Source organism: Streptomyces sp. Y20, from assembly GCF_043195475.1.
Lineage (GTDB): Bacteria > Actinomycetota > Actinomycetes > Streptomycetales > Streptomycetaceae > Streptomyces.
Map to the genome: position 1 here is coordinate 1 of NZ_JBIDDP010000018.1, position 54,839 is coordinate 54,839.

Consider the following 54,839-nt stretch of genomic DNA (forward strand, 5'->3'; position numbering starts at 1 on the left):
CGGGGCGGGGCGGGGCGGGCGCCACGAAGGGAGTCCGTCCCGTCCTCGGGGGAGGCGGGCGGGACGGACGATCAGGGGGGCCGGCCCCTTCGGGGACGGGGTGTCACATGGCGGTGCCCGTCGACCACAGCACCGCACCGCCCGAGCGGATGGTGACGTCCCCGTCGGCGCCGAGGACCAGTTGGGCACCGTCGTGGCCGTCCGTCCGGGAGGACCAGGCGGTCGCCCCGTCCTGGGTGTACACGGCGAAGTTGCCGTCGGCCTGGAAGACCGCCTTGGCGCCCTGTCCCACGGTGCCCGCCCACCACAGCGGGGTGCCCTTCGTGTCGTAGAGCACCAGATTGCCGTCGCCCTGGAAGGCCAGCATGATCCGGTTGGTGCTCCAGCTCTGGCCGGGTTCGAGCACCCTGGTGCCGTTCACCACGGCCGTCGTCCAGTGCGGCTGCGACGACGGCGACTGCCGCGGCCGCGGTGTGCTGCTGGTCCGCGGTGTCCCGCTCGGGGCCGGGGTATGGCTCTGCGACATCGGTTCCACGCTCCGCGTCCCGGGCGTGGGCGAGGCCGCCGCCACCTCCGCGATGCGGTGGGACCCGCCGTCCCCGGCGCCGTCCTTCCCGGGGGTGCCGCTGGACGTGCTCGGCCGGGACGAAACGCCGCTGCCGGTGTCCGGGTACTGCCCGGCGGAGGCGTAGTCCCCGTCGGTGTCCCCCGCTCCCGCCTTGAACGTGTGCGCCGGCGCGTCCTCGCCGAACACGGTCGGCGTCAACAGGAACAGGGCGCCGATCATGCCCGCTCCGGCCAGGACCGGCTTGGCGAGAGCGAGACGCAGCCGGGCGCGCCCGTCCCCCGCGGCCTCCGGTGCCGGGGTGTCCGGCCGGTGGCCCCGGTCCCGTCGGCGCCGTGCGCCGGGCGCTACGAGCGGGTCGGGCCCGGGATCTCGTTCGCCGGTCGTCGGCTCGTGCGAGGCGAAGGCGGTGTCGGGCCGCGCCGCCGGGACGGACGCGGCGGGCAGGACGGCCGTCTCGGGGTTCCGCGCGGCGGTGCCGTGGCCTGGAAGGTCCCCGGCGGGTGGCGGTCCACCCTGCCCCGTCTCACCCAACGGAGCCAGTTGCCAGGGGAGTTCGTTCTCCCACACCGCCTGGTCGGCCGACCCACCGGCGGTCTGGTCGGGGCCGCCGGTGCGCGGCTCACGGTAGTCCATCTGCATGCCTTTCCCGGTCGACGGGTGGGGTGATCGATCAACGGCGACCGATGGGTGCCGTTCCGCCCACGCGCCGACCCCGCCGACCGGTGTCGGAGGACGGGCTGCGGAGGACGGCCGCGCACCTCAGGAGGACGACCACGGCGGAACGCCTCACGAATCAGACTCTAAGGAGGGCGCGGGGCCAGTTACACCGGCGTAGCCGGATCATGCACGATCGCACGCCTGACCTACCCTTTTCGTCATCGGCGGTCACAGGATGCCCATGCGGATGGCGTGGGCGACGGCGTGGGTCCGGTTGCGCAGGCCCAGCCGCTTGACCACGGCCTGTATGACGCTCTTGATCAGGCGCTCGGAGTAGCTGAGCTTGCTGGCGATCTCCACCGTGTCGAGGCCCTCGGCCAGAAGCCTGAGCACGTCGATCTCGCGCTGCGCGAGCTCCACCGGCAGCAGCCCGGTGGCCGATTCGCTCTTCTGCATGGTGCGCATCCGGTCCAGGAGCATGCTCATCAGCACCGGGGGCACGACCGATCGCCCCTGGTGCGCCTCGACGGCCGCCACGACGATCTGGCTGAAGCTGGTGAACGGCCGTACGAGGAAGCTGGCCAGGCCGTGATTGACCGCGAGCGCCAGCTGCTGCTCCGAGATGTGGTCCGCGACCAGGACGATGCGTATCCGTCCACCGGTGGCCTGGCTGGCGCGGCTCATGAGGGAGAGCGTCTTGCCGCTGACCACCGCGGTGATCATCACCAGGATGTCGGCGTGGGCCGGTTCGTCGTCCGTCAGCAGCTCGATGCGCTCGTCCGCGGCCAGGAAGGCCATCGTGCCATCACGTGTGAGGGGATCGTCGGCCTCTACGACGACGCGCGGCACCGGGCGTGCTTCATCTGTGTAATCAGGCATGGGGGCTCCTTCTCGAGAGCACGGCACCGCACCCGGCAAGAGCAGAACCCGGGCATCGTCAGCGCCAGGAGCCGTGCCGATCAGGGGATCGGCCCGGGTCCGTGCCGGGCCCGTGTACTGCGGGGTGCGTCCTCACTTGCTCGGAACCGATCCTGACAGGAGTCACACCGGCTCCCGCGACTTCGGAGTCGATCAGTGCACTGTGAAACAAGAGCATTGCCCTGGCGTGCAATGTCATCGTCCATCGGGCAGCACGACACCTTCCCTGACGAGCGCTGTCGGCCCCCGGCCTCGGCGACGGCTGCCTGCCCGCCGGCCCAGACGTGCCCTTGCCCGCGCGGCCGGCCTCGGCGACGGCTGCCTCGGCTGGGCACCGGGCCGCCCGTTCCCGATCCCGGACTCCCTCCCCGTGCGCGCACACAGCCGTACCCGTGCCGCGGCACGCACCGTGGGCCGTCAGGTGGTGCGGCCGACGGCGGTCCCGGCGCCGGACGGTTCCGACGCCTCGCGGTCGCCGCCTCCGCCGGGAAGCGGTTCGCCGGCGGCGACGACGAGAGGGGGGCCGGCATCGACGACGGCCTCGCGGCCGTGGAGCGGCGGTCGTTCGACGACCGGGACCGGCGATCCAGGACAGGCCGGTGTGCCGCAGGTCGTGGCGCGCAGGAGTCCACGCGCACGCCTCGGCAGGATCGCGGGCCACGGATCGCTGACCACCATTCAGCGGTGCCTCCATCCGGACGTGCGCAAGCTGACGGCCGCCGAAGCGGCGCTCTGCGCACACCTCGGCGTGCCGCGCGCGCCACGCTCGCGTGCCGAGCCCGATCGTCGTGACCCGCCGACCCCGGTCAGGGGCGCCGGTCCCCAACCGGTCCCCGAAAATGATCGAAGGCCGGTTTCGGATACCTCCGAAAACCGGCCCTGACCTGCGACTTCTCAAAGTCGGGACGACAGGATTTGAACCTGCGACCCCTTGACCCCCAGTCAAGTGCGCTACCAAGCTGCGCCACGTCCCGTCGCGCTGCCACGCGGAGCCTCCCGCGTGATCACGCACGTCAACCCTACCGCACCGGCGCCGGTGCGCGTGTCGCGCTCGCGCCGGCCGCCGGGCGCGTCCGGTCCGCCGGTCATTTGATGAGCGCGTTCGCCACCACCACGATCATTCCCAGCAGCGCGTCCACCAGTCCGGTGAGGACGGCGGCCGGCCAGCTCCGCGCCGACCAGCGGGCGGTGATGAGGCCGAGCACGAAGAGGAGCACGACGTTGAGAACGAACGCCGCGTACTCGACACCGTTCGCCGGCCACCACCGCCAGTAGGCGCCCGCGAGCAGGAAGGCCGTGGGCAGCACCGCCGCGACGAGCGGCCATTCGTCGCGCACCGCGAGCAGTACGTCACGGCGGCGGTGCGGGGCCCGCTCGGCGACGTAGTGGGCGTAGCCGTGGGCGAGGGCGGAGGCGAGCGCGGTCACCAGCACCCATGCAGCGTCGTAGCCACGGACGCCGGCGGACGTGTGTCCGTACTGGGTGAGCGCCGCGACCATCGAGCTGGCGAGGACGGCGCCGTACACCCCGCCGAACAGGATGACCTCGCGGGCGTCGTGGTGCCGGGGCGGGGGCGTGCCGGCCGCCGGGGAGTCGGACATGCACTCCACGTTCGCCCGCGCCCGCCCCGCCCGCCACTCCACCGGGCGACGAAGTGTCCCCTCACCAGGCCCGACGCCCCACACACTGTCGACGGTGGCACGGCCCGCGCGCGGGCTAGGGTCGGCCGCATGACGCACAGTTTCGCGGTCCACATCCCCGACGCCGACCTCGCACCCGAGCCGCTCGACCCGGAGCAGATCGTCTCCGGGCGGCCGGAGGTGACCGGAAGGGTGGTCTGGGAGTCACCGGACGGACGGCAGATCCGCGGCATCTGGCAGATCACGCCGGGCGTGGTCACCGACACGGAGGCGGACGAACTGTTCGTGGTGATCAGCGGCTCGGCGACGATCGAGGTCGAGGACGGGCCGGTGCTGACGGTGGGGCCCGGCGACATGGCGGTGCTCCGCGCGGGTGACCGGACGACGTGGACCGTGCACGAGACCCTCCGCAAGGCCTACGCGATCAGTCTCTGAGCGCACCGGTCCCCCGCACCTGCCAGAGGGTTGACACGCCGCGTTTGTCCGGACAAAGGTGGCCCGGACAGAGGTGGACCGGTCCCGCTGGTCAGGGAGAGGTTGTCATGGTCGATGCGCTGGGTGTCGCCGTCATCGGGTTCGGCTGGATGGGCCGGGTGCACACCCAGGCGTACGCCCGGCTCCCCCACCACTATCCGCGGCTCCCGCTGCGCCCCCGGCTGGTGACGGTCGCCGAGGAGGTGCCGGGCCGCGCCGAGGAGGCCGCCGAGCGCTTCGGGTTCGCGTCGGCGACCCGCGACTGGCGCGAGGTGGCCGCCGATCCGCGGGTGCGGGCCGTCAGCGTCACCGCGCCGAACTTCCTGCACCGCGAGATCGGCGTGGCGATGGCCCAGGCCGGCAAGCACCTGTGGATCGAGAAACCGGTGGGCCTGACCGCCTGGGACGCCCGCGCGGTCGCCGACGCGGTCGCCCGGGCCGGCGTGCAGGGCACGGTCGGCTTCAACTACCGCAACGCGCCCGCTGTCGAGGCAGCCCGCGAGCTGATCGCCTCCGGCGGGATCGGCGCGGTCACCCACGCCCGCATCCGGCTGTTCAGCGACTACGCCGCCCACCCGGACGCCGCCCTTACCTGGCGGTACGAGCGCGAACGCGGCGGCAGCGGAGTGCTCGGCGATCTGGCCTCGCACGGCGCCGACCTGGCCCGGTTCCTGCTCGGTGACATCGCCTCGCTGACCGCCGACACCGCCCTCTTCGTGCCGGAGCGGGCCCGGCCGGCCGGTGCGACGGCCGGTCACGCCCTGGCCTCCGGCGGCGCACCGGGTCCCGTCGAGAACGAGGACTACGTCAGCTGTCTGCTGCGCTTCGTCTCGGGCGCCCGCGGGGTCCTGGAGGCCTGCCGGGTCTCGGTCGGCGAGCAGAACACCTACGGCTTCGAGGTGCACGGCACCCGGGGGGCGGTGTTCTGGGACTTCCGGCGGATGAACGAACTGGGCGTGAGCCGCGGGACGACGTACCGGGACCAGCCGGTCAGCACCGTGCATGTCGGCCCGGGCGACGGCGAGTTCGCCGCGTTCCAGCCCGGCGCGGGCAACGCGATGGGCTACGACGACCTGAAGGTGATCGAGGCGCACCGCTTCGTGCGCTCCATCGCCGAGGGCAGGCCGTACGGCGCCACCCTGGCGGACGCCGTGCACAGCGCGACCGTGCTCGACGCGATGACGCGGTCGGCCCGGCTCGGCTCGTGGGTGGACGTGGACGGCGGCTGAGCGCGCCGGAGAACCGCCCGCCCTCGGGCCGCCCGACCCGGTACCGCCCGGCCGCCCCCCGTCACCCGGCGGTCCGCGCGGGCATGTTGTACGGCGTGACGACCTGGATCGCGGACGGCGGCAGCGGCCCCGCGGGCGGCAGCGCGCCGTGGAACCGCATCACCTCGCGGCAGGCCTCGCGCATGTCCTGCCGAAGGTCGTGGTGGAGCACGGCGGACAGGCGGTGCTCGCGCAGCAGGCCGGTGTTGTCGTGGTCGAGGTCGTGCGCGACGAACACGGCGCAGTGCCGGCCGAGATCGGCGAAGGCCCGCAGGGTGGCGTTGTTGCCGCCGCCGATCGAGTACACCGCCCGGATCTCCGGGTCGCGTTCCAGGGCGGCGCGGACGAGGTCGTACTGCGTGGTGTCCAGCCCCTGCCCCTCGGTGATCTCCACCAGCGTCCGCGCCGGGTGCCGGGCCCGCATGACGCCGCGGAAGCCCATCTCGCGCTCCTCCTCGTTGCGGAAGAAACCGCTGCTGAGGCTGGTGAGGACGTTGCCGGGCCGGTCGCCGAGCCACTGGCCGGTCAGATAGGCGGCGGTCGCGCCGGCGGCCCGGTTGTCGATGCCGACGTAGGCCAGGCGGCCGCTGGCGGGCAGGTCGGTGACCAGGGTGACGACCGGGATGCCGGCGGCGGTGAGCCGGCCGGCGGCCGCCGTGACCTCGGGGACGTCGGGCGCCTTGAGGATGACGCCCTGGGAGCCGCGCCGGGCGATCCGGTCCAGTGTCCCGGCCTGCTCCCCGGCCGGGCCGGTCTCGCGGAAGTGGAATCGGGAGCGGACCACGGCCGGGTGCAGCGCGGGCAGTTCCGCCTCCAGGGCGGCGCGTACGGCGGCGGTGAACCGCTCGGGTGCCTGCGCCACGATGTCCACCATGAACGTGCGGCCGACCAGCCGTACCTGGGTGCGCTGGCGGTCGAGGTCCGCGATGGCCCGGCGCACCTCCTGCGCGGTGCTCTCGCGCACCCCTCCCCTGCCGTTCAGCACCCGGTCCACGGTGGCCTCGCTCAGGCCCGCCTGCCGGGCGATCTCGCGCAGGGGGAACGGGTGGCCCATGGCCCGGCTCCTTGAGGGGTTTTTGACGGCTGCCTGCTGGTTGTTCGAGGGGTTTGTGCTGACAAGAATGACAGGACCGCTCCGCTCCTGTGACCGAAAGAGTGCGCATGCGTATCGGAATTCTCGGCCTCGGCCGCATCGGCGCCTTCCATGCCGAGACCCTCTCCGCACTGGACGCCGTCGAGTCGCTGGTCGTGGCCGACCCGTTCGCGGGTGCGGCCGAGGCCGCCGCCGAGCGGTTCGGGGCGCGGGTCGCCGACTCGCCGGAGGCCCTGCTGGCGGCCGGCGTGGACGGCCTCGTCGTCGCCGCGGCCACCGACGCCCACCCGGCGCTGATCCGGGCCGGCGTCGAGGCCGGGGTGCCGGTCTTCTGCGAGAAGCCGGTGGCCCGCACGATCACGGAGTCAATGGCGGTGCGGGAGGCCGTGCGGGACAGCGGCGTGCCGGTGCAGATCGGCTACAACCGGCGTTTCGACGCGGGCTTCGCCGCCGCGCGAGCCGCCGTACGCTCCGGTGAGCTGGGCATCCTGCACACCGTCCGGTGCACGACCCTGGACCCGGCGCCGCCGCCCGCCGCGTACGTCGCCGCGTCCGGCGGGATCTTCCGGGACTGCTCCGTGCACGACTTCGACGTCATCCGCTGGGTGACCGGCCGCGAGGTCGCCGAGGTGTACGCGGTGGGCGGCAACCGGGGCGCCGGCTACATCAGGGCCGCGGGCGACGCCGACACCACCGGCGCGGTGCTCACCCTGGACGACGGCACGATCGCGGTGGTGTCCAACTCACGCCACAACGGCCGTGGTCACGACGTCCGCATGGAGCTGCACGGCTTCGCGGACTCCCTCGCCGTCGGCCTGGACGACAAGCTGCCGCTGCGCTCGGCCGAGCCGGGGGCGACCTTCCCCTCCGGCACACCGCACGACTTCTTCATGGACCGCTTCGCCGACGCCTACCGCGCCGAACTCGCCGCGTTCACGGAGGTCGTGGCCGGCGTCCGCCCTTCGCCCTGCACCGTCGAGGACGCCCTGGAGGCGGCCTGGATCGCCGAGGCCTGCACGCTGTCCCTGCGGGAGCACCGTCCGGTGACGCCGGCGGAGGTGCGCCGGGCGTGAGCCGGAGCCGGCAGGCGGGAGCGGAAGGCGGCGCCGGGCGCGTGCCCGGCGCCGTGACCGCGTCTCAGCCGCAGTACCGGATCAGCCATTCGTCCGGGTTGTAGGTGTCCCGGGCCGGGTCCGGCGTCGTCGCCGGCTTCGTCTCGACCGTCTCCTCCGGGCGTATCCGCTCCGGCAACGCGCCGAAGCGGTCGCGGCGCAGGGCGGCCGGATCGGCGGTGCCGGCGGCGTCCTGGGGCGTCGTGCGAGGTTCCGTACGGTGTGTCATCTCGTCCTCCCGTCGGCGCGGGCGTCCCCCGTCATCGAGCACAACGCCCGCGTGCCCCGGTTGGTTCCCGGCCGGGTCCGTGCCGAATCCCCTGGGACACCGAAGGAACCGGCCGCGGCGCGCCCGTCGCCGCGGCCGGTTCCTTCGGATCCGTCACGTCCTCAGGCCCCGCAGGACCGCAGGAAACGCCGGGTGCGCACCGCGATCGGCAGCGGCGCGTCCGGCTCGCACGGGTACATGTCCTGCTCGACGATCGCGAACAGCTCCACCCCCAGTTTCTGGGCGGCTTGCAGCACCGGTCCCAGCGCCGGCACGCCGGACGGCGGTTCGCACATCACCCCGCGCCGCACGGCCGGCCCGAAAGGCAGGCCGTCGGCGACCACCTGCGCGAGGACGTCCGGGTCGACCTGCTTGAGGTGCAGGTAGCCGATGCGCTCGCCGTAGGTCTCGATGAGCCTGACGCTGTCGCCGCCGCAGTAGGCGTAGTGCCCGGTGTCCAGGCAGAGGTTGACCAGTTCGCTGTCGGTGGAGTCCAGGAACCGTTCGACGTGGGCCTCGGTGTCGAGGTGGGTGTCGGCGTGCGGGTGCACGACGAGTTCCAGGCCGTACGCCTCCCCGACCTCGTGGCCGAGCCGTTCCATGCCCTCGGTCAGGTGCGCCCACTGCTCGGTGGTCAGCTCGGGGGGTTCCAGGATCTCGGCGGTCCTGTCGTCCCGCCAGAAGGAGGGGATCACCACGAGGTGCCTGGCACCCATCGCCCCGGTGAGCGCGGCGACCTGGCTGACATGGGCCCAGGTCTCCTCCCAGACGGCCGGGCCGCGGTGCAGGCCGGTGAAGACCGTGCCCGCGGAGACCTTCAGGTTCCGCCCGGCCACTTCCTCCCTCAGCCGTGCCGGATCGGTGGGGAGGTACCCGTAGGGGCCGAGTTCGATCCACTCGTAGCCGGCCTCGCCGACCTCGTCGAGGAAGCGCTCCCAGGGCACCTGCCGGGGGTCGTCGGGGAACCAGACGCCCCAGGAGTCGGGGGCGGAGCCGACCCGGATGCGGTCCAGAGGGGTGGGGCGGTCCATGTCAGGGGGTTCCTTCCGGGGAGGTCGGCACGGGTGCGCCGGGGTCGCCGTCCTCGGGCAGCTCCTCCACGTCGACGCCGCGCACCTGGGCCAGTTCGTGCTTGAGCGCGGCGAGTTCGGCGCCGCCGGCCATGTGGTTGGTCAGCTGCTCCAGGGTGACCTCGGCGCGTTCGGCGGACAGTTCGAGGGTGCCGAGGCGCAGGACGCTGAAGTGGTCGCCGACCATGTAGGCGTGGTGGGGGTTGTGGGTGATGAAGATGACGCCGAGGCCGCGGTCGCGGGCGGCGGCGATGTACTTCAGGACCACGCCGGACTGCTTGACGCCGAGGGCGGCCGTCGGCTCGTCCAGGATGAGGACGCGGGCGCCGAAGTGGACGGCGCGGGCGATCGCCACGCTCTGCCGCTGGCCGCCGGACAGGGTGCCGATGGGCTGCTCCAGGTCGTCCAGGGCGATGCCCATCCGGCGCAGTTCTTCGTCGGCGGTCCGTTTCATGCGGATGATGTCGAGGCGGCGGACGGGCCAGGGGCCCCGGGTCAGTTCGGACCCGAGGAAGAAGTTCCGCCACACGGGCATGAGGGGAACGGTGGCCAGGTCCTGGTAGACGGTGGCGATGCCCTTGTCCAGGGCCTCGCGCGGGGTGCTGAAGCGCACCGGCTGCCCGTCGACGAGGAACTCGCCCTCGGTGTGCCGGTGCAGCCCCGAGACGATCTTGATGAGGGTGGACTTGCCGGCACCGTTGTCACCGAGCACGCAGGTGACCCGGCCGGCGTGGACGCGGAGGTCGACGCCGTGCAGGGCGCGGACGTTGCCGTAGGACTTGCCGGCGCCGCGCAGTTCGACCAGGGGGCCGTCCGGTGCGGGCGCGCTCTCCTGGCGGGCGGTGCCGCGGGGTGAGGTCGCGTTGTCAGTCATGGGTCACCTCCGGGTCGCCGTGCGCTGGACCCACAGATTGATCAGGACGGCGCCGAGCAGCATCACGCCGAGGAACGCCTTGAACCAATCGGGGTTCCAGCCGGCGTAGACGATGCCCTGCTGCACCATGCCGAACATGAAGGCGCCGAAGACCGGGCCGATCGCGGAGCCGTAGCCGCCGGTGAGCAGACAGCCGCCGATGACGGCCGCGGCGATGTAGATCAGCTCCTGGCCGACGCCCTCGCCGGACTGCACGGTGTTGAACGAGAACAGGTTGTGCATGCCCACGAACCAGGCGCCGAAGCCGACCAGCATGAACAGGCTGATCTTCGTGAAGGTGACGGGGACGCCGACGGCGCGGGCGCTCTCCTTGTCGCCGCCGACCGCGAAGATCCAGTTGCCGTACCTGGTGCGCAGCAGCACCCAGGTGGCGAGGGCCGCGAAGACCAGCCACCAGACCACGGTGATCTTCACCTGTACCCCGCCGACGCCGAAGGAGGACGCGAAGATCCTCCTGGCCTGGCCGAAGCCGTCCATGTCGCTGACGTCGTCGGTGGCGACGTTCCCGGTGACCAGCTTGGTCACGGCCAGGTTGACGCCCTGGAGGATCAGGAAGGTGCCGAGCGTGATCAGGAAGCTGGGCAGTCCGGTCCTGACGACCATCCACCCGTTGAGGCCGCCGACCGCGAGGGACACGGCCAGGGCGACGATCACTCCGGTCCACACGTTCAGGGTGAGCTGGTAGCTGAGCATGCTCGCGGTGAGCGCCGAGGAGATCACCGCGACGCCCGAGGAGAGGTCGAACTCGCCGCCGATCATCAGCAGGGCCACCGGGAGCGCCATGATCCCGATGGTCGACGACTGGTAGAGGATGTTCGCCATCGAGCTGCCGTCACGCACCGGCGGCGCCGCGATCAGGAAGAAGACCAGGACGGCCGCGGCGCCGAGGAAGACGCCCACTTCGGGCCGGGCGAGCAGCCGGAGCGGAAGCGGGCGCCGGGTGGTGCGGCCGTCGGTCCGCCGGGGTCCGGGCGCCGGCGGCGTGCCCACCGCCGGTTCAGCCTGCTGGGCCATACTCATCACCGGGTGCCCTTCGCGGCGAACTCGGCGATCTTGCCGACGTTGCTCTTGTCGACGAAGGCCGGGCCGGTGAGCACCGGCTGCACTCCGCCGCCGCTGTAGTTGCCGTTGTTCTTGTAGAGCCACAGGGAGTCGACCGCCAGGTAGCCCTGGAGGTAGGGCTGCTGGTCGACGGCGAACTCGATGCTGCCGTTCTGGACGGCCTTGACCAGCTGGTTGTTGAGGTCGAACGTGGCCACCTCGGCCTTGCTGCCCGCGTCCACCACGGACTGGGTCGCGGTGAGGGCGATGGGGGCGCCGAGGGTGACGACGGTGTCGATGGAGTTGTCCTGCTTCAGCTTCGCCGTGATGGTCGACTTCACGGACGGCATGTCGGTGCCGTTCACGTACAGGGTCTCAGTGGTGCCCTTGAACGTCTTCCGCACGCCGTCGCAGCGCTGGGTGAGGCCGACGTTGCCCTGTTCCTGGATCACGCACACGATCTTCTTGGCGGGGGTGGTGTCGAGCTTGTCGCCGAACGCCTCGCCCGCCACGCCCTCGTCCTGCCCGAAGAACTCGACCAGGCCGAGTTTCTTCCAGTCGCTCAGACCCGAGTTCAGGCCCACCACCGGGATGCCGGCCTGCTCGGCCTTGCCGAGCACGCCCTTCATGGCGTCCGGCTTGGCCAGGGTGACCGCGATGCCGTCGACCTTCTGGTCCACGGCGTTCTGCACCAGGCCGGCCTGGTTGCCGGCGTTGGGGTCGGCGGAGTAGACGAGCTTGACGTTGTCCTTGGCCGCCGCGGCCTGCGCGCCCTTGCGGACGGTGTCCCAGAAGGTGTCTCCGGGCGCCTGGTGGGTGACCAGCGCGACGGTCATCCGGGGCGTGTCGGCCCTGCCCGCGGACGCGTTCGCCGCTCCCTCCTCGGCCTTCTTGCCACCGGAGCCGCTGGAGCAGCCGGCGAGGGTGAGGGCCGCCGCGGCGGCCACGACCGCGAGGGGGGCCGCTCTGCGGGAGCGGGAGCGAGAAGAGCGGTCCATCTTGCCTGCACCTCACTGTGCGTGCGACGGGGGAACGGACGCTGTTGCGTTGGGACGGGATACAAGCCTCTGCCGGGCCCACTGTCAATACTTTGTCAAGACATCCTTTCACGGGCAGGGCAGAATGTAAGAACAGAAGACGGCGCGTGGACAGCGGGAGACGGAGGAGGGCACCGGGCCCTTGAGAAGCGCGGCGACTGCTGGTGGGATGCGCGGCACGACGAACACCGCCGGCCCGGAGGTCTCCTGTGCTGCGAGCGATTCTGACGGCGAGCGCGGCCGTCGCCGCGCTGCTTGCCCCCGTCACCGCCACCGCCACCCCCACCGCTCACGCCACCGCCACCGCCCCCACCGCTCACGCCACCGCCGAGTACCCCGGGCGGGGGATACCCCCGCTCACCGACCGGCAGGGGCGGGTCCTCACCCTGCGCGGCTGGAACCTCGAGGACAAGGCGCACCGTGGCGACCAGGCGCTGACCGGCATCACCGAGCGGCACCTGCGCGACATGCGCGCCCAGGGCTTCGACTTCGCCCGGCTCCTGGTCTTCTGGGACGACCTGGAGCCGGGACCGGGACGGTACAGCAGCGGTTACCTGCGCAGGATCGGACGGATCCTGGACTGGGCGGAACGCCACGGCGTGAAGGTCGTGCTCGACGCCCACCAAGACGTCTTCGGGCCCGCCTTCGGCCACCGCGGCATCCCCGCGTGGGCGACCAGGACCGACGGACTGCCCTTCACGCCGCACCCGGACGACTGGTTCGCCGAGTACTTCGAGCCCGCCGTGCAGCGCGCCTTCACCCATCTCTACGAGGACGCCGACCTGCGCCGGGCCCAGGCCGGTATGTGGCGGACCCTCGCCGCCCGCTTCGCCCGCCATCCGGCCGTGCTCGGATACGACCTCCTCAACGAACCGATGGGCGAACTGCGTCCGGGGGAGGATCCGGTGACGGCGGCGGGCCGCATCGAGCGCGAACAGCTGACGCCGATGTACAACCGGCTGGCCGGCGCGGTCCGTTCGGCCGACCGGCGCTCCTGGCTGTTCGTCGAACCCACCCCGGTCGTGGGCGAGGGCGTGCCGACCGGCCTCGGCCGCGTCGAGGACCCCCGCGTCGCGTACGCGCCGCACTTCTACGACACCGCCATGGAGGCGGGCTCCGACTACGACCCCGGCGCCGGCTGGATCGAGGCGTACGAGCGGGCCGTGACCGTCTACCCGGAGCGGTACGGGGTCCCGGTCGTGGTCGGCGAGTGGGGCCCGCCCGACAGCACCCTGCCGAACATGGGCCGCTTCTACCGGGACGCGATGGCCTCCCTGGGCCGCTACACCTCCGGCTGGGCGGGCTACGAGTGGTGCTATGGCGGCGGGTACTGCGCGGTCGACGCCACCGGCGCCTTCCGCGCCCACAAGGAGCTGACCGCCGAGCCGTACGCGCAGGCCGTCGCGGGCACGGTGCGCTCCGCCGTGTACGACGCCGGGCGGGGCGTGTACCGGCTCTCCTACCGCGCGGCACGCCACGGTTCCCGGCTGACCGCGCTGTCCCTGCCGCCGGGCACCTGGCGGATCACGGCCGGCGGCGGCGCGGCCGTCGGGCACGGCACGGCCGGCCGGGCGTGGGTGCGGGCCGTGCCGGGCAGCCGGGTGACCGTCACCGTCGAGCGCGGCTGACGGCCCGCGCCGTGGCCCGCCTCCCCTCCGGGGCGGGCCACGGCGCGGTGGCGGTGGCGGTGGCGGTCAGGCGGCGCGCGGCTCCGGTTCCGGCCGTCCCGCCGCCCCCTGCTCGAAGTGCGCGTGGAACCGGCGGCGGTGGTCCACGTGGCGCGGCTCGCCGGTCAGGGTGACCGTCGCCGTCAGCCGGACGTCGCTGCTGGACGCCGCCAGACGCAGGTGCAGCTCGCCCGGTTCGACCACCCGGCGCCCGTCGCGGCCGGTGAAGGAGGCCAGGTCGGCCGGTACCGTCACGCGCAGGCGGCGGGCCTCGCCCGGGGCGAGCGCGACCCGGGTGTACCCGATGAGCCGCTGCACCGGCTGGACGACGGAGGCGACCGGGTCGTGCAGGTAGAGCTGGACGGTCTCGGTGCCGTGCCGCTCCCCCGTGTTGCGCACCGTGAGGCCGAGGGCGAACTCGCCGCCGGTGTCCGCCCGCGCCCGCTCGACCGTCAGGCCGTCCCACTCGAAGGACGTGTAGGACAGGCCGTGCCCGAACGCGAAGGCCGGGGTGGGGTCGATGCTGGAGACGTCGCCGGCCTGGGCGAGCCGGGCGCCGAGGTAGGTGGCGGGCTGGCCGCCCGTACCGCGGGGCACGCTGACCGGCAGCCGCCCCGAGGGGCCGGTCCGGCCGCTGAGGACACCGGCGAGGGCGGTGGTGCCCTCGGCGCCGGGGAAGAAGGACTGCACGAGCGCGGCGGCCTCGTCCACGGCGCGGCCGAGAGCGTAGGGCCGGCCGGCGAGCAGGACCGCCACCACCGGCGTGCCGCTGTCCAGCAGCGCGTCGAGCAGGTGCTGCTGGGCACCGGGCAGGGCCAGTGACTCGGCGTCACAGCCCTCACCGCTGGTGCCCCGGCCGAACAGGCCCGCGCGGTCGCCGAGGGCCACGACGACGACGTCGGCCCCGCGCGCGGTGCCGACGGCCTCGGCGATGCCGGAGACGTCACCGTCGTCGACGCCGGTGCCGCGGGCCACGGTGATCTCCGCGTCGGGGAACTCGCGCCGGAGGGCGTCCTCCAGGGTGGGCAGGTCGATGCCGGCCGGTGTCCCCGGGTGGTGCACGCCGACGTGCTGCGGGAAGGAGTAGCAGCCCAGTACGGCGGTGGGTGCGGCGGCGTTGGGGCCGATCAGGGCGATTCGGCGGGGCCGGTCCAGGGGCAGGGTGCCGTCGTTGGCCAGGAGGACGACGGCCTCCTCCGCGACGGTGCGGGCCAGTTCCCGGTTCTCGGCGGTGTCCAGGCCGACGCTGCCGCGCAGGGCGTCCGGATCGTCCAGGTCGCCTCCCCGCAGAGCGTCCGGGACCGGGTCCCAGCCCGCGTCGAGCAGCCCCAGCCGGGCCTTCTGGGTGAGCACCCGGTGCAGGGCGCGGTCGATGAGCGCCTCCGGGACCCGGCCCGCGGCGACGGCTTCGGCGAGGGGGGCGCCGAACGTCTTGACGGTGGGCAGTTCCACGTCGACACCCGCCCGCAGGGCCGCTCCCGCGGCCTGCGCCCAGTCGCCGGCGACGCCGTGCAGGGTCTTGAGGAAGGCGATGCCGAAGTAGTCGGCGACGACCGTGCCGTCGAAGCCCCAGGTGTCGCGCAGCAGCCCGGTGAGGAGGTCCTCGTCGGCCGCGGAGGGCATGCCGTCGGTGTCGGTGTAGGCGTGCATGACGGAGTCGGCGCCGCCCTCGCGCACGGCCATCTCGAAGGGGGGCAGGACGATGTCCGCCCGCTCGCGCGGGCCCATGCCGACGGGCGCGAGGTTGCGGCCCGCACGGGAGGCGGAGTAGCCGGCGAAGTGCTTCAGGGTGGCGACGACGCCGGCGGACCGCAGCCCCTGGACGTAGGCGGTGCCGATGCTGCCGACGAGGTACGGGTCCTCGCCGATGGTCTCCTCCACGCGGCCCCAGCGGGCGTCGCGCACCACGTCCAGGACGGGCGCGAGACCCTGGTGGACGCCGACGGACCGCATGTCCCGGCCGATGGCGGCGGCCATCCGGCGGATCAGGCCGGGGTCGAAGGTGGCGCCCCAGGACAGCGGGACGGGATAGGCGGTGGCGCCCCAGGTGGCGAACCCGGCCAGGCATTCCTCGTGCGCCAGGGCGGGGATGCCGAAGCGGTTCGCGGCCATGATCCGCTTCTGGGTGCGCAGCAGGGAGAGGGCGCCGAGCGCGGGGTCGACGGGTGCCGTGCCGAAGGGGCGGGTGAGCTGTCCCAGGCCGGCCGGCAGGAGGGCGTCGAGGTCGACCGCGTCCTCCATGTCGTGCTGGTGCGGGGCGACTTCGGCGCCCTCGTCGGACGCGCCGACCCACACGCCGTACAGCTGGGCGATCTTCTCCTCGACGGTCATCGCGCCGATCAGCGCGGACACCCGGGTGCCGGTGTCCTGGGCCGGGTCGTTCCAGAGGGGGACTTCGGGGATGGTCTCTACGGCCACGTTGGCGGTCACTTTCCTCCCATGCCCATCAGGCCCTGGACGAGGGCCCGGCGGGCGAACAGGTAGACGAGCAGGACGGGCACCATGGAGAGCGTCACGGCGCCCAGCAGACCGGGGATGTCGATGCCGTGTTCGGTCTGGAAGTTGTACAGGCCCAGCGTGATCACCTTGGTGGAGTCGGACTGGGTCAGGACGAGCGGGAACAGGAAGCCGTTCCAGGCCTGGAGGGCGGAGAACACCACGATCGTGGAGAGGCCGCCGCGCGAGAGCGGGACGACGAGCTGGAAGAACATCCGCCGCGGGCTCGCCCCGTCCATCGTCATGGCCTCGAACAGCTCGGGGCTGATGTCCCGCATGGCGCCGGTGAGGATGAGGGCCGACATGGGCAGGCAGAACGCGGCGGTGGGCAGGATGATGCCGAGCAGGTTGTCGTACAGCCCCGCCTCGCTGATCAGGTAGAACATCGGGACGATGACGGCCTGGGCGGGGATGGCGAGGCCCAGCAGGAACAGCCGGAAGACCTGCGAGGTGACCCGGCCGCGGCTGCGGACGATGGCGTAGGCCAGGGGCGGTACGAGCAGCAGCACCACGCCGACGACGCAGACGGTGACGACGACGGTGTTGAGGAAGTACCGGCCGAAGCCCGAGTCGAAGGCCCCGGTGTAGTTGTCCAGGGTGAGGTCGCGGGGGAAGGACAGGGGCCCGTTCTTCGCGTAGTCCTGGCGGGTGCGCAGGGTCGCGGCGAGCATCACGTACAGCGGCAGGCCCACCAGGACGAGCCAGACGAGCGAGCCGGCGCCGGCCGGGTAGTTGGGGCGCTGCCTCATGACACCCCCTCCATGGAGCTGCGCATCCTGTCGTAACCGGAGACGCGGACGACGATCAGCGAGACGACCGTGGCGGCGGCGACCAGGCAGAGGGCGATGGCCGAGCCGGCGCCGAAGTCGAATCCCTTAAAGGCCTTCTGGTACATGTAATAGGCGCTGATGGTGGTGTCGGTGCCCGGTCCGCCCTGGGTGAGGATCAGCACGGTCTCGAAGGTGGTGAGCCCGCCGACGATCATCAGGATCATCGAGGTGATCACCGAGGTGCGCAGCTGCGGCAGGGTGATGTGGAAGAACCGGCGGTAGCGCCCCGCGCCGTCGATCGCCGCCGCCTGGTACAGCACCTGCGGGACGGCACGGGCGGCGCCCTGATAGATCAGCGTGTGGAACGGGGTGAACTGCCAGGTGCTGACGAAGGCCAGCACGCCGATGGCCGAGGTCTGCTCACCGAACAGGTTGCCGTCGCCGAACAGCCAGGTCATCCGCGCGGGAATGCCGAAGTTCGGGTCGAGCAGGGCCCGCCAGAGCACCGACACGGCGGTGGAGGACAGCAGCAGCGGGACGAAGTAGATCGCCGAGAGGACGGCGCGGTTGCGCTGGTGTCCGGCGGCCCAGACGCCGAGCACGATGCTCAGCGGGGTCTGCAGGGCCACGCCCAGGCCGGTGAGCAGCAGGGTGAGCCAGATGCTCCTGATCATCACGGGGTCGTCGAGGATGCGCTGCCAGTTGTCCGTCCCGACGAACCGCGGTGACCCCAGGCCGTTCCAGCTCATGAAGGACAGCACCGCCACCATGATCAGCGGCACGATGGCGAAGAGGGCGAAGAACAAGGTGGCGGGCAGGGCCCAGAGGGGGCCCGGGCGCGTGCCCTGGGCGGTGTAGGGGGCTTCCGTCCGCCGCCGGGCCTTCCCCGGGGCCGTGGCGGCGGGCGGGGCGCTCGTGGTCTGTGTCGTCATGAGCGGTTCACTCGGCCGGGAGGGCCTGCATGGCCTTGATGAAGCCGTCGGTGTCGAGCTGCCCGTCGAAGAACTGCTGGACGGCCTGGTGGATGGGCGTCATGGCCGACGGCGGGAAAGCCTGGTCCCACGACAGCTGGAAGGACTTCGCCTTGGCGACGAGGCCGTACTGGAAGCGGGAGTAGGCGGGGCTGGCCGACGTGCCGAGGAACTGCGGCGTGTTCGTGGTGGTCGGCAGGTTGCCGATGGCGAGCTGGGCCTTGACGAACTGGTCGGAGTACATCAGCTTCAGGAACCGGGCGACGGCCTCGGGGTGTTTGGTCTTCTTCAGCACCGAGTAGAAGTTGTTGGTGTTGCCGACGACGTCGGACGGGTCGCCCTTGCCGCCGGGGACGGCCGGGAACGAGCTGTAGCCCAGGCCCTTGGCGGCGAAGTCCTTGGCGTCCTGCTGCTGTTGCGCGTAGTACCAGGAGCCCATCAGCTCGAAGCCGGCCTTGCCCTGGGCCACCAGCGCCGGCGAGGCACCATTGGTGTACTTCACGGAGTCGTAGTTCTTGCCGAAGGCGCCGGCGTCGACCAGCTCCCGGAGCATGCCGAGCGCCTTGCGGCTGTCGGCGCTCGCCCAGGCGTCCTTGTCACCGTCCAGGGCCTTCCGGAACAGCTGGGGGCCGGCGACGCGGTCGTAGACGTACTCGAACCACATCAGCGTCGGCCACTGGTCGCCGCCGCCGAGGGCGATGGGGGTGGTGCCCTCAGACTTGAGCTTCTTGACGGCGTCGAGCAGCTGGTTCCAGGTCGCGGGCCGGTCCACGCCCGCCTTGCCGAGGACGTCCTTGTTGTGGAACAGCAGGACCGGCTGGGTGCCGCGCATCGGGATGCCGTAGGGCTTGCCGTCGATGACGGCGCTGTTGTAGACGGCGGGCAGGAACTTGTCGTCCAGGTTCGGATTCTTCTTCACGAAGTCGTCCAGCGGCATCAGCAGACCGGCCTGCACGAACGGCTGGATGCTGCCGCCGCCCCAGTTGAAGAAGACGTCCGGCGCCTGCGGCGTGTTGATGATCGTCTGGAGCTTCTGCTGGTAGTCGGCGCCGGGGATCGTGTCGAGGACGGCCTTGACGTCGGACGTCCGGTTGAAGGTGTCGACGATCCGCTTCTCGACCTTGTTGCTGGCGTCCCCGTAGACCAGTACGTGGATCCTGCCGTCGTCCGAGGAACCTCCCCCGCTGTCTCCGCACGCGGCGAGGCTCGCCGCCAGGGCGAGCGTCGCGCCGCAGGCGAGCACCCGGGGCATCCGTGTACGCATGGTCATCCGCCTTCCGAAAGTTTCGGTAGCAAAGCCGAAAGTCCTGCGGCTGGACACTAGGAGCAGAGCGGAGAAATGGTCAACGGTCGTGCACGCACGCGGCCAAACCGTTATCGGGCGCCATGCCCTATGCTGCGGCCATGGGCGCAGAAGACGAGGTCGGCCGCAGAGTGACCCTGGCAGCCGTGGCCAGAGAGGCCGGCGTCTCCCTTCCGACAGTTTCGAAAGTCCTCAACGGTCGTTCGGATGTGTCCCCGGCAACCCGGGACAAGGTCGAGCGCCTGCTGGAGGCCCACGGTTACCGCCGGCGCACCCCGGGGCCGCCCCCGGCCCCGCTCATCGAGATCGTCTTCCACGAACTGGAGAGCGTCTGGGCGATGGAGCTGATCCGGGGCGTGGAGAACGTCGCCCAGCGCAGCGGCGCCACCGTCGCGCTCACCGAGAGCGGGACACGGCAGGCGCCCGGACCCGAGTGGATCGAAGGAGTCCTGCGCCGCCGGCCCCTGGGGGTGCTGCTGGTCTTCTCCACCGTGCCGGAGGCCGTGAAGCGGCGGCTGCGGTCCCGGGCCATCCCGTTCGTCATCGTGGACCCGGCCGGCGACCCCGACCCCGACGTACCGTCGGTCGGTTCGGCCAACTGGGCCGGCGGGCTGGCCGCCACCCGCCACCTCACCGACCAGGGCCACGAACGCGTCGCCATCATCACCGGCCCCGAGGACCTGATGTGCTCGCTGGCCCGGCTGGACGGGTACCGCTCCGCGCTGGCGATGGCGGGCCTGGAACCGGACCCGCGGCTGGTGCGCTTCGGCGACTTCCACGTCCAGGGCGGTTACGAGCACGCGCTGGAGCTGCTGCGCCGCCCGGACCGGCCCACGGCGATCTTCGCCGGGAGCGACCTCCAGGCGCTGGGCGTCCTGGAGGCGGCCCGGGTGCTGGGCCTGAGCGTGCCGCGGGAGCTGTCGGTGGTGGGGTACGACGACGTACCGCCGGCCCGGTGGTCGAGCCCGCCGCTCACCACCGTGCAGCAGCCGCTGCGGCGCATGGCCGAGGAGGCGGCCCGGATGCTGCTGCGGCCCGCGGATCCCCGCAAGGCCGCCCTGCGCATCGAGCTCGCCACGCATCTGGTGGTGCGCCAGAGCACCGCCGCACCGCCCGCGCGGGACTGAACTCGCGCCGGCGGGGCGGGCGCGGCCCGCACCGGCCGCACGGGACAGGCGTGGTTCGCGTGCCGGCGGGGACACGGATCGACATGTCGATAGCGAGAGAACAGGCACCGGAGACCGCCCCGGGCGGTCCGGCCCTCAAGCAGGCCCTCACCACCCCCCTGCTGTACTTCTTCATCCTCGGGGACGTCCTGGGCGCCGGCGTGTACGTGCTGGTCGGCCAGATCGCCGCCGACGTGGGCGGAGCGGTGTGGGCACCGCTGCTCGTCGCCCTCGTCCTGGCGATGCTGACCGCGGCCTCGTACGCCGAGCTGGCCACGAAGTACCCCCGGGCGGGCGGCGCCTCCCACTACGCCACGCGGGCGTTCGGCCCGTTCGCCGGCTCCCTGGCCGGGTTCTGCATGCTCGCCGCCGGTATCGTCTCCGTCGCCGCCCTGGCCCGCGGTTTCGCCGGTGACTACCTGTCGGCCTTCGTGTCCCTGCCCGTGGGCCTCGTCGCCGTGGTCTTCCTCGCCCTGCTCGCCCTGCTCAACGCGCGCGGCATCAAGGAGTCCACCCGGGCGAACGCCGTCGCCACCGTCATCGAGGTGGGCGGACTGGTGCTCATCGTGGTCCTCGGCGCCTGGCTGCTGCTGCGCGGCGACGGCGACACCGGGCGGCTCACCCGGCTCGGCACCGCGGACAAGGGCGCCGCGACCGCCCTCCTCAGCGGCTCGGTGCTGGCCTACTACTCGTTCGTGGGATTCGAGACCTCCGTGAACGTCGCCGAGGAGACCCGGAACCCGCGCCGCTCTTATCCCCGGGCGCTGTTCGGCGCCCTGGCCACCGCCGGTGCCGTCTACGTCCTGGTGGGCGTCGCCGCCTCGGCGGCGGTACCGACCGGCCGGCTCGTCGCCTCCAGCGGCCCGCTGCTGGAGGTCGTCAAGGAGGCGGGCGGCGTCCCCGTCCGCCTCTTCAGCGCGATCGCGCTCGTGGCCGTCGCCAACGGCGCCCTCCTGACCGGCATCATGGCCTCCCGGCTCGCCTTCGGCATGGCCCGCGACGGGCTGCTCCCCGCGCCCCTGACCGCGGTCCTGCCGGGCCGCCGCACCCCGTGGGCCGCGATCGCGGCCACCACCGTCCCGGCGATGGTCCTCGCGCTGACCGGGAGCGTCGCCACGCTGGCGTCCACCCTGGTCCTGCTGCTGCTCGTGGTCTTCCTCATGGTCAACATCGCCGTGCTCGCACTGCGCCGCGACCCGGGCGAGGAGCGGCACTTCAGGGCCCCGACGGTGCTGCCCGTACTGGGCGCGGCCTCCTGCGTCCTGCTCGCCACGCAGATCGAGGGCCGGGTGTGGCTGCGGGGACTCGTCGTGCTCGCCGTCGGCGCGCTGCTCGCCGGGGTCACCGCTCTGCGCGGTGCCCGTCGTCCCCGGGCGAAGAAGGCCGGAAACACGCGATGACGGTCTTGCCGTGCGGGCAGGGCCGGGCCTCCCAGCTCTCGGCCAGGGCGTTCATGAGGAGGATGCCCCGCCCGCCGGGCTGGAGGCTGTCGGGCTGCCGGGGCGACGGCAGCTCCGGCGACGTGTCGTGCACCGCGATGTGCAGGCAGTCGCTGTCCCAGGACATCACCAGCTGCGCGGTGCTGTGCGCGTGGATCTGTGCGTTGGTGACCAGCTCGGACACGACCAGCAGCACGTCGTCCGCCGTTTCGGGGGCGGTGTCCGACCAGCCCAGCTCGTCCAGATGGGAGCGTGCCCAGTCACGTGCCGTCTTGACCTGGCTGTTGAGCGGCAGCGAGCGTGCCCAGCCCACCGCGCGAAGCGAACGTCCGTCCACGATCATCCTTGTCTGTACCGACTCGGCCGTCTGTGTCTGTCGGCCTACCGGCTACCCGCATACCGGCCCCGTACAGCCACGGCGTGCCGGCGGCCGGGCCGGGTACTCCATGGACATGGTCCGCCCCCGTCAGCCGGCGCCCTCGGCGCGCCGGCGGTGTCCCCGGCCCGGCCCGCCCGCGGCGCGCGCCCTGCCGCACCCCTCCCCCTCCCCCGCCCCCGCTCCCCGCCCCCGCGAGTCACGGAGGACGGGATGACACCCGAGGTGACGAAGGCGGCGCGGATGGTCGCGGAGGCCGCGGACGGGGCGCCCCTGACGGAGGTGCCCCGGCGGGTGTGCGCGGCGGTGTCCGAGGGACTCGGGATGGACGGCGCCACCCTGTCACTGCTCACCGACACGCCCTCGCGCCAGCTGCTCGCCGCCTCGAACGACGCCGCGCTGCTGCTGGAGGAGATCCAGTTCACCGTGCTGGAGGGACCGTGCATCGCGGCGGCGCACCGGGGCGAGCCCGTGGCGCTGGACGAGCTGCGCGGCGCGGTGACGCCCTGGCCGCTGTTCGGAGCCGCCATGCGGGAGAAACTGCCGCAGGTGGAGTCGGTCTACGCGCTGCCCGTATTCTTCGGCGACTACGTCCTCGGCTCCGTCGACCTGCTCGCGCTGCGCCCCCACGCCCTGGACGAGGAGGCGCTGGAGCACGCGTCCGTCGTGGCCGACGCGGTGGCGGCGGCGCTCCTGCCCACCCGGGACGTGATCATCACCGGGGACCGGGCCCCTGCCTGGGAGCCGGTCGACGTCGTCCGCGCCCACTGGTTCGACACCGCGCGGGCCGTCGGTGCCCTGGTGGCCGCCCGGGGACTGACGCCCGAGGACGCGCTGGCCCTGATGCGCGCCGAAGCCTTCGGCACGGGCAGGTCACTGGCCGACATCACCCGGGACATCCTGCACGAGCCTCCCGGCTCGCCGTAGTCGCCGTACGCCCCCGTCCCGGCTCGGGTTCCGCGTCGGCAACGGCCCCCCTCGGCCTCAGTGGGCGGTCCGGGGGCGTGCCCGGCCCGCCAGTTCCGACTCAGGTGCCCGGTACGCCCGCTTCGGCCGGCACTCCTCGTCGCAGGCGGGAGATCGCGGCGGTGACGCGTGACCAGTCGGAGAGGTTCACGAGCACTCCTCAAGGACCTTCGAAAGATTCGGTATACATATCGAGTGTTGCGACACGGTAGGCAGCCCCACCCTCTCCGTCAACCGTTACGGCAGAGGTCGCCGGACGCCGTGCAGTGCCGTGGAGATCGGCCAGCCGGTCCGGCGACGGGCCTTCGAGGCCGCCATGACCCCTCGACCCCCCTTCCGAGGGGTGTCCGAATCTTTCGACACCGGACCCGGCCGGCTCCGTCGAAGTTTCGGTGAAGTTTCGGAAACGGACGCATTGACCGCCGTTTCCGGCCCGGCGCATACTCTCCAGCAATCGAACCCCTCCCCCAGCTCGCAAGGCGCCGGACGGCTCAGCCGTTCGTGTTGGCGTGTACATGCCACAACGCGTCACCGAGCACCCACCCAGCACTCGCGCTCACCCCGTACTGCTCACCAGGAGGAAGCGACCACATGGACAACGACAAGGCCCTCGACCGCGCGATGAGCCGCAGGGGGTTCATCAACCGTGCCGGCGCTCTGGCGCTGGCGACGTCCGCGTCCGGGCTGCTGCTGCCCGGCACCGCCCACGCCGCCACGACCATCACCACCAACCAGACCGGCACCAACAACGGCTTCTACTACTCGTTCTGGACCGACGGCGGCGGTTCGGTCTCCATGACCCTCGGGTCCGGCGGCAACTACAGCACCTCGTGGACGAACTGCGGGAACTTCGTCGCGGGCAAGGGCTGGAGCAACGGCGGGCGCAGGAACGTGCAGTACTCGGGCAGCTTCAACCCGTCCGGCAACGGCTACCTGTCGCTGTACGGATGGACCTCGAACCCGCTCGTGGAGTACTACATCGTCGACAACTGGGGCACCTACCGGCCCACCGGGACCTACAAGGGCACGATCACCAGCGACGGCGGCACCTACGACGTCTACCAGACGACGCGGTACAACGCCCCCTCCGTGGAGGGCACCAGGACCTTCAACCAGTACTGGAGCGTGCGGCAGTCGCGGAGGACGGGCGGAACCATCACCACCGGCAACCACTTCGACGCCTGGGCCCGCTACGGCATGCGGCTGGGCAGCTTCAGCTACTACATGATCCTCGCCACCGAGGGATACCAGAGCAGCGGCAACTCCAACATCACGATGAGCGGCTGAGCGTCCCCGCCCGCTCTCCGCTCCCCCACCTCGCTCACGCCGCCCCCCACGAGGAGGACCCATCCGCATGCGCGCCGCACACCGCCCTCTGCTGGCCATCCTGGCCGTCGCCGCGACGGCCGTGACCGGCACCGTCACCGCCGCCGCCGGAACCACCCCGGCGCACGCCGCCGGTTGCGCCGGATACGTCGGACTCACCTTCGACGACGGGCCGTCCAACGCCCACACCCCCGCCCTGCTCAACGCCCTGCGGCAGAACGGCTTGCGGGCCACCATGTTCAACGAGGGCCAGTACGCCGCCGCCTACCCGGCCCAGGTCCGGGCCGAAGCAGCCGCCGCCATGTGGATCGGCAACCACAGCTACACCCACCCCCACCTCACCCAGCAGAGCCAGGCACAGATCGACTCCGAGGTGTCCCGCACCCAGCAGGCGATCGCCGCGGCCGGCGGCGGCACGCCGCAACTGTTCCGGCCGCCCTACGGCGAGACCAACGCCACGCTCCAGGCGGTCGAGGCCAAGTACGGCCTGACCCAGATCGTCTGGGACGTCGACTCGCAGGACTGGAACGGCGCGAGCACCGACGCGATCGTGCAGGCCGCGTCCCGGCTGACCAACGGCCAGATCATCCTCATGCACGAATGGCCGGCCAACACGCTCGCCGCGGTCCCGCGCATCGCACAGACCCTGGCGGGCAGGGGTCTGTGCGCCGGCCGGATCTCCCCGCAGACCGGCCGAGCCGTGGCACCCTGACCGCGACCCGCGTTCGACGAAGCCCCGCCGCACGGGTGTTCGCCGGCGGGGCTCCGCCGTGTCGGCGGAGGCCCGGAGAGCGGTAGCGCGGCGTCCGGGTGGAGGTACACCCGCAGGGGTGGTGGTCGGAACACCGCGAGCCGGTACTCAGGCCCAGGGACCGCGCGGCCCGGGAACGGCAGGCTTCAGGTCTCGGCGGGCACGAGCTCCGGCTCGCGGCCGCCGGCAGCCAGCCGCCGCACCGAGAACCCGGGGGATCCCATGTCCGAAGCACTCGCCCGGCGTCTGACCGGCCTCGCCGCCGTCGCGCCGCGGTCGCCCTCATCGTCCAGGTACCGCTGTACTTCCTCTACTCGGGCCCGCCGCCGGACGCCGATGTCCTGGCGCGGCTGCTCATCGGGATCATCGCCTTCGGTTGCCTGATCGTGTTCATGACGACGTTCCGTGAGCTGGTCAAGCGGGTCGCCCCGGCCCATGAATGGGCCGGCTCGCTCGCCTTCGCCACCGGCCTCGTGTACGCCACGGTCACCCTGGTCTCGATGGGCCTCGAAGCGGGCGCGGTCATCGCCGTCGACCATCCGATCGACCCGACCATCGACGTCAGTGGCACCTACATCCTCTACGGATCCATCTCCCGGCTCGTGCTGGCGCTGTTCCTGACCGCCGTCGGCCACGCCGTCACCCGCACCCGCCTGCTGCCACGCTGGACCGGCCGCTCGGCGTACGTCCTGGCCGGCCTCAATCTGGCCTTCGTACCGTCGCTGTTCTTCGGCAACGACCCCGCGTTCTTCTACGCGGCGAACGGCTGGGGCACGACCGCGCTGATGGGGGCCGCCCTGAGCTACTGGCTGCTCGCCCTGGGCATCTGCACGTACCGCAGCGCGGCACTCGTCACCCCGGCGGCGGGCACGGCGGCCCTGAGGCACTGAGCGGCCAGCGGCGCAGCCCTCCACCGCCGGCGGCAAATGTCCGCGGACCACTCCGCTCGCTGTACACCCGTTCGGCCCTGAACCCCGGGCAGTCCTGTGACGCCCCAGGCCGCCACCAGGAGGCCGGTGGATGACTGTGCCCTGCGTTCCTCCGCCGCGGCGTGCCCCGTGCTCGGAGGCCTCCTTTTGGAGGTGCGTCACCACAAGGGGGCCCATACCGTCGAATGGATGATCCGCCGAACCTCATGACCGTTCGGCGGTGTACGCAGGTCCGTTTCTGCGCGAGAGGGTGCAAGCAGCATGAGCCGAGGCAAGCCCAGGCCCCGCAGTACTGCCCACCCGCAGGCGACAGGGAAGCGACGTGACAGCCGCCGGCGCTCGCGCGAGAGACGGTTCGCCGAGCTGGGACGTGCGATACGGCCGGACGAGGATCACGCCCGGACGCAGCCCCGTACCCGCCCCGGCAAGCCCCACGTGCCGGGGAGGCAGGGCGGATCCGCGTCACCACGTGCCGTCTCCGCCGGCCGCCCCCTGGCCGGGGCCGGTGCGGGACATCGTCCCCCGCCGGCTGGTGGGACTCCACCGCCCGGTCCAGGGACGATCCGGCTTCGTGTGCGCGAGGGCGATCCCTGGTCGGTGATGGTGATGAGCTTCCTCTTCCTGGCCGGCCTGGGCGCCGTCGTGACCGCCACCGCGCTCGTCCTGTGGATGATGCTGGAAGTCATGGCGCCGGGCACTCCACCCTCGCTGACCGCCTTCCTGTTCACGACCCTCGGCGTCGTCACCATGGAAGTCGTCCTCGGCACGGCCCTGGCGACGCTGTGCACCTTCATCTACAACCTGTCGGCGCTGTACAACGGCGGCGTCGAAGTCACCCTCACGGCGGACCTGACCGATCCGACGCCGGCCGCTGCCCGGGCCCTGCTGCTGGCAGCCAGAGTCCGTGCACGAGCCCGTCGCCATGTGCGGGCCCGTACCCCGCACTGGCTCCGCAGAGCCCTGAACCGCCTCCCCCCGGACGGTTCCTGAGAAGAGCTTCGACGGCGACGGCTCCCGTCCGCCCTCCGTGAACGATCAGGGGCCGGTCTCGGACGCCTCCGGAACCAGCCCTGCCCCACGACTCAGCACGGCACCTGGACCTTCGTCATCGACGTCCCCGCCCCCGGACTGCGCACGATCCGCTCCTGCGCGCCGTGGCGCGGTGGTGGCGAGCACGGGGTCCTGGCGGAACCACTGACGCGGTCGGAGTGCGGGCGGCGGCCCGGGCTGGGCGCCAACATATCTCGAAACAGCCTTAGTTGATGATTTCGGCGCGATCATCCAGACGGATGGCCGCCAGCCGGTCTCGCCACATCTGGAGAGCTTCGGGTGTCTGTCGCGTCCAGTCGGTGACCTCGGCGACGATCCGGAGCGGCTCTTTGCTGCGATAGGAGCGGGTGGGATTGCCGGGGAACTTCCGGTCGGTGACGTTCGGATCGTTCTCGAACTCCCCGGTCGGCTCGACGACATACACGCGCGGGGCCCCGTCGCCGGCGGCGAGCTCGGCGGCGAGCCCCGCGCCGTCGCGCAACGCGGTGAAGTAGATGTGGTTCATCACGATTTCGGGCCGGTAGTTCGAGCGGAATCCGGCGGTGAGGTGATCTCCTACCCGCAGGTCGGCCTTCGTTCCGTGAAAGAACGGTCCCTCGTCCAACACCTCGTCCATCGCCACAGGTTATCAAGCAAGCCGTCGGGGGACGGCGAGCTGTCCGAAACGGCTCGGACGCCGGGGTCACGCCGGCGACAGCAAGATCCAGGCCCGGGTCCCTCGAACAGGTGGAGCAGGACCCAGCGCACCGACCGGTTTCCGACCTCTTCGGGAAACCGACCTCTTCGGGAGACCAAGGACGCCCGCGTCGTCCTGCGCAAGGGTGGACGGCGTTCGTGGAGCCGGGCCGCAGCCGGGAGGCGGCCTGCGGATGTCTCCCCGGAAAGGCGCTCGTGGTCTCCGCAACGAAGCGCCCGGAGAGATTCGGGCCGTGCGGCGGAATGAGCAGGGCTGGTCCCCACCTGGTTCCCGAACATGATCGAAGGCCGGTTTCGGATGTCTCCGAAACCGGCCCTGACCTGCGACTCTCACGAGTCGGGACGACAGGATTTGAACCTGCGACCCCTTGACCCCCAGTCAAGTGCGCTACCAAGCTGCGCCACGTCCCGTTGCTCTCCCTCGCGGTGCCCCGCGTGATCGTGCGGACAGCACTGTACCGCACGCCGCGGAACACGCCGAAGAAGGCCCGGGCGGAACGGGGGACAATCGGCCGTATGACGAACGCGGACGGATCGGATGCCAGGGACCGGGACGTGGAAGGGCGGGCCCGGAACGCGCGACCCCGGGACGGGCTGGGCCGGCCGCTGCCGTACGGCGCCGAGGGGGTGCCCCGGCAGCCGGAGGGGCTCGTACGCACGCCGCGGGAAACGGTCTGCGAAGCGCAGGCGCTGCTGACGCAGGGGCGGCCGTTCCACGCGCACGAGGTCTTCGAGGACGCCTGGAAGTCCGGTCCGCCCGAGGAGCGCACGCTGTGGCGGGGGCTGGCCCAGCTGGCCGTGGGGCTCACCCACGCGGCCCGCGGGAACGCCCTGGGCGGGGCCCGCCTGCTGCGGCGGGGTGCGCGTGCCGTCGGGGAATGGCAGACCGGGCGGGGCGAGGACCGGCCGTACGGGATGGACCTGCCGGGGCTCACCCGGTGGGCCGGGGAGCTGGCCGGACGGGTCGAGCACGGCTCGGCACCGGTGGACGCTCGGGCCGAGGCACCCCGGCTGGGCCCCTGACCGGGAGGCCGTCGCGGAGCGTGTGGAGGCGGTGGACGCGCTGTCGGCGGCATGCGGCAGACTCGGAGCGTGCGAAAGATTCATGTCATCGGTATCGGCGCGGGCGACCCCGACCAGCTGACCCTCCAGGCGGTCCGGGCGCTGCGGAGCACGGACGTGTTCTTCCTGCTCGACAAGGGCGAGGTGAAGAGCGATCTGACGCGGCTGCGCCGGGACATGCTGGACGCGCATCTGCCGGCGGGCTCGTACCGGGTGGTGCAGGCCCGTGACCCGGACCGGGATCGCAAGGCGGGTGGGGCGGACTACTCGCCGGCCGTCGGGGACTGGCGCAGCGCCCGCGCCGCGATCTACCGGCAGCTGATCGCCGAGGAGCTGGACGAGGACGGCACCGGCGCCTTCCTCGTGTGGGGGGACCCGGCGTTGTACGACAGCACGCTGGGCATCCTCGAGGAGGTGCTGGAGCGCGGCGAGGTGGAGTTCGCGTACGACGTGATACCCGGCATCAGCAGCGTCTCCGCGCTGGTCGCCCGGCACCGCACGGGTCTGAACCGGGTCGCCGGGCCGGTGCAGATCACCACCGGGCGGCGGCTGGCCGAGGGGTTCCCGGAGGGGGTGGACGACGTGGTCGTCATGCTGGACGCCCACCAGGCCTTCCGGCGGTACGCCGACGAGGACATGGACATCTACTGGGGTGCCTACATCGGTACGCCGGACGAGATCCTCGTCTCCGGGCCGCTCGCCGAGGCCGGTCCGCGCATCGAACGGCTGCGGGCGGAGGCGCGGGAACGCAAGGGCTGGATCATGGACACGTACCTGCTGCGCCGCCACCCCGCGAAGGACTGACCGGCACCCCGCCACCACCCGCACCGACCGACCGGCCCGCACGCACCCGCCGCCACCGGCACTGCCAGGGGCCGGGCCCCGCCCGCGCCTGTGGCCACCGGCACTGCCACGGGCCGGGTCCCGCCCGCGCCGGTCGCACCGGCGCCGCCCGCCATCGGCACACGTCGCCCCCCCCCTCCCGAAGGCCGCCCGGCGCCCGACCCGCACCGCCCCGCAGCCGTGCCCCGCGACCGCTCAGCCAGACGCACGCTCGGCCGGGAGCACCTGTCAGCCAGGCCCTTCCCGGCCCTCCCCGGGGTCCGGTCCCGCGGCGAGGCCCAGCCGCTCCAGGGCCCCCGCCACGTCCGGTACCGCCTGTACGCCCTCCGGCAGCGGTGGCCGGCGGACGACGAGCACGGGGAGTGCGAGGTCGCGGGCGGCGGTCAGTTTCGCGGAGACGGCCGCGCCGCCGCTGTCCTTGGTGACCAGGACGTCGACGCGGTGGGCGCGCAGGAGTTCCGTCTCGTCGGTGACGGTGAAGGGGCCCCGGGCCAGGATGACCCGGGTGTCCGGCGGCAGGGGCGGTTCGGGCGGCTCGACCGAGCGGACGACGAAGTGCAGGCCCTGCAGGTGGGCGAAGGCCGCGAGGCCGAGGCGCCCGGTGCTGAGGAAGACCCGGTGGCCCAGGCCCGGCAGGGCCTGGGCGGCCCCGGCCAGGGACGGGACGTCGTACCACCGGTCGGCGGGGCCCGGCCGCCAGCCTGGGCGGCGCAGCACGACGGCGGGGACACCCGTGGCGCGGGCGGCGCGGACCGCGTTGGCCGTGATCGCCTCGGCGAAGGGATGGGTGGCGTCCACCACGGCGTCCACCTGATGCGCGCGCAGCCAGTCGGCGAGCCCCTGTGGGCCGCCGAAGCCGCCGGTCCGCACTTCGCCGGGCAGTGCCGCGGGCCGGGTGACCCGGCCCGCGAGGGAGGTGGTGACGCGGACCCCGGGGCGGGCGGCGAGGTCCACGGCGAGGCGGCGGGCCTCGGTGGTGCCGCCGAGGATCAGCACGTGCGCGGGCATGGAGGTGAGCGTACGAGGTCGTACGGGCCGGCCGCCCGCCCGGGTACCCACCGGCCCGGCCACGCAGCCGGCGCCGCGGAGGCCGCCCTCCACGGCCTAGCGGAGCAGCAGTTGCAGGCCGCCGACGACGGTCGCCGCGATCACGAGTTGTTCGAAGAGCCGCTGGTCGATCCGGTGCACCGCCCACTTGCCGAACAGGGCACCGGGCACCACGAACACCGCGAGCGCGGCGTCCAGGAGCAGTGAGCGGCGGTCGATCAGGCCGAGGCCGACGCTGAACGGCACCTTGGACACGTTCACGATGAGGAAGAAGAAGGCCGAGGTGCCCAGGAAACCGAGTTTGCGGAAGCCGGCGGAGAGCAGGTACAGCGACATCACCGGTCCACCCGCGTTGGCGACCATGGTGGTGAACCCGCCGAGGACACCGTACGAGCCTGCCTTGACGCGGCCCGCCCGGGTGGTGACCGCGTCCGGCGCCAGAGGGGTCCCGGCCGTCCGCCGGCGCCACACCGTCACCCCGGCCATGAGCAGCAGGATCGCGCCGATCGAGGTCCGTACGACCCCGTCGTCGGCCCACACCAGGAACAGGGTGCCCGCCACCACGCCCACCGCGACGGCGGGGAACAGCCGCCACAGCGTGGGCCAGTGCGCGTGCCGCCGGTAGGTGGCGACGGCGAGCAGGTCGCCGGCGATCAGGACGGGCAGCAGGACGCCGGTGGAGGCCCGGGCGGGCAGGACCGCGGCGAAGACCGCGAGACTGACCGTGTTGGCGCCGCTCACGGCGGTCTTGGAGAAGCCTACGAGGAGGGCGGCGGCGGCGAGCGCGGCGAACTGCCGGCCCGAGAGGTGCCAGAGCGTCATCGTGTTCATGGAGCAACCGATGCTATGCGCACGCAAGCGTCGCGCGTAAGCGGCGTCTCGCCGGCCGGTCCCCGGGCCGGACGCCGGACCCGCTGCCGGTGCCGGTGCGCTACCGGCCCGTGTACCGCGCCCGCAGTTCCCGCTTGAGCACCTTCATGCTCGGTCCGAGCGGCAGCGTGTCGGTGAACTCCACGCGCCGCGGATACTTGTGCCGTCCGAGGTGCTGCTTGGACCACTCGGTGAGCGCGGCGGCGTCGGGGGTGGCGCCTTGCGCCGGGACGACGACGGCGCACACCTCCTCGCCGTGCAGTTCGTCGGGCAGGCCGATGACGGCGACCTGGGCGATCTCCGGGTGGCGCACCAGGACCTCCTCGACCTCGCGCGGGTAGACGTTGTAGCCGCCGCGGATGATGACGTCCTTCTTGCGGTCGACGATCCGCAGGAAACCCTCGTCGTCCTTGGTGCCGAGGTCGCCGGTGCGGAACCAGCCGTCCACCACGGCCTCGGCGGTGGCCTCGGGGCGGCCGAGGTAGCCGGAGAAGACGTTGTGGCCGCGGATGACGACCTCGCCGAGCTCGCCGGGCGGCAGGAGGTCGATCCGCCCCTCCGGCTCGGCGCGCGCGATCTCCACGTCGATGCCCCAGAGGGGGTGGCCGATGGTGCCGGGCCTGGTACCGAACACGGGCTGGTTGACGGTGGCGGTCGGTGAGGTCTCCGACAGGCCGTACCCCTCGTAGATCTTCGTTCCGAACGCGGCCTCGAACCGCTCCAGTACGGCGACCGGGAGCGAGGCCCCGCCGGAGACGCACACGCGCAGCTCGGGCAGCCGCGCGGCGTCGGCGGCCGCCGCGGCGAGGGCGACGAACATGGTGGGCACGCCGTGGAAGGTGTTCACGCCCTCCCGCACCATCAGCGCGAGGGCGCGGGCGGCGTCGAAGCGGGGCAGCAGCACCAGCGTGGCGCCCGCGCGCCAGGTGGAGTTGAGCGACACCGTCTGGCCGAAGGCGTGGAACAGCGGCAGCGCGCCGAGTGCGACATCGTCGGGCCGAATGTCGTTGGCGTCGAAGGCGTTGACGGTCGCGTTCATCACCAGGTTGAAGTGGCTCAGCACGGCGCCCTTGGGGACGCCCGTGGTGCCGCTGGTGTAGAAGACGACCGCCGGGTCGTCGGCGGCCCGGGTGACGTACGACGGCAGCGGTTCGGCGTCGGCCGCGAGCTCGCCGAACTCCTCGCCCAGGGTGAGGGCCCGGATGCCGGCGGTGCCGGCGGCGGCGCGGCCGGTGTCCGCCTGGGCCGGGTGGACGAGCAGCAGGGTGGCGCCGCTGTCCTTCAGGACGTGCTCGACCTCTTCGGCGGAGAGCAGCAGGTGCACGGGGACGACGACCGCGCCGGCCGCGGCGATCGCGTAGTAGGCGACCGGGAAGTCGGCGGTGTTGGGGGCCATCAGAGCCACCCGGTCGCCGGGCCGTACGCCGAGGCCGGCGAGGGCGCCTGCCTGTGCCAGCGCCCGCTGCCACACCTCGGCGAAGGTGAGCCGGAGGTCGCCTTCGACGAGGGCGGTCCTGCCGGGGCGGCGCCGGGCGTTCTCGGCGAGGATGGCGGCGACGGACAGGGTTGCCATGGGGTACTGCTCCGTTTCCTTGCGGCTCGTACTGGCGATCCCCTCTCGGGGGCCCCGTTGCGCGTGGTTCAGTGCCTTTCGACCAGCACCGCGCTGCCCTGCCCCACGCCCACGCACATGGTCGCGAGCCCGCGCCGCGCGTCCGTGCGCCGCATGCGGTGCAGCAGGGTGGTGAGGATGCGGGCGCCCGAGCAGCCGAGGGGGTGGCCGAGGGCGATGGCGCCGCCGGTGGGGTTCACCAGCTCCGGGTCGATGCCGAGTTGGTCGACGCAGGCGAGGGCCTGCGCGGCGAACGCCTCGTTGAACTCGGCCTCCTGGAGGTCGGTGGTCGCCCAGCCGGCCCGGCCCAGCACCTTGCGGGTGGCGGGGACGGGGCCGAGGCCCATCACGTCGGGGTGGACGCCGGCCGAGGCCCCCGCGACGTACCGCCCGAGGGACTCCAGGCCCAGCTCGTCCAGGGCCTCTTCGCTGACCAGGAGCAGACCGGCGGCCCCGTCGTTCATCGGTGAGGCGTTGCCGGCGGTGACGGTGCCGTCCGCGCGGAAGACCGGCCTGAGCTTGGCCAGCTTCTCCAGGGAGGTGTCCTCGCGGACGCACTCGTCCTGCTCGACCAGGACGCCGTCCGGGCGCTCCACGGGCAGCAGTTCGTCGTCGAAGTGGCCGTTCTTGCGCGCGTTGGCGGCCAGTCGGTGGCTGCGCAGGGCGAACTCGTCCTGGCGCGAACGGGAGATGCCGTGGCGGGCGGCGACCTCCTCGGCGGTCTCGCCCATGGCGAGGAGACCGTGCAGCTCCTTCATGGCGGGGTTCACCAGCCGCCAGCCGAGCCGGGTGTCGTGGGTCTCGATGCGCTGCGGCAGGGCCTCGTCGGGCCGGGGCAGGACGAAGGGGGCGCGGCTCATGGACTCCGAGCCGCCCGCGATCACGATGTCGGCCTCGCCCGCGGCGATGGTCCGCGCGGCGGTGGTGACCGCTTCGAGTCCGGAGGCGCACAGCCGGTTGACGGTGGCGCCGGGCACGGAGTCGGGGAGCCCGGCGAGCAGGGCGGCCATCCGGGCGACGTTGCGGTTGTCCTCGCCGGCCTGGTTGGCGGCGCCCCAGTAGACGTCGTCGACGCGGGCCGGGTCGAGGGCGGGCACACCGGCCACCAGGTGGCGGATGACGGTCGCCGCCAGGTCGTCGGGGCGGACGGACGAGAGGGCTCCGCGCAGCTTGCCGATGGGGGTGCGGCGGGCGGCCGCGAAGTGGACGGGACGCACGGCTGGGACTCCTGACCTACGACGCTGTGGATCAGCACGGACCGGTGCAGCACCTATTAATTAGCACTGCTAGTTTTCGACTATAGACCGGCGACCGCCCCACTGGGAAGATTCCCCCGGCCGTCACCGAGCCCACTGGAGGAGACATGCCCCACGTCCGCGAGCACCTGCTCGACGGCACGCACGGATCTCTCGCCGTGCACGAGTGGCCGCATCCGGCACCCCGCCTCCTCGTCCTCCTGGCGCACGGCTACGGCGAGCACGCGGGCCGATACACGGAACTCGCCGCCGTGCTCACCGGGCACGGCGCCGCCGTGTACGCACCCGACCACGCCGGCCACGGCAGGTCGGCCGGCGAGCGGGTGCTGATCGAGGACTTCGAGGACGTGGTCACGGACGTGCACCGGGCGGCGGAGCTGGCCCGGGCCGCCCACCGCGGTCTGCCGCTGGTCCTGGTCGGTCACTCCATGGGGGGTCTCGTCGCGGCCCGGTACGCCCAGCGGTACGGCGACGGGCTGAGCGCGCTGGTCCTGTCCGGGCCCGTGATCGGCGCCTGGGAGCTGCCGGGGCGGCTGCTGGCCCTGGACGAGATCCCGGACCTGCCGATCAGCCCGTCCGCGCTCTCCCGGGACCCGGCGGTGGGCGCCGCCTACGCGGCCGATCCACTGGTCTGGCACGGGCCCATGAAGCGGCCGACGCTGGAGGCGTTCGCCCGGACCCTGGAGACCGTCGACCGGGGCGGTGACGTCGGGCGGCTGCCGCTGCTGTGGCTGCACGGGGACGACGACCGGCTGGTGCCGCTGTCCGGCAGCCGGCCCGGGGTGCGGCGCCTGAGCGGCGGCCGGCTGACCGAGCGGATCTTCGCCGGAGCACGCCACGAGGTGTTCCAGGAGACGTGCAAGGAGGCGGTCCACGCGGAGATGCTGGCCTTCCTGGACCGGGTGCTGCCTCGCTGATCAGGCCGTTTGCCCCCTGGTGAGCCGGGGCACCCGCCTTTTCGGACGCGACCCGGAATGCTGACGAAAGGGGACCGACCCACCATGACCGTGGTCAAGAGCACGCTGCCCGGTGAGGCGCTCGGCGTCGTCGGCGCCGCCCTCCAGGACACCCTGGTCGACCTGCTCGGACTGTCACTGATCGGGAAGCAGGCGCACTGGAACATCGTGGGCCCGCGCTTCCGGTCGATCCACCTCCAGCTGGACGAGGTGGTCACCACCGCCCGCGAACACTCGGACACGGTCGCCGAACGGGCCGCCGCGCTGGGCGTGCCGCCGGACGGCCGGCCGGAGACCATCGCCGCGGCCTTCACGCTGCCCGGTACCAAGGACGGCTGGCTGCGCGACACAGAGGTCGTGGAGCTGATGGTGGAATCGCTCGGGACGGCCGTCGACCGGCTGCGCGAGCGGATCGGGGCGACCGAGAAGGCCGACCCGGTCACCCAGGATCTGCTGATCACGGTCACGGCCGACCTGGAGAAGCAGCGCTGGATGTTCCAGGCCGAGAACCACACGTCCGAGCGGGCCTCCAGCTAGCACGTCCGGCCCACGGGACAAGAGGTGCACCAGGTCGTCGGCGGGGTCGACCTGACGGACCCGGGGAATGAGCCCGCACCCGGGACCACGCCGGCGGACACCCGCCGCCGGCACCCGCTGATGACGCTGGGCCGCGACCGGCTCGGCCCGTGGCGGCCAGCCGCCCGCGGGCAGCCGGACGGCACGGCGCCACACGGCGCCGGCCCGCCCGCCCGGGACACACCGGGAACCGGCCGGGAACGCCGAACCGCCCGTGCCGTCCGCCGTGTTGGTGCGGGCGGCATCCGCCGGGCAGGTGACCGGGGCCTGTCCGCGCGGTGCCGCGTGATCGTGTCAGACTGCTCCCCGCACGTCCCGGAACGACCACCGGGACCGGACGCGCGGAGGAGCAGCACGTGACGGGGACGGAGCCGGACAGCCGGCACATCGACACCACCCGGCCGCATCCGGCACGGGTGTACGACTGGTTCCTCGGCGGCAAGGACAACTATCCCGTCGACGAGGAACTGGCCCGCCGGATCACGGCGATCGACGGGGGCGCCCCCAAGGCCGCCCGCGCGAACCGGGCGTTCATGCGCCGGACCACCCGCGCGCTGGCCGAGGAGGCGGGGATCCGCCAGTTCCTGGACATCGGCACCGGCATACCGACCGAGCCGAACCTGCACCAGATCGCCCAGTCCGTCACCCCGGACGCCCGGGTGGTCTACGTCGACAACGACCCCATCGTGCTGGCCCACGCGCACGCGCTGCTGCGCGGCACCCCCGACGGCGTGACGGAGTACGTGCAGGCCGACGCCCGCGACCCGCACACCATCCTCGAACAGGCCGGCCGCGTGCTGGACTTCGACCGCCCGGTGGCCCTCTCCCTCATCGCGCTGCTGCACTTCATCGCCGACGAGGACGGCGCCCACGACCTGGTGGCCGCCCTGGTCGACGTGCTGGCGCCGGGCAGCTTCCTGGTGCTGTCGACCATGACCGCCGACTTCGACCCGGAGAACGTCCGCACGGGCATCGCGGCCTACGGGGCGGGCGGAGTGACGCTGGTCGCCCGCTCGCACGCCGAAGTGGGCGTCTTCTTCGAGGGGCTGGAACTGCTGGAGCCCGGGATCGTGTCCGTGGCGGAGTGGCGCCCTGAGGAGGAACCGCGCGAGCGGATCTCGCTGTACGGCGGGGTCGCGCGCAAGCCCTGACGCCCCGGCGCGCCGCCCGGCCCGGCGGCGCGCGCACGGGTGACGGCCGGGGCCGGGGGCCGGGCTACAGTCCGAGGACGCGGGCGATGGTGCGCGGTACGCCGTCGTCGTTGTTGGACGGGGCCAGGTGGCGGGCCCGGCGGATCACCTCGGGGTGGGCGCCCGCCATGGCGAAGGACCAGTCGGCGGCGTCGAGCATCTCCAGGTCGTTGAGGTAGTCGCCGAACACCATGGTCTGCGCGGGGCTGATGCCGAGCGCGCGCTGGAGGCCGCGCAGGGCCGTGCCCTTGCCGGCGCTGCGGTTCATGACGTCCACCCAGTGCTCGCCCGAGACGACGACCTGGTGCGTGGCGGCGAACCCGGCCAGGGCGGGGGCGGTGGTGTGCTCGGCGGGACCGAAGTCGAACAGCGCCACCTTGATCACGTCGTCGTCGACGGCGGTGACGTCGTCCACGATCCGGTGTTCGGCGTAATACGTGCGCACCTCGGAGAGGAACGCCTCGTCGGTCCGCTCGACGTAGGCCGCCCGCTTGCCGCAGACGACGGCGCCCACGTCCGCGCCGCCCGCGACCAGCCGCCGTACCGTCCGGGCGACCGCGGGGGCGACGGACCGGTCCAGCGGGTCGCTGCTCAGCTCCACGCCGTCGCGGACCACGTACGTGCCGTTCTCCGCGATGAACACCATGCCCTCGGCGACGTCCGCGAACTGCCGGGCCAGCGTCGCGTACTGACGGCCGCTGGCCGGGCTGAACAGCACGCCGCGGCGGCGCAGTTCGGCGAGCATCGGCCACAGTCCGGCGGGGATCCGCTTGGCGTCGTCCAGCAGCGTGCCGTCCATGTCGGTGACGATCAGCCGGATGTCGGCGGGGCCGGCGGGCAGGCGGGCGGTGTCGTACAGGGACGCGGGCGTGGCGGGCATGTCCTGCTCTCGGTCGGGGGCCGGGCTACCGGACCAGTGTTCCTCATGCCCGCCGCACGCCCGGAACCGGTGGGGCCCGGCTCGCACACGTGCCCGGAACCGCCCGGGGTGCCCGTTTCCCGGGCGCGGGCGGTCAGCGGGCGGCACAATGGCGGCGGAGCACCGCACAGGAGAAGGGCGGACACGTGAGCGAGGACCGGGCCCCGTCGGCCACCGCCCACGGACACGCCGGATCCGCCGCCCTCCCCGACGCCCCGGCACCGGCCCCGCCCGGCCTCGCGCCCGGCCCGCGGTGGTGCGCCGGGCCGACGCCGGCCGCACCGGTGCCGCGGTCCGGCCCGGCCGCCGTGCGACCCTGATGCCGGCCGCGTGCGCCGCCGGGGCCGCCGAGGAGGACGTATGACGACTTTCGCCGACCCCGTGCCCGGCGGCCGTCCCGAGGATCTGCGCCGGGTCGCCGCGCTCACCGCCGGCCTGGCCGCGCGGGGCGTGCACGGCATCGTGCTGGGTTACGTCGACACGGCCGGCGTCGGCCGGGTGAAGACGGTCCCGACGGCCCGGCTGGAGGCGGCCGTGTCCTGGGGCGTCGGCATGTCCCCGGTGTTCGACACGTTCCTCGCCGGTGACTCCGTGGTCACCACCGACGTCCTCGGCTCCCCCGACGGCGATCTGCGGCTCTACCCGGACCTGGACGCGCTGGTGGTGCTGGCCGGTCAGCCCGGCTGGGCGTGGGCGCCGGTGGACCGGATCACCCAGGAGGGGACCCGGCACCCCGGCTGCACCCGGACCTTCCTGCGCCGGGTCGTCACCGACGCCGCCGAACGGCACGGCCTCGCCTTCAAGGCGGCGATCGAGATCGAGTGGTCGGTGGGCGCCGGCTCGGCGCCCACCGGGGAGTTCGTGCCGGCGGTCCGCGGACCGGCGTACGGCGCGATCCGGCAGGTGGAGCTGAGCGACTACACCGCCGATCTGCTGGCCGCGTGCGCCGCGCAGGACGTGGCCGTCGACCAGCTGCATCCCGAGTACGCGGCCGGCCAGTTCGAGATCTCGGTGGGCGCGCAGGACCCGGTGGCCGCGGCCGACCGCAGCGTGCTGGTCCGCCAGACCATCCGGGCGGTGGCCCAGCGGCACGGCCTCAGGGTGTCGTTCGCGCCCGCGGTGACCGGCGACGGCGTCGGCAACGGCGGCCATCTGCACCTGTCCTGCTGGCGCGACGGGGTGAACCTGCACGCGGGCGGTGACCGCCGGTACGGCATGACGGCCGAGGCGGAGGCCTTCGCCGCCGGGGTGCTCGCCCGCCTCCCCGCGCTGACGGCGGTCACCGCGCCGAGCCCGGCCAGCTATCTGCGGCTCAGACCCTCCCAGTGGGCGGGGGTGTTCACCGCCTGGGGCCGCGAGACCCGCGAGGCCGCGCTGCGGGTGGTCACGGGGACGGCGGGCCACCACGCCCAGGACGCCAACCTGGAGGTCAAACCGGTCGATCTGGCAGCCAATCCGTATCTGGCCCTCGGCTGCGTGATCGCCGCCGGCCTCGACGGCATGGCGGCGGACCGCGTCCTGCCCGAGGAGGTCACCGGCGACCCGGCCCGGTACGGCCCGCGGGAGGCGGCGGCCCTGGGCGTACGGCGGTTGCCGCGGTCGCTGCCGGAGGCCGCCGAGGCGTTCCGGGCGGACCCGGTGCTGCGGGCCGCGCTGGGCCCGGTCCTCGCGGACGCGGTGAGCGCCGTACGGCTCGGCGAGGCGGCGGCCGTCGACGGCCTCGACGACACCCAGGTGGCGGCGGCCTACCGCTGGAGGTACTGATCATGCCCGCATCGGGACCGGTCCACGAGGCCCTCGCCGCGCTGCCGCTGGTGGACCACCACTGCCACGGCGCGGTGACGGCCGATCTGGACGCCCGGGGCTTCGAGTCGCTGCTCACCGAGGGCGACGCCTGGCCCGGCGTCTCGTCCTTCGACAGCCCGGTCGGCGTGGCCGTGCGCCGCCACTGCGCGCCCCTGCTGGGCCTCCCCCGGCACGCGCCGCCCGCCGACTACGTGGCCCGGCGCGCGGAGCTGGGCTGGCGGGAGGTCAACCGGCGCTTCCTGACGGCGTCCGGGGCCGCGGTGTTCTGCGTGGACACCGGCTACGCCCCGCACCCGGTCACCAGCCCCGCCGAGCTGGCCGCGGCGGCCGGCGCCACCGCCTGCGAGGTCGTACGGCTGGAACAGCTCGCCGAATCGGTGGCCGCGCGGGGCGTGGCGGCCGGGGAGTACGCGGCCGTCCTGCGCGCGAGCGCCGAGGAGGCCGTGCGCCGGCCGGGTGTGGTGGCGGTGAAGTCCATCGCCGCGTACCGCACCGGCTTCGCCCTGGACCCGGAGCGCCCGGCGGACGCCGAGGTCGCGCGGGCGGCCGGGCACTGGCTGGCGGCCGGCGGCCGGCTCACCGACCCGGTGCTGGTCCGGCACCTGCTGTGGACCGCCGTCGACCTGGGGCTGCCGCTCCAGCTGCACACCGGTTTCGGTGACGCGGACGTACGGCTGCACCGGGCCGACCCCGCGCTGCTCGCCGACTGGCTGCACCTGACCGCCGGCACGATCCCGGTGCTGCTGCTGCACTGCTGGCCGTACCAGCGCCAAGCCGCGTGGCTGGCCGCGGTGTTCGAGCACGTGTACCTGGACGTCGGCCTCGCCCTGCACCACACCGGCCCGGCCCGCTGCCGGGCCGTGCTGGAGGAGGCGCTGGAGATCACCCCGTTCCGCAAGCTCCTGTACAGCTCGGACGCCTACGGTGTGGCCGAGTTCCACCACCTGGGCGCCCTGTGTTTCCGGCAGGGGCTCGCCGGTCTCCTCCAGGACCGGGTGGACGCCGACGAGCTGAGCCCGGCCGACGCCCTGCGCATCGCGGACTGGACGGGACGCGACAACGCCCGCCGCCTGTACGGACCTCCCGTATCCGAACCGGCCCGCGAACCCCGCGGGCGCCCCACCCGGAAAGTATGATCAAGCAATGTCTGACATGACCGAAACCACGCCCGGCTGGCTCACCACGGACGAGCTGGAGATGGCCCGGGCCCGGATGCCGATCCTGTACGTCGAGGCCGTGCCCGTGCGCGTGGACGACAGCGGTGAAGTCACCAGCATCGGGCTGCTGCTGCGCATCGGCCCGGACGGAACGGTCAGCCGGGCCCTGGTCTCCGGGCGCGTCCTGCACCACGAGCGGGTGCGCGACGCGCTGTTGCGCCACCTGGAGAAGGACCTCGGCCCGGTGGCCCTCCCCCGCGTCCCGGCCTCGCTCCAGCCCTTCACCGTCGCCGAGTACTTCCCGACGGCCGGCATGACCCCGTACCACGACCCGCGCCAGCACGCGGTCTCCCTGGCCTACGTCGTTCCGGTGACCGGCGACTGCCGGCCCCGCCAGGACGCGCTGGACCTCGTCTGGTTCAGCCCCCAGGAGGCCGCCTCGCCGGCGGTGCAGAACGAGATGCCGGGCGGGCACGGGGCACTGCTGAAGCAGGCCCTCGCCCATGTGGGTGTCGTGTCCTGAAACGACCGGAGGGCGGCTTCGGATCGCCTCCGAGGCCGCCGCTACCGGGCCTTGCGCACATGGGTGGTCTCGCTGTCGAGCAGGGTGCCGCCGGCGCCGGCCGGCGCGAGCTCCGGCACCGGGGTGCCGTGCTGGTCGACCAGCACGGAGTGGGTCTCACCGGGGGCGAAGGCGTGGCGTTCGCCCCACTGCCGCAGGGCGAGGATGACGGGGAAGAGGTCGCGGCCGGTGTCGGTGAGCACGTACTCCCGGCGGCGGCCCGATGGCGCGGTGCGCTGGACGAGGAGCCCGTGCGCGGTCAGCTTGCGGAGCCGGTCGGTGAGGATGTTGCGCGCGATGCCGGTGCGTCGCTGGAACTCGGTGAAAGAGCGGGCCCCGTCCATCGCGTCGCGGATGACGAGAAGACTCCACCTGTCGCCGACCAGGTCCAGCGTCCGGGCGACGGGACAGTCCGGGTCGGTCCAGCCGGGGTTCGCGGCGCGCGTGGTGTCGTTCGCCATGACATCTCCCGGTGAGTTGCGTATCGAAACCATTATGCCGTAAGAGCCCCCCGGACCGTGTGCCGTACGGGTACGAGGACGAGTGACCGGGAGGAGAGCCCGCCCCCGTGCTGCCGGCGGCCGGGGAGCGCTCGGAACACGCGTCCGGCTCGGTCACCCCCCTTCATACCTCCTGCCGGTCGTGCCGCGTGCCAGCCGCCTCGGATCCGGGGGTCGATCCGTCGACGGGCGATCGCCTGTCCATCGCCCAGGCAGCCAGTGCGCAGACCGCGAACCCGGCTCCCAGGAGACTGGAACCCGCCCAGCCGTGGGCGCTGAAGACGGCCGTGGTCGCGGCCGCGCCGAGGGCGGAGCCGAGCGAGTAGAAGACCATGTAGCCGCCGACGACACCGCTGATCCGATCCGGATGCGCGGTGGTGAGCAGGTGCTGGTTGCTCACATGGACGACCTGGACCGCGAAGTCGAGAAGCACGATCCCGGCGACGAGGAGCCACAGCGACGAGGGGAGCCGTGCGATCGCCGCCCACGAGACGATCAGCAGGCTGAGCGCGAGACCGCTGGCCGGGACCGCCCGTCCCGCGTCCGCCCACCGTCCCGCACGTGCCGCACCGAGCGCGCCGGCGAGTCCGGCGACGCCGAACAGTCCGATCCGGCCCTCGCCCAGCCGCCACGGCGCGGCCCCCAGCGGCAGGGACAGTCCGCTCCACAGCGTTCCGAACGAGGCGAACAGGAAGAACGCGACGAGCCCGCGCGTCAGGAAGACGCGCTGCCCGAGCAGTCCGCCGATCGAGGCGACGGCCCGCCTGTACCCCGTGGGCCGGCCGGGGCGCTCCTCCGGCGGCAGTACGACGAGGACGAGGGCGGCCAGCCCGAGTGCGAGCACCGCGAGCACGGCATAGACGCTCCGCCAGCCCCACACCTCGGCGAGCACGCCGGTGGCGACCCGCGCGCCCAGGATGCCGACGACGACGCCCGAGGTCACGACGCCGATGCTCCGTCCGCGTTCGGCGGGCGGCGAGACCGACGCGGCGTAGGCCACCGCGATCTGCACCACCACCGCGAACAGCCCGGCCGTCGCGAGCCCCGCGAACGCCACCCACGCGGCCGGCGCCGACGCCGTCAGGAGCAGGCCCGCCGCGGTGACCGCCAGGTGCACGGCGATGAGGCGGCGCCGGTCGGCCACGTCGCCGAGCGGGACCAGCAGCACCAGCCCCGCCAGGTAGCCGAACTGGCCGCTGGCGACGATCCATCCGGCGAGCCCCGGCGGCAGACCGAGGTCGTGTCCCATCGGCTCCAGGATCGGCTGCGCGGCATAGATGGCCGCCACCGCGACAGCGCAGACCACCGCGAGCAGCAACCGCCGCCAGGCGTCCATCGCACCCACACCCCAATCAGTAGCAGAACGCAACTGTTCTGACGGTATGCCACGACGGTTTCAATCCGCAACCGATTGAGAGGTGGCCGTCCGGCGACTCCCTCGCGGGGCCACGCCGTATTGCGCCCTGCCCCCGCGTAGACAGACATAAATAGCGTTCTTTATGCTTGGGGCAGCCTCGTCGCCGGGTGATTCCCCCGTCGCCGGCGGCGAGGCTGCGCAGCGCCCGTGGTGCACGACGAGCGACGCGACCCCGGGCGGACCGGCCGCCGCGGGTCAGGAGGCGGTGACGCGCTCGGAGTCGACCTGGATCCCGTCGGCCACCGACTCGGGGGCGACGCCGGGCAGCAGCAGTTCCCACATGTCCTGGACGCGCTCCATGAGGTCGGCGCGCTGCGTGGCGAGCTGCGAGTAGACCTGCATGCCGGTGCAGGCGCCGACGAGGAAACGGGCCAGCCGGTCGGGGCTGACGGCCGCACGGAGTTCCCCGCCGGCTCGCGCCACGTCGAGGTGGCCCCGCAGGAGCGTCCGCCACTGCTCGAAGGGGGAGGCGTCGTTCATGCCGTGGCTGCCCTGTTCGACGGTGAGGCGGACTCCCGCGCGCAGAACGGGGTCGCGCTTCATGCGGTCCGCCCACACCAAGGTGACGTCCACCACGCGCTGCAACCCGGTCGACTCCAGGTGAGGCTCTATCGTCGTCGGCTGGGCGTTCATCAGCGCTTCGGCCAGGCCCTGCTTGGAGCCGAAGTGGAAGTAGAGCGCGCCGAGCGTGAGCCCCGCCCGTTCCACGACCTGGGTCACCGCCGCCTGCTCGTAACCCGTCTCGTCGAAGACCTCGGCCGCGGCCAGCAGGAGCCGTTGCCGCGTCCGCGCGGCTCGCTCCGCCTTGACACCCGGCACCCGGCACCGTCCCTCACGCACATAAATAACGCACTTTATGTTAGCGGCGCCGGGTCAGCGCTCCGCGCGTCGGAGCCCGCTCACGACGTTCCCGGCCGATGCCCGGAAACGATCGAGGGCCGGTTTCGGATTTCTCCGAAACCGGCCCTGACCTGCGACTCACACGAGTCGGGACGACAGGATTTGAACCTGCGACCCCTTGACCCCCAGTCAAGTGCGCTACCAAGCTGCGCCACGTCCCGATGCTGTTTGACCTGGGCTTTCCCCCGGCCGAACGCGCAGGGAAACAATACCGCACTCGGATCGGTGGTCGTGCGCCACTTTCCCTGTTGACCTCAAGTCCGCTTGAGGTCGCACGATCGTCCGTATGACGATCACAGCGAACGACAGCCGTACGCACGGATACGACGACCTGCCCCGTCTGATGGGGCTCATGACCGGCGACGAGAAGCACGGCCCGGCGGCCACCTCCACGCTCGACGTGCTCTGGGTGCTCTACGACCGCGTGCTGCGGGTCACTCCCGAGCGGCGGGACGACCCGGCCCGCGACCGGTTCCTGCTCAGCAAGGGGCACGGACCCATGGCGTACTACGCCGTACTGGCCGCGAAGGGGTTCGTGCCCGTCGCCTGGCTGCCCGGGTTCGGCTCGTACGACTCCCCGCTCGGGCACCACCCGGACCGGGTGCTGGTGCCGGGCGCCGAGATCGGCAGCGGGTCGCTGGGACACGGGTTGCCGATCGCCGTGGGCACCGCACTGGGTCTGCGGGCCCAGGGGTCGGCCGGTCCGGCGGTCTGGGTGCTGATCGGGGACGCGGAGCTGGACGAGGGCAGCAACCACGAGGCGATCGCCTTCGCCGGGCCCGCCGCACTGGACCGGCTGCACACCGTGGTCATCGACAACTCCTCCGCCAGCCATGCGCGGCCCGGCGGGATCGCCACCCGGTTCGAGGCCGCGGGCTGGTCCGCGGTGACCGTCGACGGACGTGACCACGAGGCGCTGTACGCCGCGTTCACCGCACCGCATCCCGGCCGGCCGCACGTGGTCGTGGCCCGTGTCGAACCGAAGAACGCCTGACTCCCGCCGCTCCCCCTGCCCCGTCAAGGAAAGGTTCTCTGATGGACACCATGCGTGACCGATTCGCGCCCGTCGTCTCCCGGCTGCTGGACGAGGACCCGCGGGTCGCCGTCGTCCTCGCCGAGGTCGGTGCCGACGGCTTCCGGGAGACCATGCGCCGCCACCCCGACCGGGTGATCAACGTCGGCATCCGCGAACAGCTGCTGATCGGAACGGCGGCAGGCCTGGCGCTCACCGGGCTGCGGCCCGTCGTGCACACCTTCGCCAGCTTCCTCGTGGAGCGGCCGTTCGAGCAGGTCAAGCTCGATCTGGGCCACCAGGACGCGGGGGCGGTGCTGGTGAGTGCCGCCGCCTCGTTCGACTGGCCGGCCGGTGGCTTCACCCACATGGCGCCGGGCGACGTGGCCCTCCTCGACACACTGGACGGCTGGACCGTGCATGTCCCCGGGCATCCCGACGAGGCCGAGACGCTGTTGCGCCACGCGGTCGCCGCGGGCGACGACAAGGTGTACGTGCGGCTGTCCGTGCAGTCCAACGGGCAGGGGCGGGCCGTCGACGGGCGGCACTTGCGCCCGGTCCGCGAGGGCCGCTCCGGGGTGGTCCTCGCCGTCGGCCCGATGCTGGACGCCGTCCTCGCCGCCACCGAGGGCCTGGACGTGACCGTGCTCCACGCGACGACCGTACGGCCCTTCGACGCGGCCGGGCTGCGCCGGGCGACGGAGGCCGCCGGCACGGACGTCGTGCTGGTCGAGCCGTACCTCGCGGGGACGTCGACGGCCGCGGTGAGCGAGGCGCTGTCCGATGTCCCGCACCGGGTGCTCGGCCTCGGCGTGGGCCGCCGCGAGCTGCGCCGCTACGGCACGATCGAGGAACACGTGGCCGCCCACGGGCTCGACCCGGCGGCCCTGCGGCGGCGGATCGCCGGCTACCTGGGCGCCGGACGCACCACCGCCCGGGCCGGCGGCGTGTGACGACGCGCAGGGAAGCCGCGCGTGGGGCCCGGGCCGGCCTCTCAGCGGGCGGGGGTGTCCGCGTCGGCCCGGACCAGGTCGCGTATCGCCGGGACCGCGAGCAGGGCCGCCGCCACGACCAGGCTCACCGCGCCGGCGACCAGCAGGACGCGGCCGGCGCCCAGTGCCCCCGCCGCGGGGCCGGCGAGGGCCTGGCCGATGGGCATCATGGCGAGCGAACCGGCCACGTCGTAGGCGTGGATGCGGTTGAGGACGTCGGCAGGGACCTGGGTCTGCACGCTGGTCGCCCACATGACACTCCAGAACGACATCCCGGCACCGGCGAGCGCGGCCCCGGCCGCCATGGCCGGTACGCCGAGTCCCGCCCCGACGGCCGCCGGGAAGCCGAAGAAGGCGAACAGGGCGACGGCGCCCGCCCGGAGCATGCGGCGGGGCCGCAGCCGGAGGGCGATCAGGCCGCCGATCACCGTACCCCCGCCCAGGGCAGAGTTGACCAGGCCGTAGGCGCCCGGGCCGTGGTGCCCGACGACCTCCGTGGCCACCAGCGGGACGGCCGGACCCCAGACGGCGATCATGTAGAGGCCCCAGACGGCGATCACGCCCCACAACCACGTGCGGGCACGGAACTCCCGCCAGCCGTCGACGAGATCGGCCCGGAAGGCCCGCATGCCGGAGCCGGTGGCGGCGCGGACGCCCGCGGGCAGCGGGGGCAGCCGGAGCAGCAGCAGGCACAGGGCGCTGACCGTGTAGGTGGCGGCGTGCGCGGCGAAGACACCGCCGGGCGAGGCGAGACCGACCAGGACGCCGGCGGCGGCCGGGCCGGCGAGCTGGGCGGCGGACTCGGCGACACGGATCGCGCCGTTCGCGCCCTGGACGTCGGCGGCGAGCCGGGGCACCGTACTGGCCACGCCCGGCTGGAAGACTGCCCCGGCGATACCGTTGACGACCCCGATGGCGCAGATCTGCCACAGCACCACATGCCCGGTGAAGAACAGGCCCGCGGCGAGCGACTGGGTGCCGAGCCGGACCAGGTCGGCGCCGATCATCAGTTTCCGGGTGCTGAAGCGGTCGGCGATGACCCCGCCGAAGACGACCAGTCCGGCGAACGCGGCGGTCGTGGCGGCCATGGCGAGACCGACCGCGCCGGCGCCGTAGCCCTGCTCCAGCAGGCCGGTGGCGAGGGCCACGGGCAGCATGGTGTCGCCGAGGCGGGCGACGGCCCGGGCCACGAAGAACAGTGCGAAGTCCCGCGACCAGAGGGCCGGGCCGCCGGCCGCGGCGCCGCGCGCATCCCGTACGGCACTGCCGCGTCGTGCGCCGGTTCCCCTCACCCCAGGCCCCTCCCCGTCGTGGAGCCGGCCGGACGCCCGCCGTCCGGCCCGGGCGCAGCCGCTCCCCCGCGCTGTTTCCGCCTCGGACCCGCACCGCAGGCCGACCGCCGCCCCGCGCCGCACGCTCCCCCCGCGCCCCGGTGCCGCCCGGCCCCGACGCCGTCGCGCGGGATCCTGTCACGCCCCGGCCGCGCGCACCGGGATTTTCACTCCCCGGGCTCGCCGGGCTCCGAGGACCCCCCGGACAGGAGCAACTCGGGGTGGGTGTCCAGGAGTCGGGGCGGGGCGGCCTGGCGCCAGGAGTCGGCGAGGATGTCCCGCAGCTCCTCCTCGTCCTCCAGGGCGGCGAGTCTCGCTCTCACCCAGGCGAACTGCGCCTCGTGGCCGGCGACCCAGAACTTCTCCGGTTCGGCCAGCACCAGTTCCTCGCGCTCCTCCCTGGGGCAGCGCACGGCGATGGAGGTCTCTTCCTCGGGCAGGGTCGCGAACATCTTCCCCGCCACCCGGAAGGTGGGCATGTTCCAGGCGGTCTTCTCCGTGGTCTCCGGCAGGGACAGGGCAATGCGGCGTACGTCTTCTGCATCCGGCATGCCACGCACCGTAGCTCCTGCCACTGACAGTCACACCGGGAGCCGTTTGTAGTACAGCGTCGTCGGCCGCAGCCCGCCCGCCGGAGCCGCCGCGTAGTCGGGGATGATGCCGGCCACGGTCCAGCCTGCCGAGCGGTACAGCTCCTCGGCGGGACTGCCGGTCTCGGTGTCGAGGTGGAGCAGGGCGATCCCGCCGGCCGCGGCCGCGTCCTCGGCGGTGGCGAGCAGCCGGCGGCCCAGTCCCCGGCCGCGCGCGCAGCGGTGCACCATCAGCTTGACGAGTTCCGCGCGGTGCCGGCTGTTCGGCTTGCCGGGGAAGGCCAGGCCGACCGTACCGACCACCCGGTCCGCGGGGTCCACGGCCGCCCAGACGGCGACGTGGCCCGCCCGGACGGCGTCCGCCCGCTCCCGCCACCAGGCGACCGCCTCCGCGTGGCCGAACGGCGCGAGGAAGCCGACGGAGGCGCCGGAGGCCACGGTGTCGGTCAGCAGGGCCGCCAGGTCGTCGGCCCGTTCGCGGACGCGAGCCGCGTCCCACCGCTCCTGCCTCATGGCCGTACCACCGCCGGCACGTACGGCGCCGCGCCCGGACCGGCGCAGCGGGACCGGGTCGCTCCGCGGCCGCGCGTCCGCAGGCGGTCGCCCGCGCCGAGCTGGTGGACCCGGTCGCCGACGGTCACTTCCAGGGCCCCCTCCAGCAGCCGCACGTGCTGTTCGAGGCCGGGCACGGGCGGGCGGTCGTAGGCGATGTCCGCACCGGCGGAGAGGCCGGCCCCGGACCAGTGAGCCGCGCAGTCCGGGGTGCGGCGGTGACACGGAGCGGCGGACATGTCCGGGACGGTATCCCGCGGATGGGGCGGGCGGGTTACAAAATCCTCACGCCTGCGCGGCCTCGCCCAGGGCCTTGAGCACCGGGCGGATCAGCGGGTGCCCCTCGGCCCCGCGGCGTACGGCGGCGAAGACCCGGCGGGTCGGGGCGACGCCGTCGACGGGCCGGACCACCACGTCGGTGAGGTCCATGCCGCGCAGCGCGGAGCGCGGTACGAGGGCGACGCCGGCGTCGGCCGAGGCAAGGGCGACGACGGCACGGAAGTCGTCGGAGGAGTGCTCCAGGCGGGGCTGGAAACCGGCGCTCTCACAGGCCAGGACGACCACGTCGTGGCAGGGATTGCCGGGATACGGGCCGATCCACGGGTCTTTGGCCAGGTCGGCGAGGGGGACCTCGCGGGCGTCCGCCAGCCGGTGCCCCAGGGGGACGACCGCGTCGAACGGCTCGGCGTACAGCGGGACATGGGTCAGGCGGGGATCGCCGGCGGCCGGGGCGCCCCGGTACTCGACGGCGACCGCGACGTCGACCTGCCGGTCCAGGACCATGGGCAGACTCGCGTCGCCCTCCGCGTCCTGGACCCGGATCCGGATGCCGGGGGCCGAGGCCGCGAGGCGGGCCACCGCGGGAGCCACGACCTGGGCGATGCCGGTCGCGAACGCCGCCACGGTGACCGTGCCCGCCTCACCCGAACCGTAGGCGGCCAGCTCGGCCTCGGCCCGCTCCAGCTGGGCGAGGACCGCGTTGGTGTGGCTGAGCAGGATCTCACCGGCCGGGGTGAGCCGTACCCCTCTGGCGCCGCGCTCGACCAGCCGGTGGCCGGTCTCCTGCTCCAGCGCCGTCAGCTGCTGGGAGACGGCCGAGGGGGTGAGGTAGAGCGCGGCGGCCGCCGCCGTGACCGTGCGGTGGTCGGCCACCGCGCGGAGGATGTGGAGCCGCCGTGCCTCGATCATGCCCCCGATTATCCCAGGGTGTCCGGCCTGCTCAGGCCTGAAGTTCGGCGCGCGCGGCGACGAACGCGTCGACCGCCCGGTCGACGTCCTGCGTGGAGTGCGCGGCGGACAGCTGGACGCGGATGCGCGCCCGGTCCTGCGGGACGACCGGGTAGGAGAAGCCGATCACGTAGACACCCCGCTCCAGCAGCAGCTCGGCCATGCGGGCCGCCTTCGCGGCGTCACCGATCATGACGGGGGCGATGGCGTGGTCGCCGGGGAGGATGTCGAAGCCCTCCTCGGTCATCCGGCGGCGGAACAGCGCGGTGTTCTCGGCGAGCTGGACCCGCAGGTCGTCGGCCGACTCCAGCAGGTCGAGGACCTTCAGGGAGGCGGCGGCGATCACCGGGGCGAGGGTGTTGGAGAACAGGTACGGGCGGGAGCGCTGGCGCAGCAGGGCGACGATCTCGGCGCGAGCGGCGACGTAACCTCCGGAGGCGCCGCCGAGGGCCTTGCCGAGGGTGCCGGTGATGATGTCGACGCGGTCCATGACGCCGTGCAGTTCGGGGGTGCCGCGGCCGGAGGGGCCGACGAAGCCGACGGCGTGCGAGTCGTCGACCATGACCATGGCGTCGTAGCGGTCGGCGAGGTCGCAGATCTCGCGCAGCGGGGCCACGTAGCCGTCCATGGAGAAGACGCCGTCGGTGACGATCAGGCGGCGCCGGGCGCCGGACGCCTCCTTGAGCTTGGTCTCCAGGTCCGCGAGGTCGCGGTTGGCGTAGCGGAAGCGGCGGGCCTTCGACAGGCGGATGCCGTCGATGATGGAGGCGTGGTTGAGGGCGTCGGAGATCACCGCGTCCTCCTCGCCGAGCAGGGTCTCGAAGACACCGCCGTTGGCGTCGAAGCAGGAGGAGTACAGGATCGTGTCCTCCTGGCCCAGGAACGCCGACAGCCGGGCCTCCAGCTCCTTGTGCACCTCCTGGGTGCCGCAGATGAAGCGGACGGAGGCCATGCCGTAGCCCCAGCGGTCCAGGGCCTCGTGGGCGGCGGCGATCACCTCGGGGTGGTCGGCCAGGCCGAGGTAGTTGTTGGCGCAGAAGTTGAGGACCTCGCCGGGACGGCCGCCGGCGGTGACGCCGACGGTCGCGGACTGCGGGGTGCCGATGACCCGCTCGGGCTTGTGCAGGCCGGCGGCGCGGATCTCGTCGAGGGTGGCGCGCAGGTCGTCGCGGACGGTGTCGAACATGGGGGCTCCTGAAGGCGCTGACGAAAGAAGAGGAGTCGGGTCCGGTGCGGGCTACGCGGTCCAGTCGAGGACGACCTTGCCGCCCTTGCCGCCGGCGGCGTCGGCGAAGGCCGCTTCGAAGTCGCGGTACCCGTACCGGCCGGTGATCACGGGGGCGAGATCCAGACCGCCCTCCAGGAGCACCGACATCGCGTACCAGGTCTCGAACATCTCCCGGCCGTAGATGCCCTTGATGGTGATCATCGAGGTGACGATCCGCGCCCAGTCGACCGGGAACTCCTGTGCGGGCAGGCCGAGCATGGCGATCCGGCCGCCGTGCGTCATGTTGGCGATCATGTCCCGCATGGCCTCGGGGCGGCCGGACATCTCCAGGCCGACGTCGAAGCCCTCGCGCAGCCCCAGCTCCCGCTGCCCGTCGGCGATCGGGGTCCGGGCGACGTTCAGGGCGAGACTGACGCCGATCTTGCGGGCCAGCTCCAGGCGCTCCTCGCTGACGTCGGTGATGACGACGTTCCGGGCGCCCGCGTGCCGGGCCACCGCGGCGGCCATCAGGCCGATGGGGCCGGCGCCGGTGATCAGGACGTCCTCGCCGACCAGCGGGAAGGACAGCGCGGTGTGCACCGCGTTGCCGAACGGGTCGAAGATCGCGGCGACGTCGAGGTCGACGGGGACGCGATGCACCCAGACGTTGGCCGCGGGCAGCGCCACGTACTCCGCGAAGGCGCCGTCGCGGCCGACGCCGAGACCGACGGTGGCCCGGCACAGGTGGCGGCGGCCGGCCAGGCAGTTGCGGCACTTGCCGCACACCAGGTGGCCCTCGCCGCTGACCCGGTCGCCGATGCGGATGTCGGCCACGTCCCGTCCGGTCTCGACGACCTGCCCGACGAACTCGTGTCCGATCACGAGCGGTGTGCGGATCGCCTGCTGCGCCCAGCCGTCCCAGGCCCGGATGTGCAGGTCGGTGCCGCAGATACCGGTCCGCATGACCTTGATCAGTACGTCACCGGGGCCGATGACGGGCTCCGGTACGTCCGTCAGCCGGAGTCCCGGCTCCGCCTTCTCCTTGACCAGCGCCTTCAACGCTTCGGCTCCTGTGGGTGAGACCCGGTCCGCGGGCATGCCGAAGCAGCCCGGCACCGGGTCGGAGGGGTGGAATCACCCTGCAATCTGCCGTATGCGCGGGCCGGGGTCCATCGATCTTTTCTTAACCACCGCCTCAGCTTTCCTTCAGGCCTCTCCCGCCACCCTTCGGATCACAGGGGCAGGCCGTCCGCCGCGCTCCGTTCGAGGCGTGCGACGAGATCGGCGGCCAGCCCCTTGATGGTCTCCAGGCCCGGCCTGCCCCAGGCGCGGGGCGCCATGTCGGCGGCGCACACGGTACCGAGCGCCATACCGGAGCGGTCGATGAGTGGGGCGCCGAGATATGAACGGATGCCGTACGCGTCGACGATCGGGTTGCCCGCGAACCGGGGATAGTCGCGGACGTCCTCCAGGACCAGTGCCTTGTGGCGTACCACCACATGGGGGCAGAACCCATGGTCGCGCGGGAGCACCCGGCCGATGCGGGCCCTGCCGCCGTCCTCCCGCACCACCGGGGCGGTGGCCGGGGCGCTCAGGCCCGCGAAGAACTGGTGGTCCTCGCCGACGAAGTTCACCATGGCGTACGGCGCGCCGGTGAGCTGGGCGAGGTGTCCGGCGAAGGCGTCGAGCACGGCGTCGGGCCGGTCCGCCAGGCCCAGCCGGCGCAGCCGGTGGACGCGGGCGGGGGCCTCCTTGTCCTCGGGGGTGAGCAGCAGGCCCCGGACCGGCCGGGGCGGCTCGTAGCTCATGGCCGGGCTCCGTCGGTGTGGGCGTACCTCATAGAGGGGCTCCGTACTGGTAGGGCGGGATCACCTGTGGGCGCCGTGGGTGGGCGCGGTCGCCGGCGCGTGGGCGAGGAGATGGCGTACGAGGGTGAGCAGGGTCTGGACGCCGGAGCTGGAGATCCGGGCGTCGCAGCGGACCACCGGCACCTGCGGGTCGAGGTCGATGGCGGAGCGCACCTCCTCGGCGTCGTAACGGTGGGAGCCGTCGAACTCGTTGACGGCGACGACGAAGGCGAGCCCGCGCTCCTCGAAGAAGTCCACGGCGGCGAAGCAGTCCTCCAGACGCCGGGTGTCGGCGAGGACGACCGCGCCGAGCGCGCCCTCGGACAACTCGTCCCACATGAACCAGAACCGCTCCTGCCCCGGTGTGCCGAACAGGTACAGGACGTGCTGCGGATCGAGGGTGATCCGGCCGAAGTCCATGGCGACGGTGGTCTCCATCTTGTTCTCGATGCCGTCCAGACTGTCCGTGCCGACGCTGACCGTGGTGAGCAGCTCCTCCGTGCTGAGCGGCGCGATCTCGCTGACCGCGCCCACGAAGGTCGTCTTGCCGACCCCGAACCCGCCCGCGACGAGGATCTTGAGCGCGGTGGGGAACGGGTCACAGCTGTCGTCGTAGTCCATCGAGCACTGCCTCCAGCAGAGACCGGTCAGTGGGAGTGTGGTGGTAGGCGGGCGGCTTGGTGGTCAGCGCCCCGCAATCGACGAGATCCGACAGGAGCACCTTGGTCACCACGGCGGGCAGTCGGAGCTGGGCGGCCAGCTCGGCGACCGAGACGGGCGCGCGGCACAGGTCGAGGGCCTGCGCGTGTTCGGGCCCGAGGTAGCCCAGCGGGGTGACGCCGGTGGACATCACCTGCGACATCAGGTCGAGGGCGACGCTGGGCCTGGTGCGGCCGTTGCTGACCGTGAACGGCCGCACCAGGCGCCCGGCCGCGGCGTCCAGCCAGGGACCGTCACCGGCCGCGGTCACGCTCAAGGCCTCGTCGCCGCGGGTTCGACGGTGTGCTGCCGGGGCGCGGTCACCAGATAGGGGCGGACGCTCTTGACCAGCATCGCCATCTCGTAGCCCAGCACCGCCGCGTCGGCCTCACGGCCGGCGAGTACGGCGAGGCAGGTGCCGGAGCCGGCTGTGGTGACGAACAGCAGTGTGGAGTCGAGTTCGACGACGACCTGGCGCACGTCCCCGCCGTCGCCGAACCGGACGCCCGCGCTGCGGCCGAGGGAGTACAGGCCGGAGGCCAGGGCCGCCATGTGGTCGGCGCTGTCGTGGTCGAGGCCGTGCACGGACTTGACCAGTCCGTCACAGGACAGGAGCACCGCGCTGCTGGTGTGCGGTACGCGCTGCACGAGGCCGCTCAGCAGCCAGTCGAGGTCGGATGCGTGGGCGGTCGGCGCTTCGCTCGCCATGGTGGATCGACTCCT

The 54,839-nt window shown here is 73.0% G+C and carries 53 protein-coding genes, 3 tRNA genes and 2 pseudogenes; 21 read left to right on the top strand and 37 right to left on the bottom strand.

The genetic code is table 11. The features are described from left to right. Positions 1–103: 103 nt before the first annotated feature. The 4 genes from ACGFT1_RS32330 to ACGFT1_RS32345 form a co-directional block, all read right to left on the bottom strand. The gene (locus ACGFT1_RS32330; RefSeq protein ID WP_373912535.1) at positions 104–1,201 is read right to left on the bottom strand and encodes a hypothetical protein; all 1,098 of its coding nucleotides are present in this window, start codon (positions 1,199–1,201) and stop codon (positions 104–106) included. 252 nt (positions 1,202–1,453) lie between these two features. Next, positions 1,454–2,104 carry a response regulator transcription factor gene (locus ACGFT1_RS32335; protein ID WP_373912536.1) on the bottom strand — a complete coding sequence of 217 codons (651 nt, stop codon included), beginning with the start codon at positions 2,102–2,104 and terminating at the stop codon, positions 1,454–1,456. A 939-nt stretch (positions 2,105–3,043) separates the two neighbouring features. Then, positions 3,044–3,117 (bottom strand) — tRNA-Pro (locus ACGFT1_RS32340). Positions 3,118–3,228: 111 nt separating this feature from the next. Next, positions 3,229–3,744, bottom strand: coding sequence for a hypothetical protein (locus tag ACGFT1_RS32345; RefSeq protein WP_373912537.1), 516 nt, complete (start codon positions 3,742–3,744; stop codon positions 3,229–3,231). Positions 3,745–3,873: 129 nt separating this feature from the next. Here ACGFT1_RS32345 and ACGFT1_RS32350 point away from each other — a divergent pair, with 129 nt between their 5' ends. Both ACGFT1_RS32350 and ACGFT1_RS32355 read left to right on the top strand, forming a co-directional pair. Beyond that, complete coding sequence (locus ACGFT1_RS32350) at positions 3,874–4,218, top strand: cupin domain-containing protein (protein ID WP_373912538.1); 345 nt, start codon at positions 3,874–3,876, stop codon at positions 4,216–4,218. Positions 4,219–4,325: 107 nt separating this feature from the next. Further along, positions 4,326–5,486, top strand: a complete 1,161-nt coding sequence (locus ACGFT1_RS32355) for a Gfo/Idh/MocA family protein (RefSeq protein WP_373912539.1) — start codon at positions 4,326–4,328, stop codon at positions 5,484–5,486. A 61-nt stretch (positions 5,487–5,547) separates the two neighbouring features. Here the strand turns inward: ACGFT1_RS32355 and ACGFT1_RS32360 are convergent, their stop codons facing one another. Further along, entirely contained in the window at positions 5,548–6,579 is a 1,032-nt protein-coding gene (locus ACGFT1_RS32360; protein WP_373912540.1) for a LacI family DNA-binding transcriptional regulator, read from the bottom strand. A gap of 107 nt (positions 6,580–6,686) precedes the next feature. Between ACGFT1_RS32360 and ACGFT1_RS32365 the strand changes: the two genes are divergently transcribed. Further along, positions 6,687–7,691, top strand: a complete 1,005-nt coding sequence (locus tag ACGFT1_RS32365; RefSeq protein WP_373912541.1) for a Gfo/Idh/MocA family oxidoreductase — start codon at positions 6,687–6,689, stop codon at positions 7,689–7,691. Positions 7,692–7,755: 64 nt separating this feature from the next. On the opposite strand, the gene ACGFT1_RS32370 is transcribed toward ACGFT1_RS32365, so the two are convergent. The 5 genes from ACGFT1_RS32370 to ACGFT1_RS32390 form a co-directional block, all read right to left on the bottom strand. Then, positions 7,756–7,959 (bottom strand): hypothetical protein, encoded by a 204-nt coding sequence (locus tag ACGFT1_RS32370; protein ID WP_373912542.1) that lies wholly within the window; start codon positions 7,957–7,959, stop codon positions 7,756–7,758. A gap of 161 nt (positions 7,960–8,120) precedes the next feature. Next, complete coding sequence (locus ACGFT1_RS32375; protein ID WP_373912543.1) at positions 8,121–9,029, bottom strand: sugar phosphate isomerase/epimerase family protein; 909 nt, start codon at positions 9,027–9,029, stop codon at positions 8,121–8,123. Between the two features lies 1 nt (position 9,030). Next, the gene (locus ACGFT1_RS32380) at positions 9,031–9,942 is read right to left on the bottom strand and encodes an ATP-binding cassette domain-containing protein (RefSeq protein ID WP_373912544.1); all 912 of its coding nucleotides are present in this window, start codon (positions 9,940–9,942) and stop codon (positions 9,031–9,033) included. A gap of 3 nt (positions 9,943–9,945) precedes the next feature. Continuing rightward, positions 9,946–11,022, bottom strand: a complete 1,077-nt coding sequence (locus ACGFT1_RS32385) for an ABC transporter permease (RefSeq protein ID WP_373912545.1) — start codon at positions 11,020–11,022, stop codon at positions 9,946–9,948. Next, the gene (locus ACGFT1_RS32390; RefSeq protein ID WP_373912546.1) at positions 11,022–12,041 is read right to left on the bottom strand and encodes a substrate-binding domain-containing protein; all 1,020 of its coding nucleotides are present in this window, start codon (positions 12,039–12,041) and stop codon (positions 11,022–11,024) included. The genes ACGFT1_RS32385 and ACGFT1_RS32390 overlap by 1 nt, the downstream gene beginning before the upstream one ends. Positions 12,042–12,289: 248 nt before the next feature. On the opposite strand from ACGFT1_RS32390, the gene ACGFT1_RS32395 reads away from it, so the two are divergent. Beyond that, entirely contained in the window at positions 12,290–13,708 is a 1,419-nt protein-coding gene (locus ACGFT1_RS32395; RefSeq protein ID WP_373912547.1) for a glycoside hydrolase family 5 protein, read from the top strand. A 66-nt stretch (positions 13,709–13,774) separates the two neighbouring features. On the opposite strand, the gene ACGFT1_RS32400 is transcribed toward ACGFT1_RS32395, so the two are convergent. From ACGFT1_RS32400 to ACGFT1_RS32415, 4 genes are read right to left on the bottom strand one after another with little or no spacing between them, the layout of a single operon-like run. Continuing rightward, positions 13,775–16,177, bottom strand: coding sequence for a glycoside hydrolase family 3 N-terminal domain-containing protein (locus tag ACGFT1_RS32400; RefSeq protein WP_373912548.1), 2,403 nt, complete (start codon positions 16,175–16,177; stop codon positions 13,775–13,777). After that, positions 16,174–16,992 carry a carbohydrate ABC transporter permease gene (locus ACGFT1_RS32405; protein WP_373912549.1) on the bottom strand — a complete coding sequence of 273 codons (819 nt, stop codon included), beginning with the start codon at positions 16,990–16,992 and terminating at the stop codon, positions 16,174–16,176. The genes ACGFT1_RS32400 and ACGFT1_RS32405 overlap by 4 nt, the downstream gene beginning before the upstream one ends. Then, positions 16,989–17,945, bottom strand: a complete 957-nt coding sequence (locus ACGFT1_RS32410; RefSeq protein WP_373912550.1) for a carbohydrate ABC transporter permease — start codon at positions 17,943–17,945, stop codon at positions 16,989–16,991. The genes ACGFT1_RS32405 and ACGFT1_RS32410 overlap by 4 nt, the downstream gene beginning before the upstream one ends. A gap of 7 nt (positions 17,946–17,952) precedes the next feature. Further along, on the bottom strand, positions 17,953–19,254 hold the full coding sequence (locus tag ACGFT1_RS32415) for an ABC transporter substrate-binding protein (protein ID WP_373912551.1): 1,302 nt from the start codon (positions 19,252–19,254) through the stop codon (positions 17,953–17,955). A 134-nt stretch (positions 19,255–19,388) separates the two neighbouring features. Between ACGFT1_RS32415 and ACGFT1_RS32420 the strand changes: the two genes are divergently transcribed. Both ACGFT1_RS32420 and ACGFT1_RS32425 read left to right on the top strand, forming a co-directional pair. After that, positions 19,389–20,414: a LacI family DNA-binding transcriptional regulator gene (locus tag ACGFT1_RS32420; RefSeq protein ID WP_373912552.1), complete on the top strand. Its 1,026-nt coding sequence runs from the start codon at positions 19,389–19,391 to the stop codon at positions 20,412–20,414. 83 nt (positions 20,415–20,497) lie between these two features. After that, positions 20,498–21,853: an APC family permease gene (locus tag ACGFT1_RS32425; protein WP_373912553.1), complete on the top strand. Its 1,356-nt coding sequence runs from the start codon at positions 20,498–20,500 to the stop codon at positions 21,851–21,853. On the opposite strand, the gene ACGFT1_RS32430 is transcribed toward ACGFT1_RS32425, so the two are convergent. After that, positions 21,795–22,229, bottom strand: a complete 435-nt coding sequence (locus ACGFT1_RS32430) for an ATP-binding protein (RefSeq protein WP_373912554.1) — start codon at positions 22,227–22,229, stop codon at positions 21,795–21,797. The genes ACGFT1_RS32425 and ACGFT1_RS32430 overlap by 59 nt on opposite strands. 252 nt (positions 22,230–22,481) lie before the next feature. On the opposite strand from ACGFT1_RS32430, the gene ACGFT1_RS32435 reads away from it, so the two are divergent. From ACGFT1_RS32435 to ACGFT1_RS32455, 5 genes and pseudogenes are all read left to right on the top strand, one after another. After that, positions 22,482–23,195 carry a GAF and ANTAR domain-containing protein gene (locus ACGFT1_RS32435; protein WP_373912555.1) on the top strand — a complete coding sequence of 238 codons (714 nt, stop codon included), beginning with the start codon at positions 22,482–22,484 and terminating at the stop codon, positions 23,193–23,195. Between the two features lie 630 nt (positions 23,196–23,825). Then, complete coding sequence (locus tag ACGFT1_RS32440; protein ID WP_373912556.1) at positions 23,826–24,521, top strand: glycoside hydrolase family 11 protein; 696 nt, start codon at positions 23,826–23,828, stop codon at positions 24,519–24,521. Positions 24,522–24,588: 67 nt separating this feature from the next. After that, on the top strand, positions 24,589–25,272 hold the full coding sequence (locus ACGFT1_RS32445; protein ID WP_373912557.1) for a polysaccharide deacetylase family protein: 684 nt from the start codon (positions 24,589–24,591) through the stop codon (positions 25,270–25,272). A gap of 261 nt (positions 25,273–25,533) precedes the next feature. Beyond that, a pseudogene (locus ACGFT1_RS32450) lies at positions 25,534–26,201 on the top strand (hypothetical protein). Positions 26,202–26,813: 612 nt separating this feature from the next. Beyond that, on the top strand, positions 26,814–27,230 hold the full coding sequence (locus ACGFT1_RS32455; RefSeq protein ID WP_373912558.1) for a DUF3566 domain-containing protein: 417 nt from the start codon (positions 26,814–26,816) through the stop codon (positions 27,228–27,230). A gap of 265 nt (positions 27,231–27,495) precedes the next feature. Here ACGFT1_RS32455 and arr read toward each other — a convergent pair whose 3' ends face one another. Further along, a complete protein-coding gene (gene arr / locus ACGFT1_RS32460; RefSeq protein WP_373912559.1) occupies positions 27,496–27,906 on the bottom strand; it encodes an NAD(+)--rifampin ADP-ribosyltransferase in 411 nt (136 codons plus the stop codon). A 417-nt stretch (positions 27,907–28,323) separates the two neighbouring features. Continuing rightward, positions 28,324–28,397, bottom strand: a tRNA-Pro gene (locus ACGFT1_RS32465). A 105-nt stretch (positions 28,398–28,502) separates the two neighbouring features. Between ACGFT1_RS32465 and ACGFT1_RS32470 the strand changes: the two genes are divergently transcribed. Both ACGFT1_RS32470 and cobF read left to right on the top strand, forming a co-directional pair. Next, complete coding sequence (locus tag ACGFT1_RS32470; RefSeq protein WP_373912560.1) at positions 28,503–29,009, top strand: DUF309 domain-containing protein; 507 nt, start codon at positions 28,503–28,505, stop codon at positions 29,007–29,009. A 69-nt stretch (positions 29,010–29,078) separates the two neighbouring features. Next, a complete protein-coding gene (gene cobF, locus ACGFT1_RS32475) occupies positions 29,079–29,852 on the top strand; it encodes a precorrin-6A synthase (deacetylating) (protein WP_373912561.1) in 774 nt (257 codons plus the stop codon). 267 nt (positions 29,853–30,119) lie between these two features. Here the strand turns inward: cobF and ACGFT1_RS32480 are convergent, their stop codons facing one another. From ACGFT1_RS32480 to ACGFT1_RS32495, 4 genes are all read right to left on the bottom strand, one after another. After that, a complete protein-coding gene (locus tag ACGFT1_RS32480) occupies positions 30,120–30,899 on the bottom strand; it encodes a cobalt-precorrin-6A reductase (protein ID WP_373912562.1) in 780 nt (259 codons plus the stop codon). 96 nt (positions 30,900–30,995) lie between these two features. After that, positions 30,996–31,769 (bottom strand): sulfite exporter TauE/SafE family protein, encoded by a 774-nt coding sequence (locus tag ACGFT1_RS32485; protein ID WP_373912564.1) that lies wholly within the window; start codon positions 31,767–31,769, stop codon positions 30,996–30,998. A 100-nt stretch (positions 31,770–31,869) separates the two neighbouring features. After that, positions 31,870–33,381 (bottom strand): long-chain fatty acid--CoA ligase, encoded by a 1,512-nt coding sequence (locus ACGFT1_RS32490; RefSeq protein WP_373912565.1) that lies wholly within the window; start codon positions 33,379–33,381, stop codon positions 31,870–31,872. A 68-nt stretch (positions 33,382–33,449) separates the two neighbouring features. After that, positions 33,450–34,637, bottom strand: a complete 1,188-nt coding sequence (locus ACGFT1_RS32495; protein ID WP_373912566.1) for an acetyl-CoA C-acyltransferase — start codon at positions 34,635–34,637, stop codon at positions 33,450–33,452. 146 nt (positions 34,638–34,783) lie between these two features. Here ACGFT1_RS32495 and ACGFT1_RS32500 point away from each other — a divergent pair, with 146 nt between their 5' ends. The 3 genes from ACGFT1_RS32500 (at position 34,784) to ACGFT1_RS32510 (ending at position 37,359) form a co-directional block, all read left to right on the top strand. Further along, positions 34,784–35,593, top strand: a complete 810-nt coding sequence (locus ACGFT1_RS32500; protein ID WP_373912567.1) for a lysophospholipase — start codon at positions 34,784–34,786, stop codon at positions 35,591–35,593. Between the two features lie 84 nt (positions 35,594–35,677). Then, positions 35,678–36,169 carry a DNA starvation/stationary phase protection protein gene (locus ACGFT1_RS32505; RefSeq protein WP_373912568.1) on the top strand — a complete coding sequence of 164 codons (492 nt, stop codon included), beginning with the start codon at positions 35,678–35,680 and terminating at the stop codon, positions 36,167–36,169. Positions 36,170–36,564: 395 nt separating this feature from the next. Beyond that, a complete protein-coding gene (locus tag ACGFT1_RS32510; RefSeq protein ID WP_373912569.1) occupies positions 36,565–37,359 on the top strand; it encodes an SAM-dependent methyltransferase in 795 nt (264 codons plus the stop codon). A gap of 64 nt (positions 37,360–37,423) precedes the next feature. On the opposite strand, the gene ACGFT1_RS32515 is transcribed toward ACGFT1_RS32510, so the two are convergent. Next, positions 37,424–38,278, bottom strand: coding sequence for a Cof-type HAD-IIB family hydrolase (locus ACGFT1_RS32515; RefSeq protein ID WP_373912570.1), 855 nt, complete (start codon positions 38,276–38,278; stop codon positions 37,424–37,426). 399 nt (positions 38,279–38,677) lie between these two features. Here ACGFT1_RS32515 and ACGFT1_RS32520 point away from each other — a divergent pair, with 399 nt between their 5' ends. From ACGFT1_RS32520 to ACGFT1_RS32530, 3 genes are read left to right on the top strand one after another with little or no spacing between them, the layout of a single operon-like run. Continuing rightward, positions 38,678–40,081 (top strand): glutamine synthetase family protein, encoded by a 1,404-nt coding sequence (locus tag ACGFT1_RS32520; RefSeq protein WP_373912571.1) that lies wholly within the window; start codon positions 38,678–38,680, stop codon positions 40,079–40,081. A gap of 2 nt (positions 40,082–40,083) precedes the next feature. After that, entirely contained in the window at positions 40,084–41,259 is a 1,176-nt protein-coding gene (locus ACGFT1_RS32525) for an amidohydrolase family protein (protein ID WP_373912572.1), read from the top strand. Positions 41,260–41,275: 16 nt separating this feature from the next. Next, the gene (locus tag ACGFT1_RS32530; protein ID WP_361996230.1) at positions 41,276–41,803 is read left to right on the top strand and encodes an NUDIX hydrolase family protein; all 528 of its coding nucleotides are present in this window, start codon (positions 41,276–41,278) and stop codon (positions 41,801–41,803) included. A gap of 41 nt (positions 41,804–41,844) precedes the next feature. Here the strand turns inward: ACGFT1_RS32530 and ACGFT1_RS32535 are convergent, their stop codons facing one another. From ACGFT1_RS32535 to ACGFT1_RS32550, 4 genes are all read right to left on the bottom strand, one after another. Further along, on the bottom strand, positions 41,845–42,303 hold the full coding sequence (locus tag ACGFT1_RS32535; protein ID WP_373912573.1) for a winged helix-turn-helix transcriptional regulator: 459 nt from the start codon (positions 42,301–42,303) through the stop codon (positions 41,845–41,847). A gap of 163 nt (positions 42,304–42,466) precedes the next feature. Next, positions 42,467–43,678: an MFS transporter gene (locus tag ACGFT1_RS32540; RefSeq protein ID WP_373912649.1), complete on the bottom strand. Its 1,212-nt coding sequence runs from the start codon at positions 43,676–43,678 to the stop codon at positions 42,467–42,469. Positions 43,679–43,954: 276 nt separating this feature from the next. After that, the gene (locus tag ACGFT1_RS32545; RefSeq protein ID WP_373912574.1) at positions 43,955–44,578 is read right to left on the bottom strand and encodes a ScbR family autoregulator-binding transcription factor; all 624 of its coding nucleotides are present in this window, start codon (positions 44,576–44,578) and stop codon (positions 43,955–43,957) included. A gap of 168 nt (positions 44,579–44,746) precedes the next feature. Then, positions 44,747–44,820: transfer RNA gene (locus ACGFT1_RS32550), tRNA-Pro, on the bottom strand. Between the two features lie 125 nt (positions 44,821–44,945). On the opposite strand from ACGFT1_RS32550, the gene ACGFT1_RS32555 reads away from it, so the two are divergent. Together ACGFT1_RS32555 and ACGFT1_RS32560 are read left to right on the top strand one after the other, a co-directional pair. Next, positions 44,946–45,653 (top strand): transketolase, encoded by a 708-nt coding sequence (locus ACGFT1_RS32555; RefSeq protein ID WP_373912575.1) that lies wholly within the window; start codon positions 44,946–44,948, stop codon positions 45,651–45,653. A gap of 41 nt (positions 45,654–45,694) precedes the next feature. Then, entirely contained in the window at positions 45,695–46,624 is a 930-nt protein-coding gene (locus ACGFT1_RS32560; RefSeq protein ID WP_373912576.1) for a transketolase family protein, read from the top strand. A gap of 41 nt (positions 46,625–46,665) precedes the next feature. Here ACGFT1_RS32560 and ACGFT1_RS32565 read toward each other — a convergent pair whose 3' ends face one another. The 11 genes and pseudogenes from ACGFT1_RS32565 to ACGFT1_RS32615 form a co-directional block, all read right to left on the bottom strand. Next, positions 46,666–47,955 carry an MFS transporter gene (locus ACGFT1_RS32565; protein ID WP_373912577.1) on the bottom strand — a complete coding sequence of 430 codons (1,290 nt, stop codon included), beginning with the start codon at positions 47,953–47,955 and terminating at the stop codon, positions 46,666–46,668. Positions 47,956–48,161: 206 nt separating this feature from the next. After that, positions 48,162–48,545 (bottom strand): MmcQ/YjbR family DNA-binding protein, encoded by a 384-nt coding sequence (locus ACGFT1_RS32570; protein ID WP_373912578.1) that lies wholly within the window; start codon positions 48,543–48,545, stop codon positions 48,162–48,164. Between the two features lie 30 nt (positions 48,546–48,575). Further along, a complete protein-coding gene (locus ACGFT1_RS32575) occupies positions 48,576–49,097 on the bottom strand; it encodes a GNAT family N-acetyltransferase (protein WP_373912579.1) in 522 nt (173 codons plus the stop codon). Continuing rightward, positions 49,094–49,379: pseudogene (locus tag ACGFT1_RS32580) on the bottom strand (cupin domain-containing protein); the annotation flags it as partial. The pseudogene ACGFT1_RS32580 and the gene ACGFT1_RS32575, both read right to left, overlap by 4 nt. Positions 49,380–49,421: 42 nt before the next feature. After that, positions 49,422–50,324: a LysR family transcriptional regulator gene (locus ACGFT1_RS32585; protein WP_373912580.1), complete on the bottom strand. Its 903-nt coding sequence runs from the start codon at positions 50,322–50,324 to the stop codon at positions 49,422–49,424. Between the two features lie 31 nt (positions 50,325–50,355). Further along, positions 50,356–51,549 carry a glycine C-acetyltransferase gene (locus tag ACGFT1_RS32590; protein WP_373912581.1) on the bottom strand — a complete coding sequence of 398 codons (1,194 nt, stop codon included), beginning with the start codon at positions 51,547–51,549 and terminating at the stop codon, positions 50,356–50,358. A 51-nt stretch (positions 51,550–51,600) separates the two neighbouring features. Further along, positions 51,601–52,629, bottom strand: a complete 1,029-nt coding sequence (gene tdh, locus ACGFT1_RS32595) for an L-threonine 3-dehydrogenase (RefSeq protein WP_373912582.1) — start codon at positions 52,627–52,629, stop codon at positions 51,601–51,603. A 173-nt stretch (positions 52,630–52,802) separates the two neighbouring features. After that, positions 52,803–53,378 (bottom strand): GAF domain-containing protein, encoded by a 576-nt coding sequence (locus ACGFT1_RS32600; RefSeq protein WP_373912583.1) that lies wholly within the window; start codon positions 53,376–53,378, stop codon positions 52,803–52,805. A 60-nt stretch (positions 53,379–53,438) separates the two neighbouring features. Next, complete coding sequence (locus ACGFT1_RS32605) at positions 53,439–54,038, bottom strand: ATP/GTP-binding protein (protein ID WP_373912584.1); 600 nt, start codon at positions 54,036–54,038, stop codon at positions 53,439–53,441. Further along, positions 54,016–54,387: a DUF742 domain-containing protein gene (locus ACGFT1_RS32610; protein ID WP_373912585.1), complete on the bottom strand. Its 372-nt coding sequence runs from the start codon at positions 54,385–54,387 to the stop codon at positions 54,016–54,018. The genes ACGFT1_RS32605 and ACGFT1_RS32610 overlap by 23 nt, the downstream gene beginning before the upstream one ends. Before the next feature lie 2 nt (positions 54,388–54,389). Further along, positions 54,390–54,824: a roadblock/LC7 domain-containing protein gene (locus tag ACGFT1_RS32615; protein WP_373912586.1), complete on the bottom strand. Its 435-nt coding sequence runs from the start codon at positions 54,822–54,824 to the stop codon at positions 54,390–54,392. Positions 54,825–54,839 lie beyond the last annotated feature (15 nt).

Bases quoted from the DNA above. Each gene is read 5' to 3' on its own strand.
- ACGFT1_RS32515 (WP_373912570.1), bottom strand. From the start codon at position 38,278: ATGCCCGCCACGCCCGCGTCCCTGTACGACACCGCCCGCCTGCCCGCC.
- ACGFT1_RS32390 (WP_373912546.1), bottom strand. From the start codon at position 12,041: ATGGACCGCTCTTCTCGCTCCCGCTCCCGCAGAGCGGCCCCCCTCGCG.
- ACGFT1_RS32575 (WP_373912579.1), bottom strand. From the start codon at position 49,097: ATGAGGCAGGAGCGGTGGGACGCGGCTCGCGTCCGCGAACGGGCCGAC.
- ACGFT1_RS32420 (WP_373912552.1), top strand. From the start codon at position 19,389: ATGGGCGCAGAAGACGAGGTCGGCCGCAGAGTGACCCTGGCAGCCGTG.
- ACGFT1_RS32615 (WP_373912586.1), bottom strand. From the start codon at position 54,824: ATGGCGAGCGAAGCGCCGACCGCCCACGCATCCGACCTCGACTGGCTG.
- ACGFT1_RS32440 (WP_373912556.1), top strand. From the start codon at position 23,826: ATGGACAACGACAAGGCCCTCGACCGCGCGATGAGCCGCAGGGGGTTC.
- ACGFT1_RS32535 (WP_373912573.1), bottom strand. From the start codon at position 42,303: ATGGCGAACGACACCACGCGCGCCGCGAACCCCGGCTGGACCGACCCG.
- ACGFT1_RS32435 (WP_373912555.1), top strand. From the start codon at position 22,482: ATGACACCCGAGGTGACGAAGGCGGCGCGGATGGTCGCGGAGGCCGCG.
- ACGFT1_RS32555 (WP_373912575.1), top strand. From the start codon at position 44,946: ATGACGATCACAGCGAACGACAGCCGTACGCACGGATACGACGACCTG.
- ACGFT1_RS32520 (WP_373912571.1), top strand. From the start codon at position 38,678: ATGACGACTTTCGCCGACCCCGTGCCCGGCGGCCGTCCCGAGGATCTG.
- ACGFT1_RS32485 (WP_373912564.1), bottom strand. From the start codon at position 31,769: ATGAACACGATGACGCTCTGGCACCTCTCGGGCCGGCAGTTCGCCGCG.
- ACGFT1_RS32355 (WP_373912539.1), top strand. From the start codon at position 4,326: ATGGTCGATGCGCTGGGTGTCGCCGTCATCGGGTTCGGCTGGATGGGC.
- ACGFT1_RS32330 (WP_373912535.1), bottom strand. From the start codon at position 1,201: ATGGACTACCGTGAGCCGCGCACCGGCGGCCCCGACCAGACCGCCGGT.
- ACGFT1_RS32490 (WP_373912565.1), bottom strand. From the start codon at position 33,381: ATGGCAACCCTGTCCGTCGCCGCCATCCTCGCCGAGAACGCCCGGCGC.
- ACGFT1_RS32380 (WP_373912544.1), bottom strand. From the start codon at position 9,942: ATGACTGACAACGCGACCTCACCCCGCGGCACCGCCCGCCAGGAGAGC.
- ACGFT1_RS32345 (WP_373912537.1), bottom strand. From the start codon at position 3,744: ATGTCCGACTCCCCGGCGGCCGGCACGCCCCCGCCCCGGCACCACGAC.
- ACGFT1_RS32370 (WP_373912542.1), bottom strand. From the start codon at position 7,959: ATGACACACCGTACGGAACCTCGCACGACGCCCCAGGACGCCGCCGGC.
- ACGFT1_RS32500 (WP_373912567.1), top strand. From the start codon at position 34,784: ATGCCCCACGTCCGCGAGCACCTGCTCGACGGCACGCACGGATCTCTC.
- ACGFT1_RS32425 (WP_373912553.1), top strand. From the start codon at position 20,498: ATGTCGATAGCGAGAGAACAGGCACCGGAGACCGCCCCGGGCGGTCCG.
- ACGFT1_RS32350 (WP_373912538.1), top strand. From the start codon at position 3,874: ATGACGCACAGTTTCGCGGTCCACATCCCCGACGCCGACCTCGCACCC.
- ACGFT1_RS32570 (WP_373912578.1), bottom strand. From the start codon at position 48,545: ATGCCGGATGCAGAAGACGTACGCCGCATTGCCCTGTCCCTGCCGGAG.
- ACGFT1_RS32410 (WP_373912550.1), bottom strand. From the start codon at position 17,945: ATGACGACACAGACCACGAGCGCCCCGCCCGCCGCCACGGCCCCGGGG.
- ACGFT1_RS32585 (WP_373912580.1), bottom strand. From the start codon at position 50,324: ATGATCGAGGCACGGCGGCTCCACATCCTCCGCGCGGTGGCCGACCAC.
- ACGFT1_RS32540 (WP_373912649.1), bottom strand. From the start codon at position 43,678: ATGGACGCCTGGCGGCGGTTGCTGCTCGCGGTGGTCTGCGCTGTCGCG.
- ACGFT1_RS32525 (WP_373912572.1), top strand. From the start codon at position 40,084: ATGCCCGCATCGGGACCGGTCCACGAGGCCCTCGCCGCGCTGCCGCTG.
- ACGFT1_RS32560 (WP_373912576.1), top strand. From the start codon at position 45,695: ATGGACACCATGCGTGACCGATTCGCGCCCGTCGTCTCCCGGCTGCTG.
- ACGFT1_RS32335 (WP_373912536.1), bottom strand. From the start codon at position 2,104: ATGCCTGATTACACAGATGAAGCACGCCCGGTGCCGCGCGTCGTCGTA.
- ACGFT1_RS32505 (WP_373912568.1), top strand. From the start codon at position 35,678: ATGACCGTGGTCAAGAGCACGCTGCCCGGTGAGGCGCTCGGCGTCGTC.
- ACGFT1_RS32470 (WP_373912560.1), top strand. From the start codon at position 28,503: ATGACGAACGCGGACGGATCGGATGCCAGGGACCGGGACGTGGAAGGG.
- ACGFT1_RS32600 (WP_373912583.1), bottom strand. From the start codon at position 53,378: ATGAGCTACGAGCCGCCCCGGCCGGTCCGGGGCCTGCTGCTCACCCCC.
- ACGFT1_RS32445 (WP_373912557.1), top strand. From the start codon at position 24,589: ATGCGCGCCGCACACCGCCCTCTGCTGGCCATCCTGGCCGTCGCCGCG.
- ACGFT1_RS32590 (WP_373912581.1), bottom strand. From the start codon at position 51,549: ATGTTCGACACCGTCCGCGACGACCTGCGCGCCACCCTCGACGAGATC.
- ACGFT1_RS32360 (WP_373912540.1), bottom strand. From the start codon at position 6,579: ATGGGCCACCCGTTCCCCCTGCGCGAGATCGCCCGGCAGGCGGGCCTG.
- arr (WP_373912559.1), bottom strand. From the start codon at position 27,906: ATGGACGAGGTGTTGGACGAGGGACCGTTCTTTCACGGAACGAAGGCC.
- ACGFT1_RS32530 (WP_361996230.1), top strand. From the start codon at position 41,276: ATGACCGAAACCACGCCCGGCTGGCTCACCACGGACGAGCTGGAGATG.
- ACGFT1_RS32385 (WP_373912545.1), bottom strand. From the start codon at position 11,022: ATGAGTATGGCCCAGCAGGCTGAACCGGCGGTGGGCACGCCGCCGGCG.
- ACGFT1_RS32405 (WP_373912549.1), bottom strand. From the start codon at position 16,992: ATGAGGCAGCGCCCCAACTACCCGGCCGGCGCCGGCTCGCTCGTCTGG.
- ACGFT1_RS32375 (WP_373912543.1), bottom strand. From the start codon at position 9,029: ATGGACCGCCCCACCCCTCTGGACCGCATCCGGGTCGGCTCCGCCCCC.
- ACGFT1_RS32480 (WP_373912562.1), bottom strand. From the start codon at position 30,899: ATGCCCGCGCACGTGCTGATCCTCGGCGGCACCACCGAGGCCCGCCGC.
- ACGFT1_RS32415 (WP_373912551.1), bottom strand. From the start codon at position 19,254: ATGACCATGCGTACACGGATGCCCCGGGTGCTCGCCTGCGGCGCGACG.
- ACGFT1_RS32605 (WP_373912584.1), bottom strand. From the start codon at position 54,038: ATGGACTACGACGACAGCTGTGACCCGTTCCCCACCGCGCTCAAGATC.
- ACGFT1_RS32365 (WP_373912541.1), top strand. From the start codon at position 6,687: ATGCGTATCGGAATTCTCGGCCTCGGCCGCATCGGCGCCTTCCATGCC.